General features: G+C 58.9%; 57 protein-coding genes, 1 tRNA gene, 1 pseudogene and 1 riboswitch (2 of these 60 cut by a window edge). Of the genes and pseudogenes, 27 read left to right on the forward strand and 32 right to left on the reverse strand.

The annotated features are described in order from the left end of the window. Positions 1 to 409, reverse strand: the 5' portion of a protein-coding gene (locus ACIQV9_RS05170; RefSeq protein WP_403098869.1) for a DMT family transporter. Its footprint begins 80 nt before the window's first position; 409 of the gene's 489 nt are visible here — the first part of the coding sequence; it begins with the start codon at positions 407 to 409; its stop codon lies off the left edge, out of view. 77 nt (positions 410 to 486) lie between these two features. Between ACIQV9_RS05170 and ACIQV9_RS05175 the strand changes: the two genes are divergently transcribed. The 8 genes from ACIQV9_RS05175 to ACIQV9_RS05210 all read left to right on the forward strand — a co-directional run bounded on the left by ACIQV9_RS05175 (position 487) and on the right by ACIQV9_RS05210 (position 6340). Further along, the gene (locus tag ACIQV9_RS05175; RefSeq protein WP_403098871.1) at positions 487 to 1398 is read left to right on the forward strand and encodes a LysR substrate-binding domain-containing protein; all 912 of its coding nucleotides are present in this window, start codon (positions 487 to 489) and stop codon (positions 1396 to 1398) included. 37 nt (positions 1399 to 1435) lie between these two features. Beyond that, entirely contained in the window at positions 1436 to 2170 is a 735-nt protein-coding gene (locus ACIQV9_RS05180) for a hypothetical protein (protein ID WP_403098873.1), read from the forward strand. A gap of 26 nt (positions 2171 to 2196) precedes the next feature. Further along, positions 2197 to 2925, forward strand: a complete 729-nt coding sequence (locus ACIQV9_RS05185) for a hypothetical protein (protein ID WP_403098875.1) — start codon at positions 2197 to 2199, stop codon at positions 2923 to 2925. Between the two features lie 6 nt (positions 2926 to 2931). Then, positions 2932 to 3369, forward strand: coding sequence for a fosfomycin resistance glutathione transferase (gene fos, locus ACIQV9_RS05190; RefSeq protein ID WP_403098878.1), 438 nt, complete (start codon positions 2932 to 2934; stop codon positions 3367 to 3369). 43 nt (positions 3370 to 3412) lie between these two features. Then, a complete protein-coding gene (locus ACIQV9_RS05195; protein ID WP_403098880.1) occupies positions 3413 to 4051 on the forward strand; it encodes a LysE family translocator in 639 nt (212 codons plus the stop codon). Between the two features lie 84 nt (positions 4052 to 4135). Continuing rightward, on the forward strand, positions 4136 to 5485 hold the full coding sequence (locus ACIQV9_RS05200; RefSeq protein WP_403098882.1) for a diguanylate cyclase domain-containing protein: 1350 nt from the start codon (positions 4136 to 4138) through the stop codon (positions 5483 to 5485). 117 nt (positions 5486 to 5602) lie between these two features. Continuing rightward, positions 5603 to 5761: a KGG domain-containing protein gene (locus tag ACIQV9_RS05205; RefSeq protein WP_403098884.1), complete on the forward strand. Its 159-nt coding sequence runs from the start codon at positions 5603 to 5605 to the stop codon at positions 5759 to 5761. A 75-nt stretch (positions 5762 to 5836) separates the two neighbouring features. Continuing rightward, positions 5837 to 6340, forward strand: coding sequence for a DUF4142 domain-containing protein (locus tag ACIQV9_RS05210; protein WP_403098887.1), 504 nt, complete (start codon positions 5837 to 5839; stop codon positions 6338 to 6340). 64 nt (positions 6341 to 6404) lie between these two features. On the opposite strand, the gene ACIQV9_RS05215 is transcribed toward ACIQV9_RS05210, so the two are convergent. Then, a complete protein-coding gene (locus tag ACIQV9_RS05215) occupies positions 6405 to 6815 on the reverse strand; it encodes a low affinity iron permease family protein (RefSeq protein WP_403098890.1) in 411 nt (136 codons plus the stop codon). Positions 6816 to 7161: 346 nt separating this feature from the next. Here ACIQV9_RS05215 and ACIQV9_RS05220 point away from each other — a divergent pair, with 346 nt between their 5' ends. Beyond that, positions 7162 to 8247: a type I restriction endonuclease gene (locus ACIQV9_RS05220; RefSeq protein WP_403098892.1), complete on the forward strand. Its 1086-nt coding sequence runs from the start codon at positions 7162 to 7164 to the stop codon at positions 8245 to 8247. Positions 8248 to 8305: 58 nt separating this feature from the next. On the opposite strand, the gene ACIQV9_RS05225 is transcribed toward ACIQV9_RS05220, so the two are convergent. Both ACIQV9_RS05225 and ACIQV9_RS05230 read right to left on the reverse strand, forming a co-directional pair. After that, the gene (locus ACIQV9_RS05225) at positions 8306 to 8845 is read right to left on the reverse strand and encodes an AidA/PixA family protein (protein ID WP_403098894.1); all 540 of its coding nucleotides are present in this window, start codon (positions 8843 to 8845) and stop codon (positions 8306 to 8308) included. A 124-nt stretch (positions 8846 to 8969) separates the two neighbouring features. Continuing rightward, complete coding sequence (locus ACIQV9_RS05230; protein WP_403098897.1) at positions 8970 to 9473, reverse strand: inclusion body family protein; 504 nt, start codon at positions 9471 to 9473, stop codon at positions 8970 to 8972. A 394-nt stretch (positions 9474 to 9867) separates the two neighbouring features. Between ACIQV9_RS05230 and tam the strand changes: the two genes are divergently transcribed. After that, complete coding sequence (gene tam, locus ACIQV9_RS05235; protein ID WP_403098899.1) at positions 9868 to 10638, forward strand: trans-aconitate 2-methyltransferase; 771 nt, start codon at positions 9868 to 9870, stop codon at positions 10636 to 10638. A gap of 261 nt (positions 10639 to 10899) precedes the next feature. Here tam and ACIQV9_RS05240 read toward each other — a convergent pair whose 3' ends face one another. Further along, a complete protein-coding gene (locus ACIQV9_RS05240) occupies positions 10900 to 11628 on the reverse strand; it encodes a class I SAM-dependent methyltransferase (protein ID WP_403098902.1) in 729 nt (242 codons plus the stop codon). Positions 11629 to 11937: 309 nt separating this feature from the next. Then, positions 11938 to 12207 carry a short-chain dehydrogenase gene (locus ACIQV9_RS05245; protein WP_403098904.1) on the reverse strand — a complete coding sequence of 90 codons (270 nt, stop codon included), beginning with the start codon at positions 12205 to 12207 and terminating at the stop codon, positions 11938 to 11940. A gap of 407 nt (positions 12208 to 12614) precedes the next feature. On the opposite strand from ACIQV9_RS05245, the gene ACIQV9_RS05250 reads away from it, so the two are divergent. Further along, complete coding sequence (locus ACIQV9_RS05250; RefSeq protein WP_403098906.1) at positions 12615 to 12836, forward strand: DUF6500 family protein; 222 nt, start codon at positions 12615 to 12617, stop codon at positions 12834 to 12836. A gap of 143 nt (positions 12837 to 12979) precedes the next feature. Here the strand turns inward: ACIQV9_RS05250 and ACIQV9_RS05255 are convergent, their stop codons facing one another. The 15 genes and pseudogenes from ACIQV9_RS05255 to ACIQV9_RS05325 all read right to left on the reverse strand — a co-directional run bounded on the left by ACIQV9_RS05255 (position 12980) and on the right by ACIQV9_RS05325 (position 28283). Continuing rightward, a complete protein-coding gene (locus ACIQV9_RS05255; protein ID WP_403098909.1) occupies positions 12980 to 13339 on the reverse strand; it encodes a type II toxin-antitoxin system HigA family antitoxin in 360 nt (119 codons plus the stop codon). Next, positions 13339 to 13551 (reverse strand): annotated as a pseudogene (locus tag ACIQV9_RS05260) (type II toxin-antitoxin system HigB family toxin); the annotation flags it as partial. The pseudogene ACIQV9_RS05260 and the gene ACIQV9_RS05255, both read right to left, overlap by 1 nt. Before the next feature lie 264 nt (positions 13552 to 13815). After that, a complete protein-coding gene (locus tag ACIQV9_RS05265) occupies positions 13816 to 15345 on the reverse strand; it encodes a Fic family protein (protein WP_403098912.1) in 1530 nt (509 codons plus the stop codon). 280 nt (positions 15346 to 15625) lie between these two features. Then, positions 15626 to 15699, reverse strand: a tRNA-Gly gene (locus ACIQV9_RS05270). 181 nt (positions 15700 to 15880) lie between these two features. Next, positions 15881 to 16765, reverse strand: a complete 885-nt coding sequence (locus ACIQV9_RS05275; RefSeq protein ID WP_403098914.1) for an alpha/beta fold hydrolase — start codon at positions 16763 to 16765, stop codon at positions 15881 to 15883. Between the two features lie 313 nt (positions 16766 to 17078). After that, on the reverse strand, positions 17079 to 17771 hold the full coding sequence (locus tag ACIQV9_RS05280) for a pseudouridine synthase (protein ID WP_403098916.1): 693 nt from the start codon (positions 17769 to 17771) through the stop codon (positions 17079 to 17081). A 56-nt stretch (positions 17772 to 17827) separates the two neighbouring features. Beyond that, positions 17828 to 18022 (reverse strand): cysteine-rich CWC family protein, encoded by a 195-nt coding sequence (locus tag ACIQV9_RS05285; RefSeq protein ID WP_403098918.1) that lies wholly within the window; start codon positions 18020 to 18022, stop codon positions 17828 to 17830. Positions 18023 to 18134: 112 nt separating this feature from the next. Further along, positions 18135 to 18269: a hypothetical protein gene (locus tag ACIQV9_RS05290; protein WP_403099588.1), complete on the reverse strand. Its 135-nt coding sequence runs from the start codon at positions 18267 to 18269 to the stop codon at positions 18135 to 18137. Between the two features lie 195 nt (positions 18270 to 18464). Then, positions 18465 to 20237 carry an allophanate hydrolase gene (gene atzF, locus ACIQV9_RS05295; RefSeq protein WP_403098920.1) on the reverse strand — a complete coding sequence of 591 codons (1773 nt, stop codon included), beginning with the start codon at positions 20235 to 20237 and terminating at the stop codon, positions 18465 to 18467. Positions 20238 to 20262: 25 nt separating this feature from the next. Next, complete coding sequence (gene uca, locus ACIQV9_RS05300; RefSeq protein ID WP_403098922.1) at positions 20263 to 23904, reverse strand: urea carboxylase; 3642 nt, start codon at positions 23902 to 23904, stop codon at positions 20263 to 20265. Between the two features lie 305 nt (positions 23905 to 24209). Continuing rightward, on the reverse strand, positions 24210 to 24851 hold the full coding sequence (locus ACIQV9_RS05305; RefSeq protein ID WP_403098924.1) for an urea amidolyase associated protein UAAP2: 642 nt from the start codon (positions 24849 to 24851) through the stop codon (positions 24210 to 24212). 11 nt (positions 24852 to 24862) lie between these two features. Beyond that, the gene (locus ACIQV9_RS05310; protein WP_403098926.1) at positions 24863 to 25588 is read right to left on the reverse strand and encodes an urea amidolyase associated protein UAAP1; all 726 of its coding nucleotides are present in this window, start codon (positions 25586 to 25588) and stop codon (positions 24863 to 24865) included. 11 nt (positions 25589 to 25599) lie between these two features. Beyond that, the gene (locus ACIQV9_RS05315) at positions 25600 to 26388 is read right to left on the reverse strand and encodes an ABC transporter ATP-binding protein (RefSeq protein ID WP_403098928.1); all 789 of its coding nucleotides are present in this window, start codon (positions 26386 to 26388) and stop codon (positions 25600 to 25602) included. Further along, positions 26385 to 27200 (reverse strand): ABC transporter permease, encoded by an 816-nt coding sequence (locus ACIQV9_RS05320; RefSeq protein WP_403098931.1) that lies wholly within the window; start codon positions 27198 to 27200, stop codon positions 26385 to 26387. The genes ACIQV9_RS05315 and ACIQV9_RS05320 overlap by 4 nt, the downstream gene beginning before the upstream one ends. 15 nt (positions 27201 to 27215) lie before the next feature. Further along, entirely contained in the window at positions 27216 to 28283 is a 1068-nt protein-coding gene (locus ACIQV9_RS05325; RefSeq protein WP_403098933.1) for a putative urea ABC transporter substrate-binding protein, read from the reverse strand. Positions 28284 to 28345: 62 nt separating this feature from the next. Then, positions 28346 to 28446: riboswitch (guanidine-I (ykkC/yxkD leader) on the reverse strand. A gap of 277 nt (positions 28447 to 28723) precedes the next feature. Between ACIQV9_RS05325 and ACIQV9_RS05330 the strand changes: the two genes are divergently transcribed. Further along, a complete protein-coding gene (locus ACIQV9_RS05330; protein ID WP_403098935.1) occupies positions 28724 to 28966 on the forward strand; it encodes a hypothetical protein in 243 nt (80 codons plus the stop codon). Between the two features lie 167 nt (positions 28967 to 29133). Continuing rightward, on the forward strand, positions 29134 to 29577 hold the full coding sequence (locus ACIQV9_RS05335) for a hypothetical protein (RefSeq protein WP_403098937.1): 444 nt from the start codon (positions 29134 to 29136) through the stop codon (positions 29575 to 29577). Positions 29578 to 29636: 59 nt separating this feature from the next. On the opposite strand, the gene ACIQV9_RS05340 is transcribed toward ACIQV9_RS05335, so the two are convergent. Continuing rightward, the gene (locus ACIQV9_RS05340) at positions 29637 to 30740 is read right to left on the reverse strand and encodes an enoyl-CoA hydratase/isomerase family protein (RefSeq protein WP_403098940.1); all 1104 of its coding nucleotides are present in this window, start codon (positions 30738 to 30740) and stop codon (positions 29637 to 29639) included. A gap of 132 nt (positions 30741 to 30872) precedes the next feature. On the opposite strand from ACIQV9_RS05340, the gene ung reads away from it, so the two are divergent. Next, on the forward strand, positions 30873 to 31565 hold the full coding sequence (gene ung / locus ACIQV9_RS05345; protein ID WP_128608595.1) for a uracil-DNA glycosylase: 693 nt from the start codon (positions 30873 to 30875) through the stop codon (positions 31563 to 31565). A 147-nt stretch (positions 31566 to 31712) separates the two neighbouring features. On the opposite strand, the gene ACIQV9_RS05350 is transcribed toward ung, so the two are convergent. Genes ACIQV9_RS05350 through ACIQV9_RS05365 form a run of 4 tightly spaced genes read right to left on the reverse strand, consistent with a single transcriptional unit; the run spans position 31713 to position 35757 of the window. Further along, positions 31713 to 32753 (reverse strand): AbrB family transcriptional regulator, encoded by a 1041-nt coding sequence (locus ACIQV9_RS05350; protein ID WP_403098943.1) that lies wholly within the window; start codon positions 32751 to 32753, stop codon positions 31713 to 31715. Further along, complete coding sequence (locus ACIQV9_RS05355; RefSeq protein WP_403098946.1) at positions 32746 to 34260, reverse strand: tripartite tricarboxylate transporter permease; 1515 nt, start codon at positions 34258 to 34260, stop codon at positions 32746 to 32748. The genes ACIQV9_RS05350 and ACIQV9_RS05355 overlap by 8 nt, the downstream gene beginning before the upstream one ends. Position 34261: 1 nt before the next feature. Further along, the gene (locus tag ACIQV9_RS05360) at positions 34262 to 34720 is read right to left on the reverse strand and encodes a tripartite tricarboxylate transporter TctB family protein (protein ID WP_403098948.1); all 459 of its coding nucleotides are present in this window, start codon (positions 34718 to 34720) and stop codon (positions 34262 to 34264) included. Positions 34721 to 34779: 59 nt separating this feature from the next. Further along, the gene (locus ACIQV9_RS05365) at positions 34780 to 35757 is read right to left on the reverse strand and encodes a Bug family tripartite tricarboxylate transporter substrate binding protein (protein ID WP_403098951.1); all 978 of its coding nucleotides are present in this window, start codon (positions 35755 to 35757) and stop codon (positions 34780 to 34782) included. A gap of 391 nt (positions 35758 to 36148) precedes the next feature. On the opposite strand from ACIQV9_RS05365, the gene ACIQV9_RS05370 reads away from it, so the two are divergent. Then, positions 36149 to 36820: a response regulator gene (locus tag ACIQV9_RS05370; RefSeq protein WP_038358340.1), complete on the forward strand. Its 672-nt coding sequence runs from the start codon at positions 36149 to 36151 to the stop codon at positions 36818 to 36820. Beyond that, on the forward strand, positions 36813 to 38201 hold the full coding sequence (locus ACIQV9_RS05375) for a sensor histidine kinase (RefSeq protein WP_403098955.1): 1389 nt from the start codon (positions 36813 to 36815) through the stop codon (positions 38199 to 38201). Before ACIQV9_RS05370 ends, ACIQV9_RS05375 begins: the two co-directional genes overlap by 8 nt. A 163-nt stretch (positions 38202 to 38364) precedes the next feature. Here ACIQV9_RS05375 and ACIQV9_RS05380 read toward each other — a convergent pair whose 3' ends face one another. Both ACIQV9_RS05380 and ACIQV9_RS05385 read right to left on the reverse strand, forming a co-directional pair. Further along, positions 38365 to 39186 (reverse strand): HDOD domain-containing protein, encoded by an 822-nt coding sequence (locus ACIQV9_RS05380; RefSeq protein WP_403098958.1) that lies wholly within the window; start codon positions 39184 to 39186, stop codon positions 38365 to 38367. A 35-nt stretch (positions 39187 to 39221) separates the two neighbouring features. Next, positions 39222 to 40163 carry a YgfZ/GcvT domain-containing protein gene (locus tag ACIQV9_RS05385; RefSeq protein WP_403098961.1) on the reverse strand — a complete coding sequence of 314 codons (942 nt, stop codon included), beginning with the start codon at positions 40161 to 40163 and terminating at the stop codon, positions 39222 to 39224. 149 nt (positions 40164 to 40312) lie between these two features. Here ACIQV9_RS05385 and ACIQV9_RS05390 point away from each other — a divergent pair, with 149 nt between their 5' ends. Beyond that, the gene (locus tag ACIQV9_RS05390) at positions 40313 to 40567 is read left to right on the forward strand and encodes a succinate dehydrogenase assembly factor 2 (RefSeq protein WP_007944081.1); all 255 of its coding nucleotides are present in this window, start codon (positions 40313 to 40315) and stop codon (positions 40565 to 40567) included. Continuing rightward, positions 40551 to 41003, forward strand: a complete 453-nt coding sequence (locus tag ACIQV9_RS05395) for a protein YgfX (protein WP_403098964.1) — start codon at positions 40551 to 40553, stop codon at positions 41001 to 41003. Before ACIQV9_RS05390 ends, ACIQV9_RS05395 begins: the two co-directional genes overlap by 17 nt. Here the strand turns inward: ACIQV9_RS05395 and nadB are convergent. Next, positions 40972 to 42588: an L-aspartate oxidase gene (gene nadB, locus ACIQV9_RS05400; protein ID WP_403098967.1), complete on the reverse strand. Its 1617-nt coding sequence runs from the start codon at positions 42586 to 42588 to the stop codon at positions 40972 to 40974. The genes ACIQV9_RS05395 and nadB overlap by 32 nt on opposite strands. A gap of 558 nt (positions 42589 to 43146) precedes the next feature. Between nadB and rpoE the strand changes: the two genes are divergently transcribed. The 4 genes from rpoE (at position 43147) to ACIQV9_RS05420 (ending at position 46922) form a co-directional block, all read left to right on the forward strand. Next, positions 43147 to 43728 (forward strand): RNA polymerase sigma factor RpoE, encoded by a 582-nt coding sequence (gene rpoE / locus ACIQV9_RS05405; protein WP_007944079.1) that lies wholly within the window; start codon positions 43147 to 43149, stop codon positions 43726 to 43728. Positions 43729 to 43758: 30 nt separating this feature from the next. Then, complete coding sequence (locus ACIQV9_RS05410; protein ID WP_403098970.1) at positions 43759 to 44346, forward strand: sigma-E factor negative regulatory protein; 588 nt, start codon at positions 43759 to 43761, stop codon at positions 44344 to 44346. A gap of 8 nt (positions 44347 to 44354) precedes the next feature. Continuing rightward, a complete protein-coding gene (locus ACIQV9_RS05415; protein WP_403098973.1) occupies positions 44355 to 45311 on the forward strand; it encodes a MucB/RseB C-terminal domain-containing protein in 957 nt (318 codons plus the stop codon). Between the two features lie 183 nt (positions 45312 to 45494). Further along, positions 45495 to 46922, forward strand: a complete 1428-nt coding sequence (locus ACIQV9_RS05420; RefSeq protein ID WP_403098976.1) for a DegQ family serine endoprotease — start codon at positions 45495 to 45497, stop codon at positions 46920 to 46922. 79 nt (positions 46923 to 47001) lie between these two features. Here ACIQV9_RS05420 and ACIQV9_RS05425 read toward each other — a convergent pair whose 3' ends face one another. After that, positions 47002 to 48435 carry a M48 family metalloprotease gene (locus ACIQV9_RS05425; RefSeq protein WP_403098978.1) on the reverse strand — a complete coding sequence of 478 codons (1434 nt, stop codon included), beginning with the start codon at positions 48433 to 48435 and terminating at the stop codon, positions 47002 to 47004. Between the two features lie 98 nt (positions 48436 to 48533). On the opposite strand from ACIQV9_RS05425, the gene ACIQV9_RS05430 reads away from it, so the two are divergent. Next, on the forward strand, positions 48534 to 48773 hold the full coding sequence (locus ACIQV9_RS05430; protein WP_020300476.1) for a sulfurtransferase TusA family protein: 240 nt from the start codon (positions 48534 to 48536) through the stop codon (positions 48771 to 48773). Between the two features lie 31 nt (positions 48774 to 48804). Next, positions 48805 to 49875 carry an AI-2E family transporter gene (locus ACIQV9_RS05435; RefSeq protein WP_403098981.1) on the forward strand — a complete coding sequence of 357 codons (1071 nt, stop codon included), beginning with the start codon at positions 48805 to 48807 and terminating at the stop codon, positions 49873 to 49875. 132 nt (positions 49876 to 50007) lie between these two features. Here the strand turns inward: ACIQV9_RS05435 and ACIQV9_RS05440 are convergent, their stop codons facing one another. Next, on the reverse strand, positions 50008 to 50481 hold the full coding sequence (locus ACIQV9_RS05440; protein ID WP_010462257.1) for a peroxiredoxin: 474 nt from the start codon (positions 50479 to 50481) through the stop codon (positions 50008 to 50010). Between the two features lie 10 nt (positions 50482 to 50491). Continuing rightward, positions 50492 to 51052 (reverse strand): glycine cleavage system protein R, encoded by a 561-nt coding sequence (locus ACIQV9_RS05445; RefSeq protein WP_109628402.1) that lies wholly within the window; start codon positions 51050 to 51052, stop codon positions 50492 to 50494. Between the two features lie 328 nt (positions 51053 to 51380). Here ACIQV9_RS05445 and dapA point away from each other — a divergent pair, with 328 nt between their 5' ends. The 3 genes in view from dapA to ACIQV9_RS05460 are tightly spaced (at most 17 nt apart) and all read left to right on the forward strand, a layout consistent with a single transcriptional unit that may run on beyond the window. Beyond that, on the forward strand, positions 51381 to 52259 hold the full coding sequence (dapA, locus tag ACIQV9_RS05450) for a 4-hydroxy-tetrahydrodipicolinate synthase (protein ID WP_403098986.1): 879 nt from the start codon (positions 51381 to 51383) through the stop codon (positions 52257 to 52259). Positions 52260 to 52276: 17 nt separating this feature from the next. Next, positions 52277 to 53392 carry an outer membrane protein assembly factor BamC gene (bamC, locus tag ACIQV9_RS05455; protein WP_403098988.1) on the forward strand — a complete coding sequence of 372 codons (1116 nt, stop codon included), beginning with the start codon at positions 52277 to 52279 and terminating at the stop codon, positions 53390 to 53392. 4 nt (positions 53393 to 53396) lie between these two features. Continuing rightward, a protein-coding gene (locus ACIQV9_RS05460; RefSeq protein ID WP_008153089.1) for an MBL fold metallo-hydrolase crosses the window boundary here: on the forward strand, positions 53397 to 53974 show its 5' portion. 181 nt of this gene lie beyond the right edge of the window; 578 of the gene's 759 nt are visible here — the first part of the coding sequence; the start codon lies at positions 53397 to 53399; its stop codon lies beyond the right edge, outside the window.

The raw sequence follows: 53974 nt of genomic DNA on the forward strand, positions 1-53974 counted from the left end.
CAACCACCCGCGGCAACGTCATCTGCCGTTCCACCAACCCAAACAACCCGAAGTGATCCAGTACCAGCGAAGCCACCACCTGTCCCGCCAGCGCCAAAGCAATAAACCCCGACGCCCCAAGCTTGGGCAGCAGCATCAGCGCCAACGAAATAAAACACACCCCGAATGCACCGCCGGCCCACATCCACAGCGGCGCCCTCGTGATGAACGCCAGTGACGGCAGCGGCAAGCGCATCGCCAACATAATCGGCACCAACACCACGATACTCACCAATAACGACGCGAGCGTCGCCCACAACGGATGACCCAACCCACGCGTGAGGTTGGCGTTGATTGCACTCTGAAACGGCACCACCGCCCCGGCAATCATGGCCAGCAGCAACAGCCCGGCCCAATGCAACGTACTCATGATCATTCTCCAACAGGTTTTGCTGGACTCTAGAGTATTCGTCGCGCAGATTTAAATTCCAAATTTCTATTCAGAACATGCACCAGATGAATGATCTTCGGCGTATCGACCTCAACTTGCTGGTGATCCTCGACGCGTTGCTCAGCGAGCAGCACGTCACGCGGGCGGCGCAGCGTCTGCACCTGAGTCAGCCCGCGGTCAGTCACGCCCTGGGGCGATTGCGCGATCTGCTTGGCGATCCGCTGCTGGTACGCGCCGGCGCCACGCTCGTGCCCACCCCGCGAGCCCTGGAGTTGATCGCACCCTTGGCCGAAGCACTTGCGCAAGTGCAATCGCTGCTGGCGCCGAACGCCTTCGACCCAGCCACGGCCAAGCGCACGTTTCGTCTGGCGATGTCCGACTACGGCGCCGCCATCGTCCTGCCAGAGCTGGTTCGGACGTTGCGCCGGGAAGCGCCGGGCATCGACCTGCAAATCAGCCATGCCAGCCGCGAAGGCATGCTCGACGCAGTACTCAACGGCGACATCGACGTTGCGGCCGGGGTCTTTCCGGAGCTGCCCAACGAACTGCGCAGCACCCCGCTGTTCGAAGAACACTACGCCTGCCTCGTGGACCGCAACAGCTTGCCTGCCAATGGCGTACTCGACCTGCCGACCTACCTCGCGCGGCCACACGTTCTGCTGGAAATGCGCGGCAGCGGCACCCCGGAAATCGAACGAGCCCTGACTGCACTGCGTGAACGCCGTCGCGTCGCGATCAGCCTGCCGCACTGGAGCGTTGCCCCGGAGTTCATCAGCGGCACGGATTTGATTCTTACCGTTGCTTCACGTGGGTTGCGTGAGATTGATGAGCGCTCGTTGATTGTGGTTGCGCCGCCGTTTCATATTCCGTCATTTACGTTTGTGTTGGTCTGGCACAAGCGGCGGGGCGGGGATCAGGCGTTGAACTGGTTGAATGGGCGGATTGGGGAGGGGATAGTGCGCGCCTGAAATCATCTATTTTTTTGAAACGCGCAAGGAACAAGGAATGACATTGAAGTCTGGGTGGATGAGTTGTGCGGCGCTGTGCGGATTGGTGATGACGACGCAGGCGTTCGCTGAATGTGAATCACCGTTTCTGGCAGGCGATTTCGGCTATTCGGTTTGCAAAGACTGGCCGGCCTATCCGGGGCTGACGATTACAGCGTTGTCGCAGTTCGAATCGGGGTATTCGGCAAGTGATTATGGCCCTCAGGGTAAATATGATCTCGATCTTGCTGTTGTGTCGGCTGGCGATTCGAAGCCGCTGGCGACATATCACAAGGCATCGGCTTTTGAGTCGGATGCCATAGCCTTTGAAAATCTGCAGATCGATACCGCACGTTACAAGCTCACGCCTGACATAAGAGCGTTTGGCGTGCGCGTCACGTTCAACGGCTCGTCTCGGCTCAATCCTGTGAGCGAAAAGTTGCTCTCGCTCTACGTAAGGGAGGGCAACAAGTTGCGCCCCGTCCTGGATAAGCTCATCACCTATGAGTATGGCGGTGAATGGGATGGCAATTGCGCCGGTGAGATTTATCAAACCACCCGTACGCTAGAAATCGGCAAAACCAGTTCACATGGATACGCCGACTTGATCGTCAAGACAGTGTCCACCAGCGAAGTCGGGAAAGGCGAAGGGGAGGCATGTGAATCCAAATCCATTACAGCCAAACCGGTGCTGACAACACTTCGATATGACGGTAAAAACTACGTCCTGCCGCAAGGGTTCAAGGGCTTGTAACTACTGCGAACCGATCAGGGAAGAACATGCTAACCGTAAAGAAACTACTGAATCCACTCGCGTTACTCGGCCTGATTACGGCTGTCAGCCAGGTACAAGCGGGCTGCGAAGAAGCGCCCTTCGGCGAGCGAACGTTCACCATTTGCAAAGTCTGGCCGGCGTATGACGACCAGACCATTGTGGCCTCATCGACATTCAAGCCGGATTCCGCCGACGCCAACAACGATGGCGGAAACGTCGATCTGGAACTGTCGCTCATTCACTCGTCCAGCTCGAAACGCCTGGCCACTTACCATAAAAAAGACGCCTATTATTCGGACGCCGTGGCGTATGCAGGGTTGTCCATTGATACGGCACGCTACAAGTTGACGCCGGACAGTCGCGCTTTTGGTATTCGTTCGAGTTTTGAACACAGCTCAAGCGTCAATCCTTACCACAAGACGGAGCTGGCCTTGTATCTCAAGGAGGGCGATACATTGCGTCCGGTATTGGAAGGGCTGGTCATTTCTACGAGCAGGGGCGAGTGGGACGGCAACTGCGCAGGAGAGGGCGAACGAACACAAAGAACCGTCGATATGGGCAAAACAACTCATAACGGATTTGCAGATCTTGTTGTCAGTTCCACCGTGACGGTGACCACAAACTTCCTGGTAGGCGAAGAGTGCAAAGATACGTCCAGCAAGTTGAAAACAACCCGAGTTACCCTGAACTACGACGGTAAACAGTACGTCGTGCCAGAAGCACTCAAAGGCTAATCGCCCATGCTCACCGGCCTCAACCACCTGACCCTCGCCGTCTCCGACCTGAACCGCAGCGTGGCGTTCTATCAAGATCTGCTGCAACTTCGCGTCGATGCCACTTGGGACACCGGCGCTTACCTCTCGCTGCCCGGTCTGTGGCTGTGCCTTTCCCTCGATCCACTGCGCAAGTCTGACCCCGCCGCCGATTACACCCATTACGCCTTCACCATAAGCGCAACCAATTTCCCCGTGTTCGTCGATCACCTGCGATCCGCCAACGTGCAGGAATGGCGCGATAACCGCAGCGAAGGCGCGTCGTTCTATTTTCTCGACCCGGACGGCCACAAGCTTGAAGCCCACGTCGGGGACCTGGCGTCCCGACTGGCAGCCTGCCGTGAACGCCCGTATGCGGGAATGAAGTTCTTCGACGATCAGTCAGTCGATATTCTCGAGACCTGATATAGACTTGCGCCCATTCACCAAATAGTTAAACGGACTTTCAATGACCCCATCGCTGCTAATGGCCGTTCTCGCCTCGGGTTTTATCTACGGCATCACGCCGGGGCCGGGCGTATTGGCGGTGTTTAGCATCGGTGCCGCGCGTGGACGGCGGGCTGGGGCGGGGTTTCTCTGTGGGCATTTGTTGGGGGACGTGGTCTGGTGCAGCACGGCGCTGATCGCCATTGTTGGCGCCCGTGAAATCGGCAGCACGGCGTTCGATGTGTTGGGCGTGCTCAGCGGTCTGTACCTGTTTTGGCTCGGCTTGCGCGCCATACGGGCGAAGCGCAGCAGCGCCGATGCTCCTCAAGGCCCGGCTCGCCAGCCCTTTTGGCACGGCATTCTGTTTGGCCTGACCAATCCAAAGGCCTACCCCGTGGCGGTGGCGACGTTCACGGCGCTGCTGTCGAGTCGCGCGGAGTTGCTGCACTGGTCAATGTTGCCGTGGTTGATTGTCCTGAGCTTCGTCGGTGGCCTGATGGCCTACGCTATCCTCATTGGCATTGTCGGTGCGCGGCAGGTTCGCACCTTGTATCAACGCCATGAACTGGCGATCACCCGGTTATGCGGGGTGATGTTTATCGGTTTCGCCATCAACGCCCTCGCTCATGCGCTACCGGGGCTGGTGACGAACAAGGCTTGAGGTTGAGCGCACGGATGCGTCAGCTGTACTGATCGGTCAGGGAGGGTTCTTATTGCTGCACTGTCCGGAAACGCTCATCGCACCATGGCAACCAGAAATTCCGCACCGTTGGCGAGCTACATCGATCTCTTGCTGGACGCCGTCTGTGCGGTGGATAAACAAGGTCGCTTCGTGTTTGTCAGCGCGGCCTGCGAACGCATTTTCGGCTATACCCCTGACGAACTGATCGGCCAGCCGATGATCGACATGGTGCATCCCGCGGATCGTCAACGCACCCTCGACGCCGCACGCGAGATCATGGGCGGCGAGCCCAAACTCAACTTCGAAAACCGCTACCTGCGCAAGGACGGCGGGGTGGTGCATATCCTGTGGTCGGCGCGCTGGTCTGAAGTCGATCAGTTGCGCATTGCCGTGGCCCGGGACATCACCGAGCGCAAGCAGGCCGAGTCCCGGCAAGCGGCGTTGTACGCAATCTCCGAAGCAGCCCACGCGGCGGAAGATTTGCTGGCGTTGTTCAAGCGCGTCCATTTGATCATCGGCGAATGGCTGCCGGCGCTGAATTTCTCCGTGGCGCTGTATGACGAGCACTGCGCGCAGCTGAACTTCCCCTATCACGTCAACGACCATGAACTGCAACCCGAGCAGCCCGGCACCATGACCGGACGCCTCTGCGCCGAAGTGATCCGCAGCGGCCTGCCGATTTTGCTGACCCCGGACCAGGACAACCCGCCAGAAGGGTTTGAGGTGCTGGTCGCCGGGCCGGATGCACCTTGCTGGCTGGGTGTGCCGTTGAATTCGCAAAACGGCACCATCGGCGCGCTGATCGTCAAAAGCGTACCGGGTGGCGAGCGCTACACCGAGCAAGACAAGGAATTGCTGCAATACGTCTGCGCCCAAGTCGCGACCGCGATCGAGCGCAAGCAATTGCATGCCCGCCTGCAACGCATGGCCCAATACGACCAACTGACTCAACTGCCCAACCGAGCGTTGCTGCGCGACCGGCTCAAAGACTCACTGGCGATGGCTCGCACGAATTCCGGACGGATGGCATTGCTGTACGTCGACCTCGACCGCTTCAAGGAAGTCAACGACACCCACGGCCATGCGGTCGGCGACATGCTGTTGCAAGCGGTCGCCAATCGGCTCAAGGGCTGCGTGCGCGAAACCGACACGGTGGCGCGCATCGGCGGGGATGAATTCGTGGTGTTGTTGCACAGCATTCACGCCTCGGAAGACGCTGATAACGTCGCGGGAAAAATCCGTCAGGTGCTGGCGCAACCCCTGCGCCTGGACGGGCACAGCGTGAACATTCAGCCGAGTATCGGCGTCGCGCATTACCCCGAGCATGGCATCGAAGAAAAGCAGCTTTTCCGGCATGCCGATGAGGCCATGTACACGGCCAAGCGTCGAAATCACCAGCACCTCGGCGTCTGAAAAACCGGCCACCGTTCGTCGCAGCGATTTCATTTTTTCTAAACCTTTGTGGCGATCGAAATTCAGATTCTATGCGGGCTCCTGCTCGCCGCGATCATCACCAAGAGGTAGAGAATCATGCCTAATTCAAGAAACTCGAACTCGGGAAACCTCGCCAACGATCGAACGAAGGCGTCTGAAGCCGGTCGCAAAGGTGGGAAAACTACCACCACGACTGTCGACAAAGACCCTGCGAAACCCGATATGGGCCGTAAAGGCGGTCAGAAATCGAAGTAGTCGGTGAAGGTAGTTTTGATTGAGAGGCGGGGGCGAAAGCTCCCGCTTGAATTTTTTCAGAAGGAGGGCGCGACCATGAGCCGGATGGCCACCCGATTACGCACTGCCAGTTTTGCCACGTTGCTGGGCCTGTTTGCCAACAGTGCCTTCGCCCAGTCGCCCGCCGAATTCATCAACGATGCGTCGGCCAAAGGCATGGCCGACATCGAAGCCAGTCGCTTGGCGCACCAGAAAACCGAATCCAAAGAGGTCAAGGACTACACCATCGTGGTCATCAACGACCGTACGACCGCCAACCAGCATCTGGCGAAAATCGCCAAGCAACTGGATTTGCCGGTGGCCCCACGGGAAGAAGTGGTCGACAAGGCCAAAGCGTTGATGCCGGAAGTGGAAGACGGCACATCCTTTGATCAGGCTTACACCGCCAGTCAGGTGAAGACGACCCAGGAAGCCATCGAGCAGCTTCAACAAGTCGCTCAGACAACCGAAGTGCCGGAAATCAAAGCCTTCGCTGAGGAAACGCTGCCAAAATTGCAAAACCATCTGCAAATGGCCAGGGCGCTTCAAGCCGGTCGATAACCGCGTTTGACGACGGATAAGGCAAACGGCGCGTGATTCACATCACGCGTCGTTTTGTTTGTGCTCAGCACTCATTCAAATCCTGTTTGCGCATGCTCGAAGCCGCCAGCCCCGCTAGGCCATGCACTTCTTTTTCGCCCATGGCGCGATAGTGTTTACGCAGCGCCTCCAGTTGCTTGAGGTCCAGTGCCTCAAGCCCCAGCATCGCGTTCTGCGCTTCCTTGTTTACCCGCAGCAACTCATCGATTTTCAGGTGCAGGATGTCGGTGTCGCGGTTCTGCGTATTCTGGATCAGGAACACCATCAGGAACGTGATGATGGTAGTTGAGGTGTTGATGATCAGTTGCCAAGTATCGTTGTAATCGAAAATCGGCCCGGTCAAACCCCACAGCGCAATCAGGATCAAAGCCCCCATGAACGTCTTGGGACTGCCGGCCCACAGGGCGAGTTTCTGCGAGATTTTTGCGAATTTCATTGCCGTGTTCCTTATAGGGATGCGCCTGGTTTTCAGACAGCGACGGCGGGTTGAAAATTCTACTTAAAAACCCCAATTCTGCGACGCCACGACCTCTGTAGGAGCTGTCGAGTGAAACGAGGCTGCGATCTTTTGATTTTGCTTTCAGGAACAAGATCAAAAGATCGCAGCCTCGATTCACTCGACAGCTCCTACCAATCGCAATGCATGGCACTTGATGGAATAAATCCCTCCTTCCCCATTTCTTCACCTGATTCTTTCTTTGTGCCGGTTTGTGACTAGTATCAAAGGCAATCAATTTGCCAGCATGCAAAAACACGGATCGAAATCAGCTAAGAGGTCACTCATGGAATTCTTCGAAAAGCTAACAAGCCTAGCCGCCAAAGTTCGTTTGCAAAGCGCTGCAATCAAAACGGAGGAAGCCACCAAGAACGCATTTGTCATGCCTTTTATCAGCACCGTGCTGGGCTACGATGTCTTCGATCCGACTGAAGTGACGCCTGAATTCGTTTGCGATATCGGAACGAAAAAGGGAGAAAAAATTGATTACGCAATCATGAAGGGCGGAGAAGTTCAGATCCTCATCGAATGCAAAAAAATTGGTGAGCCGTTGCACATCAATCACGCCTCCCAATTGTTTCGTTACTTCCATGTCACCAGTGCCCGTATCTCCATCCTTACCAACGGTCAGGTCTACAAGTTTTTCACTGACCTGGACGCACCCAACAAGATGGATGAGAAACCATTTCTTGAGCTCGATCTTCTGGATATCGACGAATACTCTGTCCCGGAATTGGTCAAGCTCACCAAGTCAGCCTTCGATGTGGATTCGATCATCAGCGCCGCGGGTGAGTTGAAATACGTCAGCCAAATCAAGAAGGTCATCGCATCGCAGGTCAGCAAGCCTGATGACGACTTTGTGAAAGTGTTCGCTTCGCGTGTGTACGACGGGGTGATTACACAGAAAGTCCGTGAGCAATTTCATGAGCTAACGAGAAAGGCTGTGGTGCAGTTTCTCAACGACCAGATCAATGACAGGCTCAAATCAGCCATGAGCGGTGCGATTCAACCGGCCTTGGCCTCTTTGCCGGTTTCTTCCGGTAGTGCTGAACAGCCGGATGTACGAGACGAGTTAGAAGACAAGGTCCTGACGACGCTGGAAGAACTGGAGGGTTACCACATCGTCCGAGCCGTTGTTCGGTCAGTTGTAGATGCCAAACGCATTGTCCAGCGTGACACGCAGAGTTACTTCGGCATTCTGCTCGACGATAACAACCGCAAACCGATCTGCCGTCTGCACTTCAATCGCCCACAAAAATACATCGGTATTTTTGACGAGGAGAAGAATGAAACCCGGCACGCCATAAACTCGATAGACGATATCTACGAATACTCGGATCATTTGAAGAAGACTGTTGGGTACTACGACTAACCATTTACTTGCAGTCAAAAAAACCGGCCTTTGAGGCCGGTTTTTTGTGGAGAACCATTCAGTTCGTCAGCTTCACATCAACCGCCCAACGGAAGTACCCCAACGCCTCGCAGCTTTTATCGATCAGCATGAAGCTCAGTTCACACGCCTCGACCCCCGTGGCCAATTGCGTGCACTGCCAATAATGATCATCGGCCGAATGGCTGCCCGGTACGGTCGGGTTTTCAGGGTCGGGTGCAGGTACGGTCAGGTCTTCTTTGACCACCAATTCAGGCGTCGAAAGTACGCCTGCATCGCCTGCTGACATCCCGTAAAACACCACGCTGTGCTCCGCGAGCAAGCTGACGGTTCTGCTGCGGATATGGAAAGTCGATCCGGTGCCGAGGGTTAGCGTAATAGAGCTGTCATTTATAGTACTTTGTGGTGTCAGAGATCCATTGATGGCGAAGATGAAACCATCGGCAATAGACGTCGGGTTTTCGGGTTCAAGGCTGGGATCTGGATAGCGTAAAAGCAGCGATTCAGCATCAACAACCAGCAACACATTGTGGGCCGTCGCAACGCTGGATGAAGGGGGTTTGATCGGTTCGGAAGTCATCATGGATTCCTTTCATGATGTTGACGCACAACGGCAGCCGCTTCGGTTCATGCAAGACATCCCGTTCCTGTCGAGGCGGCAACGAACTTGGCAGGCCCCTCGTCGCCAAGGGGCCAGACCATCTTCAGTTACGGATGGTAATGAACGGATCCCACGAGCAGCAACCAACGATCTTGCAGTCGCGATCCACGATCAGGAAGTTGAAGTGGTAGGTCACGCTGCCGCACGACAGGGTTTCCGAAGACCAGTAATGGTTATCGACTTTCTGGCAGCTCGGCACCGACGGATTGCTGGTGTTGGGAACGGCGACGCAGGCGGTAGCCTTGCGTGGCGTAGGGGTGGAGATCAATTCATTGCCGGCATTGCCGATGAACTTGTAGAAAATCACTGCCGTCTCGAAGCTCTGCGACAGGCTGGTTTCACGCCAGCGAATCAGGTCGCCCACCTGGGCTTTCAAGTTGAGCTCGCCACCGGCCTGGCCGTTTATCACGTTGTCGTGGTTGGTCACCATGTAAACATGATTGACGTCGATCATCGTCGGCGAAGCGGGATTTTTGCTGATGTTCGGGTAGTTTTTCAGAATGGTTTCAGTATCGATTGAAACCAGTACATCCGTGACTCGAGACATAGTAAAGCTCCTTGTTCATAGTGAATGCCTGGCATCTTTCCAGGCACAACAACGCTTGCTTGCCTTGCGGCTGCTGCGAAAACACTACGGGCGGAACCCACCGATCACGGGAGATAAATTGGCCTTGCTCCTGCGTACAAACTGATAAGTCGGGTTCCTTCCGACAGGCCGCGATTAGGACTATAGATGCGAAACATAGGCTGTCAAAATTGATGGACCTATCGCTCGACGAACGGTCGATTTGGTTATGACTTCCGATGATTTGGCGATAAAAAACCGTTCACTCAAAACCTCTTGCGCCATAGGTCGGATAGGGCAGGGCGCGCCGGTCGAGGTATCGTAGCGAACCGGTTGTGCGCCGCTGGCCACAACAACGCACCGACAGGAGAACGCAATGAGTTGGTCCGCCAAACAATACGTCGCTTTTGAAGATGAACGCACACGCCCGGCCCGTGACTTGCTCGCGGCGATTCCGCCCGTGGACGCGCGCTCGGCCATCGACATCGGTTGCGGCCCCGGCAATTCGACCGAGTTGCTGGTGCAGCGCTTCGTCAATGCCACGGTGCGCGGCCTGGACAGTTCGAGCGATATGATTGCGGCCGCCCGCAAGCGCTTGCCTCAGCTGCAATTCGACACGGCTGACATCGACACCTGGAACGAACCGGGGCCCTTCGATGTGATTTTCGCCAACGCGGTGTTGCAGTGGGTGCCCGACCACGCGACGTTACTGCCTTCGCTGGCTGCCCGACTGACTCAGGGCGGCAGCCTGGCCATTCAGATGCCCGATAACCTCAACGAGCCGTCCCATCGCCTGATGCGCGAAGTCGCTGCCGATGGACCGTGGGCCGCCAAGCTGGCGAACGCCGCCGGGCAACGCACGGACATGGCGAGCGCCAGCGATTACTACTCGATGCTGCGACCGCACTGTGCGCGAGTCGACGTGTGGCGCACCACCTACCATCACCCGCTCGCGGGCGGTGCGTCGGGCGTGGTTGAGTGGTTCAAGGGCAGCGGCTTGCGGCCGTTCCTCGAACCGCTGAATGACGCGGAGAAGGCGCAATACCTCAAGCAGTACCAAGCCGCGATCGAGCAGGCGTATCCGGCGCTGAGCGATGGTTCGGTGCTGTTGCCGTTTCCGCGGTTGTTTATCGTCGCGACACGCTAGGGCAAAAAGGGACGGATAACGCCGAACGTTATCTGTCCCTTTGTCTGGCACTCAAGTATTCAAAAATAAACGAAGCAAAGCCGAACAACCCAATCATCGAAATGATCATGATCCCCAACTCTGAATTGTCCATGTTGATCTCTAGGTGGTAGGTGAGCCTGGAGCATAAAGTATCTGCGGACAGGCCCGTCGCAGCGCTACGGCTTCTTTACCGGCTTGCAGGCATCTATACGCAAACTATACGAGTACCCGGCACGACACTCAGCGCTGGGCACTGACCAGCAGCATCATCGGTCGCTCCCGCTCTTCGGCCAGGGCCGGTTGCGCCGCCACCTCTGCATCGGTCGGACCCCATTCGTTGACATGCCGGATGCTGAAACCTGCGCCAATCAGCATATTCAGCAACGTGCCGATGGTGCGGTGCTGCTTGATCACGCCTTCGGCCAGCCAGTTCGTCACCCGCTCACCTTCTAGTTGATAATTGTCCACTGGCCAACGCTTGTTCCCTTCGCTATCAATCAGCCAGCCAGGATTGCGCGGGGCCATGAAGATTGGGTGTTCGATGGAAAATACGAAGCGTGAACCGGGTTTCAGGGTCTCATGGATTTTGGCGAACAGACCTGGGAGATCCTTGATGTAGTGCAGCGCCAAAGAGCTGTATGCCAGATCAAAACTGGCGGCGGGCAGATCGAGTTGTTCCAGATCGGCGCGGGCGTACTGGATATTGATTTGCGACGTCGTCCTGCGCGCCTGCTCCAGCATTTTTTCCGAAACGTCCAGACCGAGCACGCTATCGGCGCCGTGTTCACTGGCCCAGCGACAGAACCAGCCGTAACCGCAGCCGAGGTCGACCACCTTCAGGCCTTTCATGGGGGGCAGCATTGCTTTGAGCGCAGGCCATTCAGGAGCTGCGTCGAGGCCGCCGATGGAGCGAGCCATCTGGCTGTAGCCCTGGAAAAACTCTGGGTCGTCGTAGATGTTTTGAGTCATGTTCGGATGCTCTGTTGAGATCGTTCATATGCGGCACTTGATGTGCGGCCGATTGGTTTCCCTCGAAGAGTGATGGCGCGTATTCGTTGATGGCCGCGCAGGGGAGAGGGCGATTGCAGATAGCGGAAATGCTAGCGGGTTGAGCGGGGAGGGGAAACGGGTTAAGCGTTGGGGTTTGTAAGCGGAGCTCATATCAAAGAACACCGACCATTCAGGGGATTGCCGATCAGTAAGGAAATGGCAGGGGTAACACATACTTCGCCAGCTGCTACAAAATGAGGACACCCCGAAAGACGCCCCCAAATCACGTCAGGACGGTTCCGCATCCATACGTCGAGCAATGACATCCAGCACATCGCAACCGTCGCGCAGGGGCACGCAGCAGAGCAATGCAAAGTCGCTGAGGATTACCGCATCGGTGGTAATGTCGCCTCGCATTGCGAGATTTTCGAGGATCTGCGTCACGGCCCTGATTCTGTAACTGGCGGTGCTGAGCAGTGAATGCAGCGGTTGGGTGGTGTTGACGTAGAGCGAGGGAAGATCGTCGGCGTTGCTGGTTAAAGCCATGTATTCGTTCATGAGTAGAGCTCCATTGGGTTAAGAGGTCTACCACTCAATCGTCGCCAAACGAAAAGGGTGGCAGCTGTACGCAGGTTGGCGAACCGGACAATGGACAACCCGGCAGACCCGAAGGTCTCCCGCGCACAGCCACCAAAAAGCAGGCAGCTAAGTGCTTTAAAGCGATCCGAAAACTGCTCGGAAGCTTTTGTTCATTGGATCGAGTCGCCAAACCCGAAGCGCCATTTTGGCGCCGGCTCGACTATAGGCCTCGATGCAAATGGACAGCAATGCGCAAGTCTACGGACAATTCCCACCGTCGTGTAGGACCTTGCCTTTCTGAAAGTCGGCTTCGCTCGAAGCCCCAAAAGATGAGCAATCGGTACCGAATTTGGCCGCGACCGAGACCATTAATGGATTGAGAGAAAATGATGCGAGAAAGTTTGAGGAAAAAGATGATCGAGGTCTGCAACAAGAAAATGGAGCAGAAGGGGCCGACTGTCGGGCTCTCGTTCTATGCTTTCTTTGCAAACAAAAATGATGATCCAGTGCTTTTAATGGAAGCCGCCCAATGGTGGATCGCTGAGCACAAGCTCGACCATTTTGAAAAGGCAGTAAAAATAAAGCAGATGGTAGAGCGGAAAGATTAGGAGCGCTGGCGCAGTCTGTCCCGTCCTGGCAATGATTTACGCCTGTACGCAGATTTCTGCCACATCCTCAGCAGGAAAAATCACCTGAATCCCACCCAGAAAAAACCGGCCATCAAGGACCGGTTTTTCGTCAGGGCTGCACGTCAGGCAACACCCGCAAGCAAACTTTCGTAAGGTATCCGCAACCCGTCGTGTAGACGTTTGATCATCGACAAGCTCAGTTTGCGCTTGCGGTTCAGCACTTCGGATACGCGCCCGCTCGTCCCAATGAAGGGTTCCAGGTCGCGAGGGGTCAGGCCTTGCTGGTCCATACGAAATTTAATGGCCTCAATCGGATCGGAGGGCGGCATTGGGTAATGCTCGTCTTCATACTTTTCGATGAGCAGCGCCAGAATTTCCAGCTCATCACCTTCAGGCGAACCAATGTCTGCCCCCCACAGTTGCTCTATACGAGCAAATGCAGCGGTCAGATCTTCCTGGCTGCGAATCGGTTTAATGTCCATTACACGGTCTCCGCGTTGATCTGATCATATTGGGCGTGGGTGCCGACGAATCGTATGAAACCAAGCTGTCGCAGATAGTCGATTGCCAGAATCACTCGATATTTGTTGCCGCCTATGTTGAATACAACCCTGCCGCCCTTGAGGATGCTCGCCGTTCTCAGCTCCGCCTTGACCTCTTGTGGCGTGCGATAAATGGCTTTTTCCATATGATGAAATCTGTTAAGGAGGCAAGAAAAACGCTAACAAAACATCACTTTTGCGCGAAATCGCTAATTCCGCCTTGAAACACAAAACCCCAGACACAAAAAAACCGGCCATCAGAGAAAAAGGTGACGGATTTATTTATCAACGGGTTCGGCTTATCGACCTGTACGTCGCCAAGCTCGATCTGGTGCAACCTGGCTTTGTCGAGGCGCTGCCATAAGGTGTCGGTCGCCCGTCATATGATTCTGCTGGGCTCCACCAAAAATCACACCTCACCAGCCCCCATCCTCAAACGCAGAACGCACCGCCTCCACGACACGTTCAGCCATGCCCTCATCTTCAAGCTGCGGATAACCTTTCTTCAATTTGCCGGACACTACCCAGCCATTCTCCTTGATGGAGCGGATGATGCGGTTCGCATCCTGGTTCGGCATCTCGAGTACCTCCTTTAGCTGCTCTTGAGCTCGCTGAAAGTTCATCAGTACTCTGGCTTCATCCGCCATTTCCTTTCGAATCGTGTGCTCGACCACGCGTGCGGTGTACAGGACGTGCTCGGTCAGATCGGGATACCGCCAGGCAAAACACGCGTCCTCGTATTCATCGAAAATGAAGTTGCTGGGAGTGCCATCCTCGTAGGTCACGAGTTCGCCGAACCGATAGGCCGTCGCGTAACGTCGCATGAACGGTCGCGAGAACACTTCGAGCGTTCGATCGTAGCCGGCTCGGAAGTCGATCGAACTTGTGATGGTGGCTGACACTGGCAGGATCACGCCGTCGGGCACTGCTTTATCCCGAATCAGGGTGTCGTTGATCAGGAATCGATGAATCCGGCCGTTGCCATCGCGCATGGGATGGATATACACGAAGCCAAATGCCAACACAGCGGCACGTGCCAGTGACTCCGCGCCACGCGTTGCGACCTCAAACTCGTTGAGTCCTGCCAATAGCTGCGCAAGATCTGCGGAGTGGGGGGCAATGTAATGCACGATGTCCTCGCGCATTGTGGCCTGACCCACAAACACAGGAGAGCGACGCAAGCCCAGTCCGATGGCATCACGCCCCAGAATGTCGGCTTGCAGAGAGTGCAGGCTGGCGTTACTCAACGGGTTTTCGATATGACCGCAGTGTTGGGCAATAACATGAGCAAACCGCTGGATGCGATCGGTCTGATCGGCTTCCTTTTCGATGAGAAAACTTGCGCGCGATTCCTTGAATGTCAGCCAACTGGCCGTACGCATCAGGATGTCGGCACCAAAGACCTGATCCAACTCATCCAAAGCCGCGCGTAAATCGAACTGCAAAGCTTCCTGCACTGGCGCCGTACGACGAACCAAAGGGCAGAACTCAGCCGTCCCCGGCAGGTTGTTATTGATTCGCCAGCGTCGCGTTCGCAGTGACTCGCAACGAGTCAGGTATTTTTCGGGCGAAAGTGCATCGACATAGGGGCCATTGGTCACGTCAGGCACATCCAGACGTTCCCCTGTCAGCCATTCGTAAAGGAACCCGGTGCGCCGTGCGTACTGGCCGAAAGGCTCTCGTCGACTCCAGTCTTCAATAGGCTGCGGGCCTATCGCCGCAAACAGGCGAGCGAAGAACTCAAGATGAATCTCTTCGTACTTGAGGCCGAACTCGAAATGGCCTGCGAAATCGTCTGCGGGCCGGTAGCTTGCCGGATACCGGTTCTCCACATTCCCGTCACTCTCGCGGCTGAGACGTGCAGTGCCGATCTCAGACTCTACACGCAGAGGCTGTGCAAGTGCGATGTCGTAGCGATCGGCGAGGGCCTTGAAACCGACTGGCATTGACGAATTCCTTAACAGGGCAATGAAAACGCTAACAAATCACCAATATGGCTTGAAAACGTTAATTTCCTACGATGCGAAAATACTAATCCTGTTTGAATTTTGATACTAAAACTATCATTCCCCAAAAAAACGTTAACGAATCTCAGCTTAGTCGTAACTGCCCTAAGGGCAAAAGGCAATTCCACCAAACCCCAGACACAAAAAAACCGGCCATCAAGGCCGGTTTTGTCATTACCTGCATCCCCCGTCAAAAAACAACGTGAGACAAAAATTCGATTGGAGCGGGTGAAGGGAATCGAACCCTCGTTATCAGCTTGGGAAGCTGGAGTAATGCCATTATACGACACCCGCTCAGAGCGGCTGACTTTGTACCAGATGTGCGCGTGGAAATGAAGTTTTTCTTTGCGCCGGATAGCTTTGGCGCAGGTGACACAAGACATCAGACCGCGTGACGGTCGTTCGCGGGCAAGCCTCGCGCCTACAGGAATGCATTCAACACTGTAGGGCGAAGCGTGCTCGCGATGACGCTGTTTCAGATGGCCAATGCATGTTGGTCCTGGACGTAGTGGTAACGCGGTCGGCTGGCGTGTTGCGCCGGTTTCAGGAAGCCCAGCAGTGCGTTGCGGCTGTCTCGGCAGGCAGCTTTGTGCTCCATGTCGAGAAAGTGGCCGGTGGCCTGAAGGGTGCTGAACGTGGCGTTTTGCACATGGTTGGCGAACAACCGGGCGCCATCGGCGGCGGTGTATTCGTCCCATTCGCCGTTCATGAATAGCACCGGCACGTTGATTTTTTCTGCGGCTTTGAGGAAGCACTGGCGATCACTGTGCAGCAGGTCGCTGATGTGGAAGTGCATCTGCCCGTATTCATGCTCGGCCAAGGAGCTGACATGCCGATAGTTGAAGCGTTTGAACAGCGTCGGCAGGTGTTTGCCGATGGTGCTGTTCACCAGGTTGCCCACCCGATCCCCATCCCGACTGCCGAGGTAATCGATGCCGCGCTCGAGGTAGTCGAGCATGTGCGCGTTGATCTCCGGGGAGAACGAGCTGATCACGGCTTTTTCGATGCGCCGTGGCTGTTGGGCCAGGGCGACCAGGGTTGCGGCGCCACCCCAGGAAAACGACAGCACGTGTTCGGCGGCGAAGTGGTCGATCAGTTCCAGGAGGATCTGCCCTTCGACTTCCTTGGTCAGCAATTTCTCATGCAGGTTGTGGGCTTTTGACTTGCCCGCGTAGGGCTGGTCGTAGCAGACCACATTGAACTGCGGATGAAGATTTTTCACGGTTTGTGCAAACGACGCAGTCGTGGCCATCGAGCCGTTGACCAGAATAATGGTCTTCTCTGCGGCGTCTGCGCGATAGAACTCCGTGTAAACCCGATACTGACCCTGTATATCCAGCACAGCGATTTCTGGCCTCATGTCATCAGACTCCAAGCAAGCGGGTATGCGCGCAAATGAGATTGCACGAACTTTGTGACAGGTAGGCATACGCCTGAAATTTGGAGGCCCATGTCGATCCAGTGCAGTCCGGTCGACGGGTATTGTTATTGGCGGGCAGTCTGCCGGTCTGAGGCGGAACCTGAGGGTTCTCTAACCGGCAAAAAGTTTCTTAGAAGTATGTTGTGACTCGTCGGTCACATTTCGGCCGACGTCCTGATTCAAGCAGGGGTCACGTCTTCGCGCAAGTGTCATTCGTAAATTGTTCGACAACTTCTGCTGAGCGGTAGGCTGCTTAGATCAAATGGATCTCTTCGGTGCGCAATGCGCGGTACTCGCCCGGTTTTAGCGCGTTATCGAGCACCAGCGGGCCCATGCTTTCGCGGTGCAGGCGCAACACTTTGTTGTCGAAGTGGCCAAACATCCGCTTCACCTGGTGATACCGGCCCTCGACGATGCTTAGACGCGCTGCTTTCGGCCCGAGCACGATCAGCTCGGCCGGTTGCGTGGTGAGGTCTTCGAACGCGAAGTACAGGCCTTCGGCAAATTTCAATGCGTATTGCGGGCCAATCTCCTGCTCGGTCTCGACGTAATAGACCTTGGGCAGTTTGGTCTGCGGCTGGGTCAGGCGCCGCGACCAGCTGCCGTCGTTGGTGATCAGCATCAAGCCGGTGGTGTTGAAATCCAGGCGGCCGGCGATGTGCAGGTCATCGCGGTCCGGCTCATGGATCAGGTCGAGCACGGTCGGGTGCTGCGGGTCGCGGGTGGCGCTGACGCAGCCGGGCGGTTTGTGCAGCATGAAGTAGCGTGCAGGTTTGCCGACCTGCAGGACTTCGTCATCGACCTCGACGCGGCTGAATTCGAGTACCTCGGCATGCGGGTCGCTGACGATATTTCCGTCGATCCGAACGCGCTTTTCCACCAGCAACAGGCGTACCTGCTTACGGTTGAAGCGCGGCAGGTTGCTGAGGAAACGGTCAACACGCATGGCAGGGGATCAGTTGGAAAAGGCCGCGTATCTTACGTGATCGGCCGGGCGGCTGCTTACAACTGCGCCTCGACCTCGGCGCAACGCGGGCACAGGCAGGATTTGTTGCGCAGTTCGGCCGGCAGCGCTTCGAGCACCGCCGGGTCGATACTGACGCCAAAGCACCAGCACGCCTGATCGACGGTGCGCGGGTCGGCCAGGGTGCAGGCGTTGGAGGCGCCGCAGGCGGGGCATTGGTCAGGCTTGTTCATGCTGGATTATTCATAACGGGAGTGAGGCATTTCCACGCAGGTTCGATTACGGCCGGCCTGTTTGGCCCGGTACATCGCATGATCGGCCCGGGAGAGCAGGGTGTGCAAGGTTTCATCGACCTGCAACGTGGTGAGGCCGCGAGGCGTAGTAACTCAGGAACGAGGTCGCCAGAAAGCCTGCGCCCAGCAACACGATAAGCGTGAGGACCAACGAACGTTGCGAATACAGCGGCGAGTGAAGCGGCATGGCGATTCCGTTGGCAGTGACCCGATGACAGGCATTCTAATGGCACTGCCGGGAAATGACTCCTGCATTTGCAGGGTGAATCGGCACAGATCAGGGGCTGTGGCGTCTGGGCCGACGCCTTCGCGGGCAAGCCTCGCTCCTACAGGTATTGCGTTCCCGCGCTGTAGGAGCGAGGCTTGCCCGCGAATCGAGAGATCACTGCAGATCTGTCAGATACGCACGCCATCCCCCGAAACGACTGATATCCACCGCCCTTTCCAACCCATACCCCTCACAAATAAACCCACTCTCCCAATGCCCGTCCGCCAGTTGCACCTTGCCCAACCCCAGCGGCGCCGGAATCCCGGTCAGAAAAGAACCCAACTCACTGCTTGGCAACTCCCACACCTCCACGGCAATCGCCACGCCGCCGTCCTTCACTCGAACCATCCCCGGACGAAACGGCGGCCCGCCGGCCAAGGCATACAGCTGATAGTCAGGCGAGCTGTAAGTCGTTTCGACCAGCCGAGCCCCGCGCTTTTTCAGTTGCCAGTTCAACGCCAGCCCATCCAGATGCGCGCCGCACACCACCAGACGTGCGCGATCATGGCGAGCGAAAGTCGTCGGTGCAGGCTCAGCCGAATGGCGCTGCAGAGCATCCGCCACCCCCAACAAATACTGATCGGTAAACGCCCGGCCAAACACGGTCACACCCCACGGCAAACCATTGGCCATGAACCCGCTGGGCACGGCGACGGCCGCGTAATCGAGCAGGTTCATGAAGTTGGTGTAGTACCCCAATTCCGAATTGCGCAGGACCGGTTCGGCGTCCAGTTCCGCCAGCGTGACGGGGCGACCGAGGGTGGGCGTGACGACGCAATCGAGGCCTTCCAGCGCCTTGTCGCACAGCGCCTTCAAGGCTTGCAGCCGATACTGGGCACGGAAGGTCTGCACGCCGCTCACCGCCGGCGCCTTGGCCAGCACCGCGCGAATCACCGGCAACACCGCTTCGGGATTCTGCTCCATCAACTCGCCGGCCACGCTGTAGCGCTCGGCCACCCACGGGCCTTCATAGAGCAAACGCGCCGCTTCGAGGAACGGCGACAGATCCAGTTCCACAGCTGTACCTCCCAACGCCTGGAGTCGATCGATGGCATCACCGAACAACAACGGCCCTTCAGGGCAGCCGAAGAATTCCAGGTCCTGCGCACGCGGTACGCCGAAACGGAAAGGACGCGGCGTGCCAAACGCCGAGCCGTCATTCCACAGCGGGTTGCTGCGGCTGTATTCATCTCGCGGATCGAGGTGCGCGGTGAGCGCCAGCAACTGACTGGCCTCCCGGGCCGTCGCGGTGAACGTCGTCACGCAATCGAGCGTGCGACAGGCCGGCACCACACCGGCCGTGGAGATCAGCCCTTTGGTCGCTTTCAACCCGACCAGATTGTTCAGCGCCGCCGGCACACGTCCCGACCCCGCCGTGTCCGTACCCAACGAAAAACTCGCTACGCCCAGCGCCACCGCCAGCGAAGATCCGGCGCTGGAACCGCCCGACGGATACTCCGGCAACACGCTGTTCGGGCACGCGCCATACGGCGAGCGACTACCGTTCAACCCGGTCGCGAACTGATCGAGATTGGTCTTGCCCAGCGGAATCGCGCCCAGCGCCAGCAACTGCTCGACGATGGTCGCCGAACGCTGCGGCACATAGGCAAACGCCGGGCACGCCGCCGTGGTGGGAATGCCCGCCAGGTCGATGTTGTCCTTGATCGCAAACGGCACGCCATACAACGGCAGGCTGTCGAGGTCGCGACCGTCGAGCGCGGCGAGGTACGGTTCCAGTTCCTCGACACTGAGCAAGTGGATGAACAGGTGATAGTCCGGGTTCAGCGCCGCGGCTTTTTCGCGCAGGCCCAGCAGCAATTGACGGGGCGTGATGTTGCCGACGCGATAAGCGCTGCGCAGGGCGTCGAGTTGCAGATTGATGTTCATGGCGTCATTCCTTTTTCAAATGGGTTCAGTCGAGTTCCAGCACCACGACGCGCTGTCCGGCGCGCACCGCCGAACCCGGTTGCACGCGGATCTCGCGTACCACACCGGCCATGGGCGCGAGCAGCGGAATTTCCATCTTCATCGACTCCAGAATCACCAGCACATCACCGGCGGCGACCCGGCTCCCGGTCTCCACCTGAACCTGCCAAAGGTTGCCGGCGATGTGGCTGTCGACGCTCATTTCATTGCTGGCGAGCGGTGCGTCTTCGGTGGCTTCGGGGGCCGGTTCCTCGCTGTCGAAATGCGCCTGGCCGCTGGCGATCCAGCGCTCGCGCTCGGCGTTGAATGCGCCTTTTTGTTGCTCGCGAAACGCGGCGATGGTCTCGGCTTCTTTTGTCAGAAACCCCTGGTAATCCGTGAGGTTCAGCTGGCTGTGTTCGATGTTCAATTCGAAGCGCCCGAGCGGGAAGTCCCGGCGGATGCGCAGCAGCTCCTCGGCGCTCACCGGGTAGAAACGGATCTGGTCGAAAAAGCGTAGCAACCACGGTTTGCCATCGAACGCGGCGACTTCGCGGTAGCGGTTCCACATCTGCAACGTGCGACCGACAAACTGATAACCGCCTGGGCCTTCCATGCCGTACACGCACATGTAGGCGCCACCGATGCCCACCGAGTTTTCCGCAGTCCAGGTGCGGGCCGGGTTGTACTTGGTGGTGACCAGACGATGGCGCGGATCGAGCGGGGTGGCGACGGGGGCGCCGAGGTAAACATCGCCAAGGCCCATCACCAGGTAACTGGCGTCGAACACCGTGCGCTGCACTTCGTCGAGGTTCGGCAGGTCGTTGATGCGGCGGATGAACTCCAGATTGCTCGGGCACCACGGTGCGTCCTTGCGCACGGTGGTCATGTATTTCTCGATCGCCAACTGACAGGCCGGGTCGTCCCAGGACAGCGGCAAATGCACGATGCGCGACGGCACTTGCAAGTCTTTGGCGGCGCACACCGCGTCCCATTCTCCGGCGACAATGCCGAGCAGGTCGGCCAGCGGCAGTTGCTCGGGCTGGTAGTGCACTTGCAGCGAGCGGATGCCTGGTGTCAGGTCGATGACACCGTGCAGGGTTTTGCTTTCCAGGGCTTGCATGAGGGCGTGGGCGCGGAAGCGCAGGACGAGGTCAAGTTCCGGTGCGCCGATTTCCAGCAGCAGGTGAGTATCCCCCGACAACCTCGCCACCAGTCGCGTATCCCCCTGACCCAAATCCAGCACCACAGGCGACACAATCCCTTGTAGGAGTGAGCCTGCTCGCGATAGCGGTGTCTCAGTCACATCAATGTTGGCTGTGCTGCCGCCATCGCGAGCAGGCTCACTCCTACAGGGGGTATTCCATTTCAGGGCGAGAGTGCGTGCGGTCTTTAGATTGACTGGGACGAACTGCACTTTGTCCCCGGCCTTGAGTTGCCCAAGCTGCCAAAGATCCGCTTCAATCACCGTCACCGGGCAGACAAACCCGCCGAGGCTCGGACCATCAGGCCCCAGAATCACCGGCATGTCCCCGGTGAAATCCACCGCGCCGATGGCATACGGATTGTCATGGATGTTCGACGGATGCAGCCCGGCTTCACCCCCGTCGGCCCGTACCCATTCCGGCTTCGGTCCGATCAATCGCACACCGGTTCGACTGGAATTGAAATGGACTTCCCACTGGGTCGCGAAGAAGGTGCCGATGTAGTTTTCGGTGAAGTATTCCGGTGCGCCGTGAGGGCCGTAGATCACCCGGATCTGCCGCACAGCAGGCAACTCGCTGACGTGGTCCAGTTGTTGACCGACGCTGCGGTCGATCAAAGAAGACACATGCAACACATCACCCGCCCGCAACGCACGACCGCCATGCCCACCGAACTGGCCGAGGGTAAAGGTGCTTTTGCTGCCCAGATAATCCGGCACCTCCAGGCCGCCGCGCAGGCACAGGTAGCTGCGAGCGCCGGCACCGGCAATCGTGCCGAGGCTTAAGGTGGCGCCGGCCGGAATCAGCAGCGCTGTGTTCATCGCTACGGTTTCACCGTTCAACGTCAGTGGCATGAAGGCGCCGGTGACCGCCACCACCGCCTCGCAATTGAAGCGCAGCAACGGCCCGCTCATGGTGATTTCCAGTGCTGCGGCGCCTTCGTCATTACCCAGCAGAAGATTACCCAGGCGCAACGCGAGACTGTCCATCGGCCCCGACGGCGGCACGCCCACGGCCCAGTAACCGAGACGGCCGGGATAGTCCTGAACGCTGGTCTGAGTCCCGGCGCTGAGCACTTCAAAGGTGTTGGCCTGATACACCAGACCTTCCAGGCAGCGGGTCCACGGCTGGCCGCTGGCGAACGGCGCATCGAGCAGAATTTGCCGCAGGTAATTGCGGTTGGTTTCCACGCCGTACAACAGACTCTCGCCCAGCGCCTGATGCAGATCGGCAGCGGCCTCTTCACGGGTCGGCGCCCAGCTGATGACCTTGGCGATCATCGGGTCGAAGTACGGAGGGATCTCGCAACCGGCCTCGACCCAGGTGTCGATGCGCAGGTGTTCGCCGTCGGCAACAGGGAAGTTCACCGCGGTCAGCAAGCCTGGGCTCGGTTGAAAATCTCGGCCCGGATCTTCGGCATAGAGCCGCGCCTGAATCGCATGGCCGTCGGCTTTCAAGCCCTTGCTCAACTCACCCAAGGGCGGCAAGTCACCGGCCGCCAGTTCCACCATCCAGTGCACGAGGTCCACGCCCCACACTTGCTCGGTGACGCCGTGCTCCACCTGCAAACGGGTGTTCACTTCCAAGAAATAGAAGCGCTGAGCCTCGCTGTCGAAGACGAATTCCACGGTGCCGGCGCTGCGGTAATTCACCGTTTTCGCCAGTTTGATTGCCGCCGCACACAACTCCTCAGCCATGCCCTCGGGCAGGTTCGGCGCCGGGGTTTCTTCAAGGACTTTCTGGTTGCGCCGTTGCACCGAGCAGTCACGCACCCCGAGGGCAATCACGTCGCCGCGACCGTCGCCGAACATCTGAACTTCCAGGTGCCGCGCGCGCTGGATGTATTTCTCGATGAACACGCCGGCGTCGCTGAAATTGTTCTGGCCGAGGCGTTTGACCGCTTCAAAGGATTCGCTCAACTCGGCCGAACTGCGACACACGCGCATGCCGATGCCACCACCGCCCGCCGTGCTTTTGAGCATCACCGGGTAGCCGACCTGTTCGCCGGCAATCAGCGCCGCGTCGAGGCTGTCGAGCAACTCGGTGCCTTCGAGCATCGGTACGCCGTGTTGCTTGGCCAGGGCGCGCGCAGTGTGTTTGAGACCGAACACGCGCAGCTGCTCCGGCGTCGGGCCGATGAAGGCGATGTCGGCGGCTTCGCAGGCTTCGGCGAACGCGGCGTTTTCCGAGAGAAAACCGTAGCCGGGGTGGATCGCCGTGGCGCCGGTGGCTTTGGCGATGGCGAGGATTTTGTCGACCGCCAGATAGGTGCCGGCGGCTGCGCCTTCACCTAGGCTGTGGGCTTCATCGGCTTGCAGGATGTGTAGACTCGCGGCATCGGCTTCGGAGTAAACGGCAACGCCCTTGACCTGCATTTCACGCAGGGTGCGCAGGATGCGGCAGGCAATGGCGCCACGGTTGGCAATCAGGACTTTTTCGAACATGGCATAACCCCCGGAGGCGATAGCGCATCAGCCTCGACCTGGGATGCGGGCCGTCCCGCAGTTTTTCGTTAGGCGCCGGGGTCGTCCCCGACGGCAGAATCACTTCACTCCAAAACACCACAAAACCCTTGTAGGAGTGAGCCTGCTCGCGATAGCGGTGAGTCAGTCGACATCTATTTTGAATGTGCTGACGCCATCGCGAGCAGGCTCGCTCCCACAGGTTCAGTGGTGTTTAGGAGGTTTGAGGCACTGGCCTGAACGCGCCTGGCACAAGGCGAACAACCATTTACGCAACCGCGCTAATTTCAGTTCCATACCAAAAGCTCCGCAGGGGTCGGGTTGTAGGCGTTGCACGGATTGTTCAGTTGCGGGCAATTGGAGATCAGCACGATCACGTCCATCTCGGCCCGCAGGTCGACGTATTTGCCCGGCGCCGAGATGCCGTCTTCAAACGTCAGCCCGCCATCCGCCGTGACCGGCACGTTCATGAAGAAGTTGATGTTCGGCCCGATGTCGCCCTTGCCCAATCGCCCGTCGTGGACGCAGGCTCGCAGGTAGTTGTCGCGGCAGCTGTGCATGTAGCGTTTCTCCAACGCATAACGCACGGTGTTGCTCTCTTGCGCGCACGCACCGCCGAGGGTGTCGTGGCGGCCGCAGGTGTCGGCAACGATGGTCAGCATCGGTTTGCCGAGGTTGGAATAGAGCACGCTGCCGGTGCTCAGGTAGACGCTGTTCTGCCGGCGCAACGTGCGCTGCACGTCGTAGCGTTCTTTCGGGTTGGCGACGCTGTAGAACAAGGTATCGACGGCCTGATTGCCTTCCAGATCGAGGATGCGCAAGGTCTGGCCGGCCTTGACCTCCATCAGCCACGGTTCACCGGCGGGGATGGTGGCGCGGTAGACCGCGGCTTCTGGTTGCTTGTGTGCGGTAGCGATTGCGAGTGACATGGCAGCGATCCTCAGGCGAACAGACGGTCGGTGTTGATGAAGCCGCGCTCGTTTTCCGGGCGCGAGGTGCGGCAGTGCTCGGCGACGCTGGCGTCGGCGTTCATCCAGCTGAGCTTCAGCGGTTTCGGTGCGTAATCCGGCGACGGGTCCATCGGATGTTGCAGCGCGGTGAGCACCACCAGGGTGTCCATCGGCGCGTAAAACTCGATGTAGTCGCCGGCCTCGGAATTGCCTTCGACGAAGTGAAAACGTCCGGCCTCATCGACGTTTACGCGACTGAACAGGTTGAGGGTCATCAGCAAATCCGACAGGCCCAAACCCCACTTGCCCAGTTCCACCAACAGGTTGTCGGTGCCGTTGCGGAAGAAGCCGTTGCGCAGTTCCTGATAACGGCCGGTGCCGTATTTTTCCGCGACCTCTTCAGCGCACAGCACGCCACCGAGGCTATCGCTCCAGCCGCAGGTGTCGGCGGTAATGGCAGCGAGCACGCGGCCCATGTCCGAGTACAGGCAATGGCCAGTGGTGAGCTTGGCGGTGTGTTGGCATTTGAGGCTGTCGGGCAGGTTCAGGCGTTCGGTTTTTTCATTGGCGTTGAGCAGCGTCAGGCTGACATTGGCGCCGCCGCGCAGGTCGGTCAGGCGCAGCAGTTGGCCGCGTTTCAACACGAAGGAACGATGGCCGCCGCCGGGAAGCATTTCTTCGGCGAAGGGCGGGAACAGTTGAGTCGAATCAGTCATTTCAAATTCCTCTAAGCGATACGAAGCGTGCCCGCCAGCGCAGCCGGCAAGGCATCGACGGCGGCGCGGTTGACGCGGCGGTCGCTGTTCAAAGGGATGTCGTAGGTGATGCGCGCGCCATAGGCGCCGGGGGCGTGCGGGTCGACGCGGACCTTGTCGAACACCAGCAGGCGCGTGCCGAGGCTGAAGCCTTCGGACAAGTCGTGGGTGACCATGAACACCGTCAGTTGCGTCTCGCGCCACAGCTCCAGCAGCAAACCGTGCATGTCTTTGCGGATGCCTGGATCGAGCGCGCCAAACGGTTCGTCGAGAAGCAATACGCGGGGTTTCATGATCAGCGCCTGGGCGATGGCCAGCCGTTGTTGCATGCCGCCGGAGAGCTGCGCCGGGTACTTGTCCAGCGAATGGCCGAGGCCGACTTTGTGCAGCAGCAGCGAGGCGTGTTCGCGGGCGTCTTTTTTGGCACTGCCGAACAGACGCCCGAGCAATGGCGAACGCGGCAGTTCGAGGCCGAGAGCAACATTGTCCAGAACCGTCAGGTGCGGGAACACCGAGTAACGCTGGAACACCACACCACGGCTCGAATCCGGTTCGCCGGCCAGGGCTTGGCCATCCAGCAGAATCTCGCCGCGACTGGCACGTTCCTGACCGAGCAACAGGCGCAGGAAGGTCGACTTGCCGCAACCCGACGCACCGACCAAGGTGCAGAATTCACCCTCGTTGACGTTCAGGTTCAACCCTTCCAGCACCACCTGATCGGCGTATTGCTGCCAGACGTTTTTCACCGTGATGAAGCTCATGCGCGGGCTCCTTCATACCAAGGGAACGCGCGGTGGGTCAGGCGCTTAAGCCCCCAATCCATCAGCCAGGCGAGCAGGGTGATCCACACCACGTACGGCAAAATCACGTCCATCGCCAGGTAACGGCGCACCAGGAAAATCCGGTAGCCGAGGCCGTCGGTAGAGGCGATGGCTTCGGCGGCGATCAGGAACAGCCACGCCGAGCCAAGCATCAGCCGCAGCGAGATCAACAAGCGTGGCAACAATTGCGGCAGCACCACGCGCAGCATCAACGTCCAGGTTGAAGCGCCGAGGGTTTGGGCCTTGATCAGTAACTCGACCGGAATTTCCCGGGCGCGCTGTTCCAGATCACGGGCCAGACACGGGGTGATGCCGATCACGATCAGCATCACTTTCGACAACTCCCCCAGCCCGAAGACGATGAACAGAATCGGCAGGATCGCCAGCGGCGGCACCATCGACAGCACCGTCAGCAACGGCGACAACGGCGCGCCGAACAGCGGCAACGTCCCGGCGGCGATGCCCAGGCACAGCCCGGCCAGCGCGCTGATGCCGAGGCCGATGGCCAGGCGGCGCAGGCTTGATGCTGTGTCTTGCCACAACACGTATTCACCGGTGCGAGAGTCGGCAGTGAAGGCCAGGCGTTTCACCGCGTCGGTCATCTGCACGGCGCTCGGCAACAGCTTGTCGTTGGGGTTGTCCGTCAGCCGCTCAGCCGAGCCCATGAAGTAGGCGAAAAGCACCAGGGCGAACGGCAGGATCACCAACAGCAGGCGACTCGGGCGATCCGGGTGGCGATTGATCAGGCGCATGGCCAGTCCTCCGGTTTACAGCTTGGCGTCAGCGGCCATCTGCACGTAGGTCGGGTCGAAGCGCAGCTTGAGGTTGGTCTTGTCGCCGCTGGTCACGCCATTGGCGAAGGCCATGCCCACCGCGCTGGTATCCTTGGCGCCTTCACCGAGCAAGCCGTGCTGGAACGAGAACTCGGCGACTTTGCGCATGGTTTCCGGCAGCTGCTTGCTGGTGGAGAAGGCCAGGGCTTCTTTGGGTGTGGCGAACAATTTGGTGGTGTCCAGTTGCGACTGGAAACCGGCGAGGTCGGTGCCCGAGGCTTTGGCCATGTGTTCGAGTGCGACCTTGCTGGCGGCGTTTTTCGCGTTCATCAACTCGACCACTTCGAACCACGCACCGGTCAGCGCTTTGCCCAGGGCCGGGTTGTCTTTGAGGGTGGCGCTGTTGACCACCATCATGTCCATGATTTCGCCGGGGATCTGGCTGGAGTTGAAGACTTCGGTCACACCGGGCTTGGCCTTTATGTCCGAAAGCATCGGGTTCCAGGTGGTGACGGCGTTGACCTGATCGGTGTTGAAGGCAGCTGAGATATCGGCGTCGGAGGTGTTGACCACTTTCAGGTCTTTCTCGGTCAGATCGACCGAATCCAGCGCCCGGGCCAGCAGGTAATGGGAGACAGAGAGTTCCACCAGATTGACGTCCATGCCTTTGAGGTCGGTGATTTTCTTGCCGTCGCCCTTGAGCACGATGCCGTCGTTGCCATTGGAGAAGTCGCTGACGATCAGCGCGGTGCTGTCGACGCCACCGGCCGCCGGAATGGTCAGCGCATCCATGTTGGTCATGGTGCAGCCGTCGAACTGGCCGGCGGTGTACTGGTTGATGGATTCGACGTAGTCATTGAGCTGCACCACATCGATCTTGATGCCGTACTTCTTCGCCCATTTGTCGACGATGCCTTGGCTGCCGGCGTATTCCCACGGCATCCAGCCGGCGTAGATGGTCCAGCAGACACTGAAGTGGTCTTTTTGTGCGGCCTGGGACGAGACGCTCACGAAGGCTGCGAATGCAGCGGCGAGCAGGGCGGGTAAACGAAGCTTGAGCATGGGTGGTTCTCCAGTTGATCAAGGGCGGGCAGGAGTCAACGCGGCACCGCGAACGGTGGCTTGTCTCCCGGGCTTTTGTCCCGCCGTGTAACCTCAACTGGAGGTCGCCAACTCTCGGACCAGTCACTCGCCGTAGCGAGCCGGAACCCTAGTCAGCCATTGCAAATTGTGGTGCCGCGAACCTTGTGATGACTCCTGCACGGATTTGCTAAAGCGAGAGCCGTGCCAAGTTGGCTTGAGGGCTCTAGGGTGGGGGATTGGGCGATTAGCGCTTGGGGCAGGCGAGGCGGTGTTGCCTTGTGATGGTGCGCAGGCGCACCGCTATGGGACGTCGTGGCCGCTGATCTGAAGGTCCGCACCCCTCGGCACTCGCCCCGGCATTGCCAGTCAAATGGGTGTCAGCCGGCCTGTTCCGGCTGTGGGTCTTTCAGGAGGCCGCCATGTTTCGTCGACTGTTACTCGGTATGGTTCTCGGTCTGGGGCTGTCCGGCTGCTATTACTACGCCGGTGGTTACGATGTGTATTCCGCGCCTTATTACTACCCCGGCTATTCACCCTATTCCTACTATTACGGCCCGCGTTACTACTACGGCCCGCGCTTCTATGGCGGCTATCGCTACTACTATTGGGGCGGGCACGGGCCGCGTCATTACGGTGGTGGATATCGTGGAGGCCACCATTAATCAGCGGGTGAATAGATGAAAAACCTTTCATCGGCGACTTGTTTCAATCTGTTTCAGGAACGCACCAGATTTCGAAAACGATGTCTGATCTTTCGACAGTCACCGAATAATTGACTGTCGCCTGCCAGCGTCGCTGGTACGGCTCACTCGCGGTCCAGGAGGCCGCCATGCTCTGTCGAAAACAGCTCCACCGAATTCTTCTGATTGCAGTATTGGGATTGTCTCTTGGTGCGTGCGTGCCCTATTCCGATGGAGGAGGCAGCTACTACAGTTCCGAGGTCTATACCTCGCCAGCGCCCGCCTATTATGCCGGTGGCGGACCTTACTATTCAGGTGGCGGCGGTTATTACACGCAGCCACGCCGTTACTACGCGCCACCAGCGCGGTATTACCAGCCAACACCGCGGTATTACCACCAACCGCGGGTTTATCAACCGGCACCGCGTTATTACCAGTCGCAACGGGGCGACTACCGGGCCCATGGTTGGGACGGGCGGAACCGCGGGGGTTGGAGCAATGACAACCGTGGCCATGGCGGACGCCACAATCACGGTGGGCGAGGTGACCATAACGGTCGCGGCGATCACGATGGCCGAGGCGGCCACCGTTAAACACTCATATAAAAGCGGCGCATGAAGCGCCGCTTTTTTATGCCTGAATTTCAGTATTACTACAGATCGGCCAGAGGATGCCGGCCTTCCCAGGCCTTGTGGAAATGCGCTTCTACCACTGCATCCGGCAGATTATTAATGTCCGGCCAGTGCCAATGCGGTTTTTGATCCTTGTCGATCAACCGTGCTCGCACGCCTTCGCTGAACTCCGGATGACGGCAGCAATTGAGGCTTATCGTGTATTCCATCTGAAAGACCTGAGCCAGCGACATGTGCCGGGCGCGGGCGATCTGTTCCCACACCAGATGAGCGGTCAGGGGCGAGCCTTCGGTCATGGTTTTCGCGGCTCGGCTGAGCAGCAGATCCGTACTGTCACGCAGCTGGCTGATGGCCTTCCAGGCGCAGCGCACGTCACTGACATCCAGCAGCTCATCGATCTGCTGGCGTCGCGGAAGCCACTGGGCTTCGGGCATTTGCGCGATAGCTTCCTGCTGCAGTGCTTTGAGCAGACTGTTTAGCTGCATCGGTGTCTGTTCCTGCCAGTTCAACTGCAGCAGGCCTCCCATCAGCTCTTCCTGCTGTTCATCGAGCAGGAAACGGTCGGCCAGGTCCAGATCCATCGCATCGCGACCGTTCATATGAGCACCAGTTAGACCGAGAAACAATCCGAGCTTGCCAGGCAGGCGTGACAGAAACCAACTGGCCCCGACATCCGGGTACAAACCGATACTGATCTCCGGCATCGCCAGGCGGCTGCTCGGAGTGACAATCCGGATGCTTGCACCTTGCAGCAACCCCATGCCACCGCCCAGCACATAACCATGGCCCCAGCAGATCAGCGGTTTGGGGTACGTGTGCAGATTGAAGTCCAGGCGATATTCCGCTGCAAAGAAGTGCGCGGCCAAGGGCGGTACTTCCCCCGGATGAGCACGACAGGCTTCCACCAGGCTGCGCACTTCGCCGCCGGCGCAAAAAGCCTTGGCGCCGTTGCCGCGCAACAGAACGCAGACGATTTGCGGATCCTTCGCCCAGGCGTCCATCTGATCGCGCAGGGCGTTGATCATGGGCAAGGAGAGGGCGTTGAGCGACTTTTCGGCATCCAGGCTGGCAACGCCGATGCGCGCGCCGTCGGTGCCGGTGAGTTCTTCGAAGTGCAGATTCATCGTGACCTCGATCGGGAAATTGAGCGTTCAGTATGATCGCTGTACAGGAAATTGCCGGATCTGCGTCAGATCAATTGACAAGCGTGGTGGGCTTTCCTAGGGTTCGCCCCATTGTTTTTGCCGGATGTAACCATGACTGCTGATGACCGTATCAAACTCGAACCGAGCTGGAAGGAGGCGCTACGTGCCGAATTCGACCAGCCTTACATGGCAGAGTTGCGCAACTTCCTGCAACAGGAGCGCGCGGCGGGTAAGGAAATCTATCCTCCGGGACCCATGATTTTCAACGCACTTAATTCCACGCCGCTGGACAAGGTCAAAGTTGTCATCCTCGGCCAGGATCCGTATCACGGCCCGGGACAGGCCCACGGGCTGTGCTTCTCGGTGCAACCGGGCGTACCGGCGCCGCCGTCGCTGGTGAACATCTATAAAGAGCTGAAACGCGACCTGAACATCGACATTCCCAATCACGGCTACCTGCAGAGCTGGGCCGAGCAGGGCGTGTTGATGCTCAACACCACGATGACGGTTGAGCGGGCCAATGCCAATGCGCACAAAGACAAGGGCTGGCAGTTTTTCACGGATCGGATCATTGAAGTGGTCAGCCAGCAGCAACCGCATCTGGTGTTCATGCTGTGGGGCGCGCATGCCCAGAGCAAACAGAAACTGATCGATGCGACCAAGCACCTGGTGCTGACGTCGGTGCATCCGTCACCGTTGTCCGCCTATCGCGGATTTCTGGGCTGTGGGCATTTCAGTCGGACCAACAAGTTTCTTGAGCAGAATGGCGAAACGCCGATCGAGTGGCGGTTGCCGCCAGTCTAAAAGCTTCGCGGGCTTTTGTGGCGAGGGGGCTTGCCCCCGTTGGGTCGCGAAGCGGCCCTCTGCATTCTCCCAGTAAAACCGAATCTGCAGGATTTACGACGGCTGCGCAGCCGAACGGGGGCAAGCCCCCTCGCCACAGGGATCGGGTCAGGGTTGTTCCGGCTCGCGATTCCAATACCTGAACAACGGCTCCGCCAGAAATAACACAAACAACAGCCGCATTACCTGCATCGCCGTCACCAGCGGCACCGACAATTGCAGGGTCTCCGCCGTCAGGCTCATTTCTGCAATCCCGCCGGGCATCATGCCCAACGTCAGCGAACGCAGATCCAGATGTGTCAGCGCACTCAAGCCCAGGGCCGCCGCCGTAGCGATCAACATGGTCAAAATCGTGCCGATCAAGGTCCGCCCCATAAAAGAGGGCGCACGGCGGAAAAACTGCCGATTGAAATGACAACCCAAGCCGCTGCCGATCAGCCATTGGCCGATCTGGCTGCCACCATTGGGCAAGCCGATGTGCAAATCCCAACCAATGCTCACCGCTGCACTCACCAGCAACGGCCCGAACAGCCACGGATTGGGTTGACGCAGACGTTCCCAGAGCCACGCCGCCAAGGCGCCCACTGGGAAGAGAAGAGCGAGCCACCACCAATTGACGGTGGACGGATGAAAAATCGGTGCGCCGTCACCCAACAAATACTTGAACGCCGCCGGCACACAAAGCACCACCACCAACACCCGCAGACTTTGCCCCGCCGCAACACGACTGAGCACAGCGCCGTTACGCGCGCCGAGGTTGACCATCTCCCCGGAACCGCCGGGCATGCTGGAAAAGAACGCGGTGGCGCGATCCTCCCCGGTGCGTCGCATCAACCAGACCCCGACCACGGCGGACAGGCTGGTGATCAACGCACCGAAGAAGATCAGACCGAAGTGACTCAACACCTGCTCCATCACCACCGGGGTGAAGTGCAGGCCAATGCCGATGCCGACAACCCACTGGCCGCACTTGCGGCCGCCAGGGATTTCCGCCAATTGCCAGGGTGTCAGGCAGCGCACCAGGATGATCGCCAGCAACGAGCCGACCATCCACGGCAGCGGCCAGCCCACCAGACTGGCGAGGTAACCGCCCAGCGCACCGACCAGCGGCGTACCCCACCAGGCTTTGAAGGGTGTTCGATCAGACATCGGCGACAACGCGCCGGGCAACCGAACGTTTGCGCCAGATCCGCAGGATCGGCACCAGCAACATCACCGCGATCAACGCCCAGACACCCATAGTGATCCCGCTCGACCAGAGTATTTCCAGCGAACCGTTGGAGATCGACAAGGCGCGGCGCAGATTCTGTTCCATCAAACCTCCGAGGATGAAGCCCAGCAGAACGGGCGACAGCGGAAAGTCGAGCTTGCGCAGAATGTAGCCGAAGATGCCGATGCCGATCATCAGGAACAGATCGAAGGTGGTGGCATGCACCGCGAAAACGCCGATGGCGGTAATGATCGCTATCATCGGCACCAGCGCCCAGTTCGGCACGGCGAGGATGCGGGTGAAGATGCGGATCATCGGGATGTTGAGGATCACCAGCATGATGTTGGCGATGAACAACGACGCGATCAGGCCCCAGACGATGTCCGGTTGCTGTTGAAACAGCAGTGGGCCCGGCGTGATGTTGTACAGCGACAGCGCGCCGATCATCACCGCTGTGGTGCCCGACCCTGGAACACCCAGTGTCAGCATCGGCACCAACGCACCGCAGGCTTCGGCACCGATGGCGGTTTCCGGGGCGGCGAGACCACGTTTGTCGCCTTGTCCGAATTTTCCGCTTGGGCCAGCGATACGTTTCTCGGTCATGTAGGCCACGGCACTGGCCAGTGTCGCACCGGCACCCGGCAGCACGCCCATGATGAAGCCGAGTACACCGCAACGCATGTTCACCCAGAACACCGAAGCCGCTTCTTTGAAGTTGAACATCATGCGACCGGTGGCTTTGAACGCTTCCTGGCCACGGTGGGTTTTTTCCAGCAGCAAGAGGATTTCGCTGATGGAGAACAGGCCCAGTACCAGCACCACAAACTGAATGCCGTCGGTCAGGTGAATGTTGTCGCCGGTAAAGCGATAGACACCGCTGTTGGCATCGATGCCGACGGTGGACAGGAACAGGCCGATCAACGCGGCAATAAATGTCTTGAGCGGCCGATCGCCGGCCATGCCGCCGAGGCAGACGATTGCGAACACCATCAGTACGAAGTATTCCGCCGGACCGAAGGCAATCGCCCATTTCGCCAGGATCGGCGCGAAGATCACCATCCCGCAGGTGGCGATGAAGGCACCGATGAATGAGCTCCAGGCCGACAGCGACAGCGCCACGCCGGCCATGCCTTGACGGGCCATCGGGTAACCGTCGAGGGTGGTCATCACGGTGGAGGCTTCGCCCGGAATGTTCAGCAGAATCGAACTGATCCGGCCGCCGTACTCACAGCCCAGGTAGACCGCCGCCAGCAGGATCAACGCCGATTCCGGCGGCAGACCGAGGGCGAAGGCAATCGGGATCAACAACGCGACGCCGTTGATCGGGCCCAGCCCCGGCAGCAGACCGACGACGGTACCGATCAGCGTGCCGCACAGTGCTGTCACCAGGTTGTAAGGGGTCAATGCGACGCCGAAGCCGTGACTCAAATAACCAAGCGTATCCATATCAGTTCTCCAGAACGTCGAGCAGGCCCAGAGGCAGTGGCACGTCCATGACTTTGTCGAACAGCAGGTACAGCCCGATACTCATCAGGCTGATAATCACCGCGCTCGGCAACCAGCGTCCGCCGTACAGGCGGGCCATCGGAATACCAATCAGCATGCTGCTGAGGATGAAGCCCAGGGGTTCGAACAGCCCGGCGAAGATCAGGAGCAACACCACGCAAAGGCCGATCTTGGTCAGGGTTTCGCGATCCATCGGCGGATCTTCATCGGAGTGTTTGATCGGCGAGGGGCGATACACCATGTAGACCAGACCCAGGCCCATCAGCCCCAGCATCAACAAAGGGAAGGCGCGTGGTCCGATTGGTTCGTAGGAAAAAGGCGCCTGGTAGGGCCAAGCCATCAGCACCAGGCTGAGACAGGCCAGCAACAGCACCGAAGCAAAAAAGCGTTGTAAGAGCATGGGAAACTCCTGTGCTGCGGTCCTGCGAAAACGGGACCGCAGCCGCTAGATAGAGGCGATCACTGGATCAGGCCGAACTCTTTGGCCAGCACTTTGTAATCCGACACTTGCTTTTTCACGTAGGTGTCCAGCTCCGGGCCGGTCATGGCGAACGGGAAGAGCTCACGCTGATCGCGCAGCTTGGCGAAGTCTTCGGACGCCAGCAGTTTGTCGAAAGCCTCTTTCCACCAGGCGTAGTCTTCGTCGCTGACCTTTGGCCCGAGGTAGAAACCGCGAACCACTGGCCAGACGATGTCGTAGCCTTGCTCTTTGGCGGTTGGGATGTCTTTCATTTCCGGCTCGTCCAGACGCTTCTCGGAGAACACGGCCAGCAGGCGCATGTCACCGCTCTGGATGTGCGGCATGGAGTCGGAGATGTCGGTGCTGCCGACCTGGATGTGGCCGCCGAGCAGGGCGGTGGCGATTTCACCGCCGCCTTCGAGGGCGACGTAACGCAGGTCACGCGGGTTGATACCCGCGGCCTTGGCGATCAACGCGGTCTGCATCCAGTCCTGGCTGCCGACGGTGCCGCCGGAACCGATCACCACTTTGCTCGGGTCTTTCTTCAGCGCCTGGACCAGATCGTCTAGGGACTTGTAGGGCGAATCGCTTTTCACCGCGATGGCGCCATAGCTGGTGCCGACGGCGGCCAGCCAGCGAACGTTGGTTTCATCGAAACGACCGAACTTGCCTTGGGCCAGGTTCAGCAGCGAACCGCTGGACCACGCCACCAGCGTGCCGGCATCGGCCGGACGTTGAGCGACCACCGCGTTGTACGCCACCGCGCCGACACCGCCGGGCATGTAGGTCACGCGCATCGGTTTGGTCAGCAGTTTTTCATTTACCAGCGCGCTTTGCGCCAGTTTGCAGGTCAGGTCGAAACCGCCGCCTGGCGAGGCCGGGGCGATGCATTCAGGGCGTTTTGGCTCGGCCATCAGTTGGCCGGCGAACAGCATGCAGCTGGCGGCGAGGGCGAAACGGCGCAGTGATCGATTCATTGTTGTCTCCACGGGAGTTATTGTTTTTGGGGATGTTTCAGGTGCGGCGGTTTCGCGCCGTGCAGCCGGTATCGGCGCTGACAAGCGTGAACGATGGGGATTGAAAAAACGGGCGGGGCGGGTAAACCTGAAGCTGTCTGGCCAGCATGGTGCAGTACCTCGTTATTGTTCTTATTGGCGAAAACGCATCAAGGCGTTTTTCGGGAGCTACATTTCAAAGCACGATCGGCTGGTCCGCAGTCGAAACCATCCGTGGGCCGACTCTAACGGGCCAACCTTTCACTAACCTTTCAGTTGGCTTTCACAGTTTTCAGGCTTCACAGCGGCGGATGCGGCTGTAAACTCCGCGCCAAAGAATGGCGTCGACCATCCCTGAATGAGGTAAAGATCCATGCGTGTTCTGCTCGTCGAAGACCATCTGCAGCTCGCCGAAAGCGTCGCCCAGGCGCTCAAGAGCACCGGGCTGACCGTGGATGTGCTGCACGACGGCGTGGCGGCCGACCTGGCCTTGAGCAGCGAGGAGTACGCGGTGGCGATCCTCGATGTCGGCCTGCCGCGCATGGATGGATTCGAAGTGCTGGCGCGCCTGAGGGCTCGGGGCAAAAACCTGCCGGTGCTGATGCTGACCGCGCGCAGCGACGTCAAGGACCGGGTGCACGGACTCAACCTCGGCGCCGACGATTACCTGGCCAAACCGTTCGAACTGACCGAACTCGAAGCCCGGGTCAAAGCCTTGTTGCGACGCAGTGTGCTGGGCGGTGAGCGTCAGCAGCGCTGCGGCGTGCTGGCCTATGACCTGGACACTCGGCGCTTCACCCTCGGTGAAGAATTGCTGACCCTGACCTCCCGCGAACAGGCGGTCCTCGAAGCGTTGATCGCCCGGCCGGGTCGGGTGATGAGCAAAGAGCAGCTGGCTTCTCAGGTGTTTGGCCTGGATGAAGAAGCCAGCCCGGATGCCATCGAAATCTACGTCCACCGCCTGCGCAAGAAACTCGACGGCCAACCGGTCGCCATCGTGACCTTCCGCGGTCTCGGCTATTTGCTGGAAAGCCGCGATGCATAAGCCCAGCAGCCTGCGCTGGCGGTTGCTGTGGAACCTCGCGCTGTTGTTGGTGGTGTTAATGCTCGCCAGTGGTTTGAGCGCGTACTGGAATGGTCGCGAAGCCGCTGACACAGCCTATGACCGGACCCTGCTGGCGTCGGCGCGAACCATCGCCGCCGGCGTGTCCCAGCGTGATGGCAGCCTCAGTGCCGACGTACCTTACGTGGCCCTCGATACGTTTGCATACGACAGTGCCGGACGGATTTTTTACCTGGTCAACGACATCAATCAGAAGCTGATTTCCGGTTACGAAAATCTCCCGCCACCGCCCCCGGGAACGCCGCGTACCGACGACTATCCGGCACTGGCACGCTTCTATAACGCCCAATACCGTGGGCAGAACGTACGCGTGGTGAGCCTGCTCAAACCCGTGAGCGAACCGAACATGAACGGCATGGCTGAAATCCGCGTGGCAGAAACCGACGAGGCGCGGGTCGCGATGGCCCGCAGTCTGGCGGCGGACACCTTGCTGCGTCTGGGCATGCTGGCGGTCGGTGCTTTGTTGATGGTCTGGTTTGCGGTCAGCGCGGCGTTGCGTCCGCTGGAGCGCTTGCGCACGGCGGTGGAAGAGCGTCAGTCGGATGATTTGCGGCCATTACCCTTGGTGGAAGTGCAGCATGAATTGTGGCCGCTGGTGCGCGCGCTCAATCACTTTACCGAGCGCCTGCGCGGGCAGTTCGAGCGTCAAGCGCAATTCATCGCCGATGCTGCCCATGAACTGCGCACGCCGTTGGCGGCGCTCAAGGCTCGACTCGAACTGGGCCTGCGTTCAAATGAACCGCAAACCTGGCGCAGCACCCTGGAAACTGCTGCCCAAGGCACGGATCGCCTGACTCACCTGGCCAATCAATTGCTTTCACTGGCGCGGGTAGAGAACGGGGCCCGGGCGATTGCCGAAGGCGGCGCGCAGTTGTTGGACCTGAGTCAGTTGGCGCGCGAGCTGGGCATGGCCATGGCGCCGTTGGCCCATGCCCGCGGCGTCGCCTTGGCGCTGGAAGCGGACGAACCGGTGTGGCTGCGCGGCGAGCCGACGCTGTTGAACGAACTGCTGAGCAACCTGGTGGACAACGCCCTCGCGCACACACCGCCGGGCGGCAATGTGATTCTGCGGGTCACGGCACCGGCGGTGCTGGAGGTCGAGGACGACGGGCCGGGGATTCCCATCGATGAGCGGGATCGGGTGTTCGAGCGCTTTTACCGGCGCAACCAGCAGGTGGCAGGGTCTGGGCTGGGGTTGGCGATTGTCGGCGAGATTTGTCGCGCGCACCTGGCGCAGATCAGCCTGCACGATGGTGAGTCGGCGGGGTTGAAGGTGCGGGTGAGTTTTATTGCGGGGGAGTGAAACACATTACCTGTGGCGAGGTGGCTTGCCCCCGTTGGGCTGCGAAGCGGCCCCCAAATCAGCAAACGCGGTGTATCTGATACACCGCACATCATGGTTTTACGACTGCTGCGCACTCGAACGGGGCGGTGCGGCGATCCGACAAGCCCCCTCGCCACAATGATCAGTAAAACATCGATCGCGATTCTTCCAGATCCCGGCACATCGCCTCGTTCTCCGGATCGATCCCCAATTTCTTGAAGGCCGGCACGCTGAACGCATCGATGCGGGCCAGTGGATGATCGGTGTCCTTGTGGCAATACAGGCTGGCCACCTGAACCAGATCGACATAATCGACCCGCTCCGACTGGCGATTGAAATCCAGATATAACCCCGGCAACTGCACCAGCATTTCCGGAAACTCCCAGACCCTGAGCAGTTTGTCGCCGATCAAGGGGTGAATGCGGTCGATGACATGGTTGAGGCTGACCGGGTCAGACAGCAATTCATAATGATCTTCGGCGTAGGTCAGGATCGGCAGTACGCCAATCTGATGCACCAGTCCGCCAAGGGCTGCCTGATCAGGTTTGAGCTGCGTGTAACTGCGGCACAGCGCATAGCTGACCCCGGCGATCTCCAGGCTTTTACGCCAGACATCGCGCATTTTCTGCTCCACCACTTCAGAGCGGGCGTGGAAAATCTGCTCCATCACCAGGCCGATCGCCAGATTGCTGCTGTAGTTGACGCCCAGCCGCGTGATCGCCGTGTGCAGGTCCGTGACTTCCTGAGTCGCGCGCAACAGCGGGCTATTGACCACTTTTATCAGCCGCGCCGACAACGCCGTATCACGGCCGATCACTTTGCTCAGGGCGCTGACACTGACTTCCGGATCTTCGGCGGCCTTGCGAATCTGCAGGGCCACTTCCGGTAACGTTGGCAGAACCAGGTCATCGTTATCGATGGCCTCAACCAAATCCTGTTGGACCTTATCCGCCAGCTCGCTCATTTCTTTTCTCTAGGGTGTTGCAACAAGTGCTGCGGTTAACGCTGGATTTCGCGATCGCGATCCAGTTGATAAGGCAGGTCGAGCAGGTGCAGGGCCGGCCCTTCGAGGGCGCCCAGATGAATGTCGCCACCTTCTGCTGCTTCGGCTTGCAGCACGGCCAGGAGTTCAATGTTTTGCCCGGCGTTGGCGGCCAGCACCACTTCGCCGATAGAACTGCCATGGGACGGGGAAAACAGTTGTGTGCCGGGCTCGGGTAATTCGCTGGCATCCAGGCTCAGGCGATACAAGCGACGCTTGAGTTTGCCCAGGTACTGCATGCGCGCGACGATTTCCTGGCCGGTGTAGCAACCCTTTTTGAAACTCACGCCACCGACGGCTTGCAGGTTGAGCATCTGCGGGATGAACAACTCGCGGGTGCTCGGCATGACCTGGCCGATCCCTGCGCGGATCTGGCCCAGCAGCCATTGATTCAGGGTGCCCTCGGGCAGCAGGGAGGACAGCTTGCCCTTGGTGACGTCGGTCTGATCGGCAGAGACCCACAGTTCAGCGCGGTCCGACGAGACGCGAATGGCGATCAGACCTTCATGACGCACGACGCTGTCGGTGTCTGCCGGCAGCTCAAGACCCAGGCTGCTCAGTGCGGCATCGCCATGATCGAGGCCGAAGCGGACCCAGGCGGCGCTTTCATCGGTCAGTTTGGATTTGGAGAACACGGCGTACTTTTTCAGGTCCGCCAACTGCGGTTCGAGCAGTTCGGTGGCCATCGCCAACAGAACGCCGTCACCTTCCAGCACGATGCGGAAACTCGATTGCATCCGGCCTTTCTGCGTGCAGCGGGCGCCAAGACTGGCCTGGGTGTCGCTCAGGTAATTGAGGTTGCAGGTCAATTGGCCTTGCAGGAATTTGCTGGCGTCCGCGCCGCGGACTGCAAGAACGCCTTCATGGGACAGGGTGCAGAAAAAAGCAGAATCGGCCATGGGTCATCGCAGGGTAAAGAGTCTGGGGGACATCATAAGGGGGCGCTCTCGAAATGGGTAGTTCACAAAGGATCGATGGCGCCCGACCAAAGCCGAGTGTTCGACCGGGCTTGGGCCTGTATACTTGCCGCCTATTTGAGGAGCGCTCCATGGTCGAAGATGTTGAACTGAATCGCCTCTACTGGCACAGCCGCCGCGGCATGCTCGAGCTTGACGTGTTGCTGGTGCCGTTCGTGAAAGAGGTCTACCCGCACCTCAACGACGTCGACCGCGATTGCTACCGCAAGCTGCTCGAATGCGAAGATCAGGACATGTTCGGCTGGTTCATGGAACGCGCCGAATCGGAAGATCCGGAGCTTCAGCGCATGGTCCGCATGATCCTGGATCGTGTCCAGCCCAAGTAATGCGTTCGAATGCCGCTGGCATGCCTCACGGCAGTTGCTGGCGGCGTATCTTGTGGCCCAGCTGTTCGCGCTGGGTTCTTTGTTTCTTCTTTCCATACCGCTCTGGGCCAGTTTGCTCGGCATGACGCTGTGTGTGGTTCACGGCGTCTGGCTGCTGCCGCGCCAGATTTTGCTGACACATCCACAAGCATTCCGCGGCTTGCGTCGCGATGCCGATGGCTGGCAGTTGTGGAATCAGGCCTCAGGCTGGCAGTCCGTGCAACTGCGACCGGACAGCCTGGCGTTGCCAATGATGGTGGTGCTGCGTTTTCGACTGAGAGACGAACGGCGAGTCAGATCGATCTGCGTTCCCCGGGATTCGCAGGCGACGGATGTGCACCGACGCCTGCGGGTGCGACTCACATTCAGTCGGCGTAGGTGGGCGGCACCAGAATAGTGTCCAGCGCGACCGGCAGCATGTTCGGGTAGTCGAGGGTGTAATGCAGGCCGCGACTTTCCTTGCGCTCCATGGCTGACTGGATCATCAGCTCCGCCACCTGGGCCAGGTTGCGCAGCTCGATCAAATCCCGACTGACCTTATAGTTGCTGTAGAACTCGTCGATTTCGTCCAGCAGCAGCCGCACGCGGTGCTGCGCGCGTTGCAAGCGCTTATTCGTGCGCACGATGCCCACGTAGTCCCACATGAATCGCCGCAGTTCATCCCAGTTGTGCGCAATGATCACGTCTTCGTCGGAATCGGTGACCTGGCTCGCGTCCCAGACGGGCAGGGCGACCGGAATCGAAACCTGCGGCAGCTGTTCCAGAATGTCCGCCGCCGCCGAACGGGCGTAGACGAAACACTCCAGCAGCGAGTTGCTGGCCATGCGGTTGGCGCCGTGCAGACCGGTGAAACTGGTTTCGCCAATGGCATACAGTCCCGGCACGTCGGTGCGACCATTCTGATCGACCATCACGCCGCCACAGGTGTAGTGCGCCGCCGGAACCACGGGAATCGGTTGCTTGGTGATGTCGATGGAAAATTCTAGGCAGCGTTCATACACCGTCGGGAAATGAGTCTTGATGAACGCTTCAGGCTTGTGGCTGATGTCCAGATAGACGCAGTCGACACCCAGGCGCTTCATCTCATGGTCGATGGCTCGGGCGACGATGTCGCGTGGGGCCAGCTCGGCACGCGGGTCGAAGCGCTGCATGAAGCGTTCGCCGTTGGGCAGCTTCAGGTGTGCGCCTTCGCCGCGCAGGGCTTCGGTGATCAGGAAACTCTTGGCTTGCGGGTGGTAAAGGCAGGTCGGGTGGAACTGGTTGAACTCCAGGTTGGCCACCCGGCAGCCGGAACGCCACGCCATGGCGATGCCATCACCGCAGGCGCCGTCGGGGTTGCTGGTATAGAGATAGACCTTTGCTGCGCCACCCGATGCGAGGATCACAAAGCGAGCGCCGTAGGTGTCGACTTCACCGGTCCCGCGATTGAGGACGTAGGCGCCGAGGCAGCGATCGCCTTCCAGACCCAGGCGTTTTTCTGTGATCAGGTCGATCGCGACCCGCTGCTCCAGCAGTTCGATATTCGGTCGTTGCCTGGCCTTGTCGAGCAAGGTTCTGAAAATCGCTGCGCCCGTGGCATCGGCGGCATGGATGATGCGCCGATGACTGTGACCGCCTTCGCGAGTCAGGTGAAATTCGAATCCGCCGTCTTCGGTGCCGGACTGTTCATCGCGGGTAAACGGGACGCCTTGGTCGATCAGCCACTGGATGGCTTCTTTACTGTGCTCAACGGTAAAACGCACGGCGTCTTCGTGGCAGAGGCCGCCGCCGGCATTCAGGGTGTCATCGACGTGGGATTCGACAGTATCGGTGTCGTCCAGAACGGCAGCGACGCCGCCCTGGGCCCAAAAAGTAGAGCCGTTGGCGAGGTCGCCCTTACTCAATACGGCGATGCGCAAATTTTCGGGCAAGGTCAGCGCAAGGCTCAAACCGGCAGCGCCGCTGCCAATGACCAGAACATCGTGTTGAAACTGTTGGCTCATTTCAGGATTCCGCTCAAAGCGACCCGGGTCGGGGTTGGCGCAAGACTCCTGGAACGGCGAGTCAAGGCAGCCACACAGCCCACTAGTATATAGAGGGGGGGAGCGGCACAATACCCGAGCGCATATGGCATTGTGAAACTACCGTGACAGAAAATACCTGACGCTTCGTCGGATGGTTTTTCGGCCGGTTCCGCGACAAGGCGACTGTATCAACGATTTAACAGTCTTTTTCTGTTCCGGGTTGCACAATGTCGCTTTCGCCCGACTATAAATATTTGGAACTTTTGCCAAAGGCCCAAGATCAATAGACGGTGCCTGAAAAGAAGGACAGTGTCGGTTTCAGGACGGGACTTGCGGTTTGGTCCTTGCCAGTGAATCCGATGACAAGATTATTCGCGCAGCCGGGTCATGCCGAGCTGCGCTTTTCGTGCGTGCCAAATCAGAGCCCGCAGGAAACTTGCTTGGAGGGGGAGAACTTTTGCGAAAAGCCCGAGTCTATGTTTGCAAGTCTGGTCGTTTAGTTATGCAAGCCTCCTCCGAGCTTATCGAGGAGTGTTCATGCTAACCCAGGAAGAGGATCAGCAGCTCGTCGAGCGCGTTCAACGCGGCGACAAGCGAGCTTTCGATCTGCTAGTGCTGAAATACCAGCACAAAATTCTCGGGTTGATCGTGCGTTTCGTGCACGACACCCATGAAGCCCAGGATGTGGCACAGGAAGCCTTTATCAAGGCCTACCGCGCACTTGGAAACTTTCGCGGAGACAGCGCGTTTTATACGTGGCTTTACCGCATCGCCATCAACACGGCGAAGAATTATCTGGTTTCACGCGGCCGTCGGCCGCCGGATAGCGATGTCAGTTCCGAAGATGCAGAGTTCTACGATGGCGATCATGGCCTCAAGGATCTCGAGTCGCCAGAGCGTGCATTGCTGCGGGATGAGATCGAAGGCACCGTCCATCGAACCATCCAGCAACTGCCAGAAGATTTGCGTACGGCGTTAACTTTACGTGAATTCGATGGTCTGAGTTACGAGGACATTGCGGCGGTCATGCAATGTCCGGTGGGTACCGTGCGCTCCCGGATTTTCCGCGCTCGGGAGGCCATCGATAAAGCCCTGCAGCCGTTGTTGCAGGAAAACTGAGACAGCGGCGATAGCCAAGAGAGGAACGCCATGAGTCGTGAAGCCCTGCAGGAATCGCTGTCCGCAGTGATGGATAACGAAGCGGACGAACTGGAATTGCGTCGGGTATTGAATGCCTTTGACGATGTTGAAACCCGTGAAACATGGGCTCGTTATCAGATCGCTCGGGCAGTTATGCACAAGGATCTGCTGCTTCCACGTCTGGACATCGCCGCGGCAGTTTCTGCTGCTTTGGCCGACGAAGCCGTACCGGCAAAAGCCTCCCGTGGTCCATGGCGCAGCCTGGGTCGTCTGGCTGTCGCTGCTTCGGTGACCGTTGCCGTGTTGGCAGGTGTACGCCTGTACAACCAGGACGAGATCGCGGGTGTCGAACTTGCTCAGCAATCCACTCAACCGGGTCTGGCCGTTCCTCAGGTCAAGGGTCCAGCTGTATTGGCAGGCTACAATGAGAGTTCGGAAGCCACTGGCCCTATGGCCAACGGCGTATTGCAAGGTCAACCAGGCTGGCACGATCAGCGTCTGCCAGGCTACTTGCGCCAACATGCTCAACAGGCTGCACTGAAAGGTACTGAGAGCGCTCTGCCTTACGCTCGTGCAGCAAGCCTGGAAAACCGTTAAGGAGGATCATGCGCGCCATACCTCTACTTTCGCTTCTGCTCGGTGGCTGGTTCATTGTTCCAGCCCACGCCGATGAAGCCCAGGACTGGTTGACCCGTCTTGGTCAGGCCGAGCAACAGCAAAGCTTTAACGGCACTTTCGTTTACGAGCGTAACGGTAGTTTTTCTACCCATAACATCTGGCACCGTGTCCAGGATGGCAAGGTCCGCGAGCGGTTACTCCAGCTCGACGGTTCAGCACAGGAAGTCGTGCGCATTGATGGACATACTCAATGCGTCAGCGGCACCCTGATAGCAGGGCTCGGAGATTCACCCAACTCTGCTGCTCGTGCACTCGATCCACAAAAACTGAAGAATTGGTATGAGCTTGCCGTCATTGGCAAGTCGCGTGTGGCTGGCCGTGCGGCAGTGATTGTTTCACTGAAGCCACGTGATCAGCATCGCTACGGCTTTGAGCTTCACCTTGACAAGGAAACCGGCTTGCCGCTGAAGTCATTGCTGCTTAATGACAAAGGGCAGTTGCTGGAACGCTTCCAGTTCACCCAGTTGAATACTGCCAGCGTGCCGTCGGACAGCGACTTGCAAGCAGGCGACGATTGCAAGGCTGTTAACCTCGACAGAGACAAGGCTTCCGCCGTCAAGGCTACCCAGGTCTGGCATTCGGACTGGCTTCCACCCGGTTTCGAGTTGACCAGCAGCAGCGCCCGCAAGGATCCGGAGACCAAAACCCAAGTCAATAGTCTGATGTTCGACGATGGTCTGGCGCGTTTCTCGGTATTCCTTGAGCCGTTGAACGGTGCCACCGTCACCGACACCCGCACCCAGTTAGGCCCAACCGTTGCTGTTTCTCGACGCTTGACGACCCCTCAAGGCGAGATGATGGTGACCGTGGTCGGTGAGATTCCGATAGGTACTGCTGAACGGATTGCGCTGTCCATGCGCTCCGATGCCACTGCAACCAAGTAGTGAGCTGATTATCGAAATGTTTGGTGAGCATTTCAATTTGCAAAAAAACCTGAATTTTTCTATAGGTCAGAGCCTCACGGCTCTGGCCTTGTTTTGTTGTTCCCGGAACAAAAATACCGGCGTATCTTTCCCGGTGTTCCTTGCTCCATATCGCTTAACCATGCTCGTCGTAACGGGAGCCGTATGTCGATACCACGTTTGAAGTCTTATCTTTCCATTTTTGCCACCGTGCTGGTGCTCGGTCAGGTGGTCACTGCGCAAGCAGTCGAATTGCCTGACTTCACCCAACTGGTCGAGCAGGCCTCGCCCGCGGTGGTGAACATCAGTACCACGCAAAAGCTGCCGGACCGCAGTGTGTCCAGTCAGATGCCCGACCTTGAAGGCTTGCCGCCAGCGCTGCGCGAGTTCTTCGAGCGGGGCATGCCGCAGCAGCCACGCTCGCCTCGCGGTGATCGCCAGCGTGAAGCGCAATCCCTGGGCTCGGGCTTTATCATCTCGCCAGACGGCTACATCCTGACCAACAACCACGTGATCGCCGATGCCGACGAAATTCTCGTTCGTCTCTCCGATCGCAGTGAATTGAAAGCCAAGCTGGTTGGCACCGATCCACGCTCCGACGTGGCGTTGCTGAAAATCGAAGGCAAGGATCTGCCAGTCCTGAAACTGGGTAAATCCCAGGACCTGAAGGCCGGCCAGTGGGTCGTAGCGATCGGCTCGCCGTTCGGCTTCGATCATACCGTGACCCAAGGCATCGTCAGCGCTGTCGGTCGTAGCCTGCCGAATGAGAACTATGTGCCGTTCATTCAGACCGACGTGCCCATCAATCCGGGTAACTCAGGTGGTCCGCTGTTCAACCTGGCCGGTGAAGTGGTTGGGATCAATTCGCAGATTTACACCCGTTCCGGCGGCTTCATGGGCGTGTCGTTCGCGATCCCTATCGATGTGGCCATGGACGTTTCCAATCAGCTGAAAAGTGGCGGCAAAGTCAGCCGTGGCTGGTTGGGTGTGGTGATCCAGGAAGTGAACAAGGATCTGGCCGAGTCGTTCGGTCTTGAGAAGCCGGCCGGTGCGCTGGTGGCCCAGATCCAGGAAGATGGCCCGGCTGCCAAGGGTGATCTGCAAGTCGGCGACGTGATCCTGAGCATGAACGGTCAGCCGATCGTCATGTCTGCCGATCTTCCGCACCTGGTGGGCGCACTGAAAGAAGGCGAGAAGGCCAAACTTGAAGTGATTCGCGACGGCAAGCGCAAGAATGTCGAGCTGACGGTTGGCGCGATCCCCGACGAAGGTAAAGAGCTGGACTCGAAACTCAAGTCCGGCGTTGAAACCAACAGCAATCGTCTGGGCGTTGCCGTCGTCGATCTGACCGCTGAGCAGAAGAAGACCTACGACCTCAAAGGTGGGGTGGTGATCAAGGAAGTTCAGGACGGACCTGCATCGCTCATCGGCTTGAAGCCAAATGATGTGATCACTCACCTGAACAACCAGGCAATCAACGACAGCAAGGAGTTCGCTGAAATCGCCAAGGCGCTGCCGAAGAATCGTTCGGTGTCCATGCGGGTTCTGCGTCAAGGTCGTGCCAGCTTCATCACCTTCAAACTGGCTGAATAAACCGGTTGTCGGCTGAATGAAAAACCGCCTCGAAAGAGGCGGTTTTTTTGTGTCTGCGTTTTATGTTTCTGGAAGCGGGTCAGCCCATCATGTCCTTGACCATGCGCTCCTGCTCCATCAACTCACGTTGCCGAGCGTCGATGCGCGACGACAGCGGGAAGTTGGTGCCGGCCTTGCGCTTGGCGAAGTCCAGTTGCTGAATGGCTTGGCGATAGTCGCCCACGAGGGCGAAGTACTCCGCGCGAGCCTGATGCAGACCGATGATATTGCCTGACAGGCCGCGCGTCTCGGCCACCTGATACCACACGTCCGGATCGTCCGGGCGCGACTTGAGCAACCCTTCGAGCGCCTTCTCGGCATCTGCCGCGCGGTTTTGTTTGAGCAGCAGATCGACACGCACCTGGTTCAACGGATAGTTGCCAGGGTACTGCGTCAGCATCCGGTCAACCCGTGTTTGAGCATCGGGCAGACGATTATTGGTAATGTCCAGATCGACCTGCGCCAGGTTGTAGATGATTTCGTTCGGTGATTTGGCCAGCAGCAGCTTGAGGTTCTCGCGAGCTTCGTTCAACTGGCCGCCCTTGATCTGGGCGATCGCCAGGCCATAACGAGCGACGTCGTTTTTCGGGTTCTCATCGAGTTGCGCGCGGAAGCGCTTGGCGCCCAGGCCTGGGGTTTCTTCGTAAACCAGCTGAACGCGCGCACGAATCAGCTGATACCGCATGGTGTCTTCGACGCCGCCTGGCTTGGCCTGTTCGGCGCGGTTGCGGGTGTCGGCGATCCGCGATTCGGTCACCGGGTGAGTCAGCAGGAATTCTGGCGGTTTGGCGTCGAAGCGGTATTGGCGCATCAACCGTTCGAACATGGTCGGCATCGAACGCGGGTCGTAACCGGCTTTTTCCAGGTTAAGGATGCCGATGCGATCGGCTTCCTGTTCGTTCTGGCGGGAGAAACGTCGTTGTTCCTGAATAGCCGCCGCCTGAGTGCCCGCAATCGCCGCGATCCCGGCGTCGCCGGCACCGGCGGCCGCAATGACGATACCGGCCAGCAGGGCAGCCATCATCGGCACTTGCATGCGCTGTTGGGCTTCGACACCACGGGCAAAGTGGCGTTGCGACAAGTGAGCCAATTCGTGCGCCAGTACCGAAGCGTACTCGCCCTCGGTCTGCGCATTGAGGAACAGACCGCCGTTGACCCCGACAATCCCGCCCGGCGCCGCAAAGGCGTTGAGCTGCGGGCTGTTGATCAGGATGAACTCCAGGCGCCGGTCATTGACCTGGCTGGTTTCCACCAGGCGGTAGACGCTGGATTCGACGTAATCCTTGAGCTGCGGATCGTTGAGCTGCGAGACCTGACTGCGCAACAGTGCCAGCCACGCACGGCCCAGCTGGTATTCCTGTTGCGGCGAGACAATGGCAGAACTGGCGTCGCCGAGTGACGGCAGGTCGTCGGCGAAGCCCGGTGAGGCGAGCAGGCAAGCGAGCGTCAGCAGGGTAGGGCGCAAAAAAGTCATGCACAAAGCCTTAGTCGACAAAGACCTTACTGTAGCCGGACACTTGGCTTGGGACCAGATATTCTAGGCAACTCCACCACCTGACCCGGAGCGATGTAATGACCGACGCTGTAGCCCATGACGCTGAACTGGACGCCAGTGGCCTGAATTGCCCTTTGCCATTGCTCAAGGCCAAGCTGGAGCTCAATCGACTGGCCAGTGGCGCGGTGCTCAAGGTCATCGCCACCGATGCGGGCTCCCAGCGCGACTTTCGCACCTTTGCCCGCTTGGCCGGTCATACGCTGCTTCGTGAAGAAGATGAGGCGGGTGTTTACCGCTACTGGTTGAAAAAAGCCTGAAACCTGCTGCGTTCATTTCTAAGGATTTTTGATGTTCAAGGTGTTACGCGATTGGATTCAGCGCTACTTCTCCGATGAAGAAGCCGTGGTGCTGGCGGTGCTGCTGTTTCTGGCCTTTACCGCCGTGATCACGTTGGGCGGCATGCTTGCGCCAGTGCTGGCCGGGATGGTGCTGGCGTATCTGATGCAAGGCCTGGTCGTCACCCTCGAACGCCTGCGCATGCCCGGTGGGGTAGCGGTGGGGCTGGTCTTCGCCTTGTTCATGGGCGTTTTGCTGGTGTTCATCATTGTCGTGGTGCCGTTGCTCTGGCATCAGCTGATCACGCTGTTCAATGAACTACCCGGCATGCTCGCCAAGTGGCAATCGCTGCTGTTGCTGCTGCCCGAACGCTATCCGCATCTGGTATCGGACGAGCAGGTGCTGCAGGCCATCGAAGTGGCGCGGGGCGAGATCGGCAAGTTCGGTCAGTGGGCGCTGACGTTCTCGCTGTCGAGCCTGCCGTTGCTGGTGAACATCATGATCTATCTGGTGCTGGTGCCGATCCTGGTGTTCTTCTTCCTCAAGGATCGGGAAATGATTGGCCAGTGGGTGCGCGGCTACCTGCCGCGTGAGCGGGCGCTGATTACCCGGGTTGCCCACGAGATGAACCGGCAGATTGCCAACTACATTCGCGGCAAAGTCATCGAGATTTTCATCTGCGGTGGTGTGACCTACATCGGTTTCGTCGTGCTGGGGCTCAACTACGCGGCGCTGCTGGCACTGTTGGTGGGCGTGTCGGTGGTGGTGCCTTACGTCGGCGCGGTAGTCGTGACGGTGCCGGTACTGCTGATTGCGTTGTTCCAGTGGGGCTGGAGCGATCAGTTCATCTATTTGATGGCGGTTTACGGAATCATCCAGGTGCTGGATGGCAACGTGCTGGTGCCGCTGTTGTTTTCGGAAGCGGTCAACCTGCACCCGGTTGCAATCATCTGCGCGGTGCTGTTGTTTGGCGGGTTGTGGGGCTTTTGGGGAGTGTTCTTTGCGATTCCGCTGGCGACGCTGTTCAAGGCGGTGCTGGATGCCTGGCCGCGCAAGGAACCGGTGGTGGCGCCGTTGCTTTGACTGACAGTCTTGAGGGCCTCTTCGCGGGCGAGCCTCGCTCCTACAGGTTTTGCGTCAATCGCTCGATTTGGCGCGCATAATTTGTAGGAGCGAGGCTTGCCCGCGAAGGCGTCAGAACGGGCGCCAGATAAATCAGGCCTTGTTCAATGCCTGAGCCGCCGCCAAAACAGCATCCACATGCCCCGGCACCTTCACGCCGCGCCATTCCTGACGCAGCACACCGTCCTTATCAATCAGGAACGTGCTGCGATCAACGCCCATGTATTCCTTGCCATACAGCTTCTTCAGCTTGATCACATCAAACAACTGGCACAGCGCTTCTTCCTTGTCGCTGATCAGCTCGAAGGTGAACGCTTGCTTGGCCTTGAAGTTCTCGTGGGATTTCAAGCTGTCACGCGACACGCCGAAAACTTCGGTGTTTGCTGCTTTAAAGGCATCAAGCTGATCGCGAAAGCCCTGGCCCTGAGTGGTGCAGCCTGGCGTACTGTCTTTCGGATAGAAGTAGATCACCACTTGCTTGCCTTTAAGGCCCGCGAGGCTGACGGTCTGTCCATTGGTGGCGGGTGCTTCGAAGTCGGCAACCGGTTGGTCGATGGCAACGGCCATGAAAGCTTCCTTACATTGGGTTTTGTGGGCGCCACGGTTCGATCAGTGCGTCCAGGTTCAGCGCGTCGGCGAAATCCAGGAACTGATCACGCAACCAGCTGATCTGCACGCCGGCCGGCAAAGTCACGGTAAACGTGGCGTTGAGCATGGTGCCGCCGGTTTGCGGCGCCTGATACGTGTCGCAGGTCAGGTTTTCCAGCTCGACGTTGTGGTCCATGAAGAATTGGCACAGCTCGTTGATGATGTCCGAACGATAGGCCGAACTGACATAAGCGACGTAGGGCAAAGCCTGAGGACGATTCTCCAGGGCCGCGCTGCGCACCACGTTAACGGTGAATGCGTGCTTCTTGGCGAGGCCCGACAGGCTGCCTTCAAGGCGCGCCAGGGCGTCCCAGCTGCCGGAGATTTCGAGGATCAACGCGCTGCACTCGCCGTGACGGGTCAGGCGAGACGTGACCACGGCGCAGCGGTTTTCATGGCTGGCGCGGCACAGGACGTTAGTCAGCTCCATGGGGTTGGCGCCGAGGGCACTGATGACAAGGAATTGTTCGCGAACTGTGGGGGTGGACATGCAGCATTCCTAAAGCGATGAGCGGTCGATACTTTTACGGGCTTTTACTACCGGGGGCGAGCCTGCGGATGCGAATTCAGAAAACCCGGGCCGAAGGTTGCAACGTGCTCCATCAAGGCAGGAGCGAGGGGTGGCAACGCTGGATCGGGGCTTGTGATGCCGAAAATGGAGGCTGAAACCCGGCGTACGAGCTTGTCAGTACCGATCAAAGTCTGAAGGGTAGCGAAAAGCAGCGCCAAGGGGAATGGCAGCAGCGCAGTACTTTGCTTGTACAAGCATCTTGGCGCCAGTACCATTACCGCTCTCTTTTTCCGGCAGGAGCGGTTGCATGATTGCGGGCAGTATGGTGGCACTGGTCACACCCATGGATGCACAAGGTCGTCTCGACTGGGACAGCCTGAGCAAACTGGTGGACTTTCACCTGCAGAACGGCACCCACGCGATCGTGGCCGTCGGCACTACAGGTGAATCGGCCACCCTTGACGTGAACGAGCACATCGAAGTGATTCGTTACGTGGTGAAGCAGGTGGCAGGGCGCATTCCGGTGATCGCCGGTACCGGCGCCAACTCGACGCGCGAAGCCATCGAGCTGACCACCAATGCGAAGACCGCCGGCGCCGATGCTTGCCTGTTGGTTACGCCGTACTACAACAAGCCGACCCAGGAAGGCTTGTACCAGCACTTCAAGGCCATCGCCGAAGCCGTCGACATCCCGCAGATCCTGTACAACGTGCCGGGCCGTACCGCCTGCGACATGCTGACCGAAACCGTGATCCGCCTGTCGACCGTGAAAAACATCATCGGCATCAAGGAAGCCACGGGCGACCTGGCTCGGGCCAAAGCCATCATCGACGGCGTCAGCAAAGACTTCGTGGTGCTTTCCGGTGACGACGCCACCGCAGTCGAGCTGATCCTGCTCGGCGGCAAAGGCAACATCTCGGTCACCGCCAACGTCGCCCCGCGCGACATGAGCGACCTGTGCAACGCTGCCCTGAAAGGCGACGCCGTCACGGCCCGCGCGATTCACGAAAAGCTGATGCCGCTCAATAAAACCCTGTTTATCGAATCCAACCCTATCCCCGTGAAATGGGCGCTGCATGAAATGGGCTTGATGCCGGACGGTATCCGTCTGCCGCTCACCTGGCTCAGCGCTGCCTGTCACGAACCGCTGCGGCAGGCCATGCGCCAGTCCGGCGTACTGGTTTAATTGAGGAAGCACTACGCATGAAGCGATTGGCCGGACTTTCCGCACTTGCCTTGATTATCTCCAGCACCAGTGGCTGTGGATGGGTCTGGGGCCCGGAAGGTTATTTCCGTGACCGTGGTAGCGATTACCTGGAAGCGCAACAGACTGCACCCATGCAATTGCCTACGGACGTCAGCACCGCCAAGCGTCTGGATCCGCTGCTGCCGATCCCGCGCAACGTGGCTGATGACACCGCCAAAGGCGAATACATCGTGCCGCGTCCGCAGCCACTGTCGGCCTCGGCTGACGCCAGTGCCTACTCGCTGCAGAAGAGCGGTGATTCGCGTTCGATCCTGGCCCAGAATCCACCCGCCGAAGCCTGGCCAGTGGCGGTACAGTTCTTCCAGGACAACGGTTTCCGTCTGGACGAACAAAAGCCGCAAACCGGCGAATTCACCACCACCTGGCAGCGTTCCGACGAACTGTCGGCCGCGATGGCCAAGCGCCTGAGCGCCGCCGGCGTCAGCACCGACAGCGAAACCCGCGTTCGAGTGCGTATCGAGCCGGGCGTTCAGCGCAACACCAGCGAAATCTACGTGGTCAGCGCCGAGCGTCCTGCCGGCAGCACCGCCGACGTGGCCTTCACCAACCGTTCGGTCAACACTGGCCTGGACGCGGCACTGGTCGACGACATGCTCGCGAGCATGAGCCGCATCTCGGAGAAGGGCGGTTCGGTCTCCATGCTGGCCTCCCGTGATTTCGATACGCCAAATCGCGTCAGCCTGAGCGAAGACGGCAGCGGCAACCCGGTTCTGAACGTCGGTCCTGACCTGGACCGCGCCTGGTCGAGTGTTGGTCGCGCGCTGGAACAGGGCGAATGGCGTGTTGAAGACATCAACCGCAGCCTGGGTCTGTACTACATCAACCTCTCCGAAAAAGCCGAGAAGAAAGACGACAAGCCTGGCTTCTTCAGCGGCCTGTTCGGCAGCGCGCCGAGCAAGGAAGAAGTTGAAGCCCGTGCCGAGCGTTATCAGGTTCGTCTGAGCAAGGTTGGCGAGAACGTCCAGGTCACCGTCGAGAAAAACATCAACACCGTGGCGCCGGCAGAAGTGGCGCGCAAAGTGTTGAGCGTGATTCAGGACAACCTGGGCTGATCACATGCGTTTTGCCGTTCTCGGCAGCGGTAGCCAAGGGAACGGCACGCTGATAGCCAGCGCTGACACGTATGTGCTGGTGGATTGTGGTTTCTCCCTGCGGGAAACCGAAAAACGCCTGCTGCGCCTGGGTGTTAACCCGGCGCAGTTGAGCGCGATACTCGTGACCCACGAACATGCCGACCACGTGCATGGCGTGGGTTTGCTGTCTCGGCGCTACAATCTGCCTGTCTACCTCAGTCGCGGGACCCTGCGCGGGATGCGCAAACCGATTGAACCGGCTGGCCTTCTGGCCGGCGGCGAGCAACTGCAGATCGGCGCACTGAGCATCGGCGTCATTGCCGTGGCCCACGATGCACAGGAACCGACGCAGTACGTCTTCAGCGACGGTGAGCGGCGCTTCGGCCTGCTGACCGACCTGGGTTCGTATTGCAACAAGGTGCTGGACGGCTATCGGGACCTCGATGCGTTGATGATCGAGTCCAACCATTGCCGTGACATGCTGGCTCGCGGTCACTACCCGTACTTCCTGAAGCAGCGGGTGGGCGGTGAACTGGGACATTTGAACAACCACCAGGCGGC

It is taken from the genome of Pseudomonas sp. NPDC099000 (genome assembly GCF_044759925.1).
Taxonomy (GTDB): domain Bacteria; phylum Pseudomonadota; class Gammaproteobacteria; order Pseudomonadales; family Pseudomonadaceae; genus Aquipseudomonas.

What these genes read in the sequence shown, in the direction of transcription:
- ACIQV9_RS05175 (WP_403098871.1), top strand. Translation starts at nt 487, where the DNA reads ATGCACCAGATGAATGATCTTCGGCGTATCGACCTCAACTTGCTGGTG.
- ACIQV9_RS05180 (WP_403098873.1), top strand. Translation starts at nt 1,436, where the DNA reads ATGACATTGAAGTCTGGGTGGATGAGTTGTGCGGCGCTGTGCGGATTG.
- ACIQV9_RS05185 (WP_403098875.1), top strand. Translation starts at nt 2,197, where the DNA reads ATGCTAACCGTAAAGAAACTACTGAATCCACTCGCGTTACTCGGCCTG.
- fos (WP_403098878.1), top strand. Translation starts at nt 2,932, where the DNA reads ATGCTCACCGGCCTCAACCACCTGACCCTCGCCGTCTCCGACCTGAAC.
- ACIQV9_RS05195 (WP_403098880.1), top strand. Translation starts at nt 3,413, where the DNA reads ATGACCCCATCGCTGCTAATGGCCGTTCTCGCCTCGGGTTTTATCTAC.
- ACIQV9_RS05200 (WP_403098882.1), top strand. Translation starts at nt 4,136, where the DNA reads ATGGCAACCAGAAATTCCGCACCGTTGGCGAGCTACATCGATCTCTTG.
- ACIQV9_RS05205 (WP_403098884.1), top strand. Translation starts at nt 5,603, where the DNA reads ATGCCTAATTCAAGAAACTCGAACTCGGGAAACCTCGCCAACGATCGA.
- ACIQV9_RS05210 (WP_403098887.1), top strand. Translation starts at nt 5,837, where the DNA reads ATGAGCCGGATGGCCACCCGATTACGCACTGCCAGTTTTGCCACGTTG.
- ACIQV9_RS05215 (WP_403098890.1), bottom strand. Translation starts at nt 6,815, where the DNA reads ATGAAATTCGCAAAAATCTCGCAGAAACTCGCCCTGTGGGCCGGCAGT.
- ACIQV9_RS05220 (WP_403098892.1), top strand. Translation starts at nt 7,162, where the DNA reads ATGGAATTCTTCGAAAAGCTAACAAGCCTAGCCGCCAAAGTTCGTTTG.
- ACIQV9_RS05225 (WP_403098894.1), bottom strand. Translation starts at nt 8,845, where the DNA reads ATGACTTCCGAACCGATCAAACCCCCTTCATCCAGCGTTGCGACGGCC.
- ACIQV9_RS05230 (WP_403098897.1), bottom strand. Translation starts at nt 9,473, where the DNA reads ATGTCTCGAGTCACGGATGTACTGGTTTCAATCGATACTGAAACCATT.
- tam (WP_403098899.1), top strand. Translation starts at nt 9,868, where the DNA reads ATGAGTTGGTCCGCCAAACAATACGTCGCTTTTGAAGATGAACGCACA.
- ACIQV9_RS05240 (WP_403098902.1), bottom strand. Translation starts at nt 11,628, where the DNA reads ATGACTCAAAACATCTACGACGACCCAGAGTTTTTCCAGGGCTACAGC.
- ACIQV9_RS05245 (WP_403098904.1), bottom strand. Translation starts at nt 12,207, where the DNA reads ATGAACGAATACATGGCTTTAACCAGCAACGCCGACGATCTTCCCTCG.
- ACIQV9_RS05250 (WP_403098906.1), top strand. Translation starts at nt 12,615, where the DNA reads ATGATGCGAGAAAGTTTGAGGAAAAAGATGATCGAGGTCTGCAACAAG.
- ACIQV9_RS05255 (WP_403098909.1), bottom strand. Translation starts at nt 13,339, where the DNA reads ATGGACATTAAACCGATTCGCAGCCAGGAAGATCTGACCGCTGCATTT.
- ACIQV9_RS05265 (WP_403098912.1), bottom strand. Translation starts at nt 15,345, where the DNA reads ATGCCAGTCGGTTTCAAGGCCCTCGCCGATCGCTACGACATCGCACTT.
- ACIQV9_RS05275 (WP_403098914.1), bottom strand. Translation starts at nt 16,765, where the DNA reads ATGAGGCCAGAAATCGCTGTGCTGGATATACAGGGTCAGTATCGGGTT.
- ACIQV9_RS05280 (WP_403098916.1), bottom strand. Translation starts at nt 17,771, where the DNA reads ATGCGTGTTGACCGTTTCCTCAGCAACCTGCCGCGCTTCAACCGTAAG.
- ACIQV9_RS05285 (WP_403098918.1), bottom strand. Translation starts at nt 18,022, where the DNA reads ATGAACAAGCCTGACCAATGCCCCGCCTGCGGCGCCTCCAACGCCTGC.
- ACIQV9_RS05290 (WP_403099588.1), bottom strand. Translation starts at nt 18,269, where the DNA reads ATGCCGCTTCACTCGCCGCTGTATTCGCAACGTTCGTTGGTCCTCACG.
- atzF (WP_403098920.1), bottom strand. Translation starts at nt 20,237, where the DNA reads ATGAACATCAATCTGCAACTCGACGCCCTGCGCAGCGCTTATCGCGTC.
- uca (WP_403098922.1), bottom strand. Translation starts at nt 23,904, where the DNA reads ATGTTCGAAAAAGTCCTGATTGCCAACCGTGGCGCCATTGCCTGCCGC.
- ACIQV9_RS05305 (WP_403098924.1), bottom strand. Translation starts at nt 24,851, where the DNA reads ATGTCACTCGCAATCGCTACCGCACACAAGCAACCAGAAGCCGCGGTC.
- ACIQV9_RS05310 (WP_403098926.1), bottom strand. Translation starts at nt 25,588, where the DNA reads ATGACTGATTCGACTCAACTGTTCCCGCCCTTCGCCGAAGAAATGCTT.
- ACIQV9_RS05315 (WP_403098928.1), bottom strand. Translation starts at nt 26,388, where the DNA reads ATGAGCTTCATCACGGTGAAAAACGTCTGGCAGCAATACGCCGATCAG.
- ACIQV9_RS05320 (WP_403098931.1), bottom strand. Translation starts at nt 27,200, where the DNA reads ATGCGCCTGATCAATCGCCACCCGGATCGCCCGAGTCGCCTGCTGTTG.
- ACIQV9_RS05325 (WP_403098933.1), bottom strand. Translation starts at nt 28,283, where the DNA reads ATGCTCAAGCTTCGTTTACCCGCCCTGCTCGCCGCTGCATTCGCAGCC.
- ACIQV9_RS05330 (WP_403098935.1), top strand. Translation starts at nt 28,724, where the DNA reads ATGTTTCGTCGACTGTTACTCGGTATGGTTCTCGGTCTGGGGCTGTCC.
- ACIQV9_RS05335 (WP_403098937.1), top strand. Translation starts at nt 29,134, where the DNA reads ATGCTCTGTCGAAAACAGCTCCACCGAATTCTTCTGATTGCAGTATTG.
- ACIQV9_RS05340 (WP_403098940.1), bottom strand. Translation starts at nt 30,740, where the DNA reads ATGAATCTGCACTTCGAAGAACTCACCGGCACCGACGGCGCGCGCATC.
- ung (WP_128608595.1), top strand. Translation starts at nt 30,873, where the DNA reads ATGACTGCTGATGACCGTATCAAACTCGAACCGAGCTGGAAGGAGGCG.
- ACIQV9_RS05350 (WP_403098943.1), bottom strand. Translation starts at nt 32,753, where the DNA reads ATGTCTGATCGAACACCCTTCAAAGCCTGGTGGGGTACGCCGCTGGTC.
- ACIQV9_RS05355 (WP_403098946.1), bottom strand. Translation starts at nt 34,260, where the DNA reads ATGGATACGCTTGGTTATTTGAGTCACGGCTTCGGCGTCGCATTGACC.
- ACIQV9_RS05360 (WP_403098948.1), bottom strand. Translation starts at nt 34,720, where the DNA reads ATGCTCTTACAACGCTTTTTTGCTTCGGTGCTGTTGCTGGCCTGTCTC.
- ACIQV9_RS05365 (WP_403098951.1), bottom strand. Translation starts at nt 35,757, where the DNA reads ATGAATCGATCACTGCGCCGTTTCGCCCTCGCCGCCAGCTGCATGCTG.
- ACIQV9_RS05370 (WP_038358340.1), top strand. Translation starts at nt 36,149, where the DNA reads ATGCGTGTTCTGCTCGTCGAAGACCATCTGCAGCTCGCCGAAAGCGTC.
- ACIQV9_RS05375 (WP_403098955.1), top strand. Translation starts at nt 36,813, where the DNA reads ATGCATAAGCCCAGCAGCCTGCGCTGGCGGTTGCTGTGGAACCTCGCG.
- ACIQV9_RS05380 (WP_403098958.1), bottom strand. Translation starts at nt 39,186, where the DNA reads ATGAGCGAGCTGGCGGATAAGGTCCAACAGGATTTGGTTGAGGCCATC.
- ACIQV9_RS05385 (WP_403098961.1), bottom strand. Translation starts at nt 40,163, where the DNA reads ATGGCCGATTCTGCTTTTTTCTGCACCCTGTCCCATGAAGGCGTTCTT.
- ACIQV9_RS05390 (WP_007944081.1), top strand. Translation starts at nt 40,313, where the DNA reads ATGGTCGAAGATGTTGAACTGAATCGCCTCTACTGGCACAGCCGCCGC.
- nadB (WP_403098967.1), bottom strand. Translation starts at nt 42,588, where the DNA reads ATGAGCCAACAGTTTCAACACGATGTTCTGGTCATTGGCAGCGGCGCT.
- rpoE (WP_007944079.1), top strand. Translation starts at nt 43,147, where the DNA reads ATGCTAACCCAGGAAGAGGATCAGCAGCTCGTCGAGCGCGTTCAACGC.
- ACIQV9_RS05410 (WP_403098970.1), top strand. Translation starts at nt 43,759, where the DNA reads ATGAGTCGTGAAGCCCTGCAGGAATCGCTGTCCGCAGTGATGGATAAC.
- ACIQV9_RS05415 (WP_403098973.1), top strand. Translation starts at nt 44,355, where the DNA reads ATGCGCGCCATACCTCTACTTTCGCTTCTGCTCGGTGGCTGGTTCATT.
- ACIQV9_RS05420 (WP_403098976.1), top strand. Translation starts at nt 45,495, where the DNA reads ATGTCGATACCACGTTTGAAGTCTTATCTTTCCATTTTTGCCACCGTG.
- ACIQV9_RS05425 (WP_403098978.1), bottom strand. Translation starts at nt 48,435, where the DNA reads ATGACTTTTTTGCGCCCTACCCTGCTGACGCTCGCTTGCCTGCTCGCC.
- ACIQV9_RS05430 (WP_020300476.1), top strand. Translation starts at nt 48,534, where the DNA reads ATGACCGACGCTGTAGCCCATGACGCTGAACTGGACGCCAGTGGCCTG.
- ACIQV9_RS05435 (WP_403098981.1), top strand. Translation starts at nt 48,805, where the DNA reads ATGTTCAAGGTGTTACGCGATTGGATTCAGCGCTACTTCTCCGATGAA.
- ACIQV9_RS05440 (WP_010462257.1), bottom strand. Translation starts at nt 50,481, where the DNA reads ATGGCCGTTGCCATCGACCAACCGGTTGCCGACTTCGAAGCACCCGCC.
- ACIQV9_RS05445 (WP_109628402.1), bottom strand. Translation starts at nt 51,052, where the DNA reads ATGTCCACCCCCACAGTTCGCGAACAATTCCTTGTCATCAGTGCCCTC.
- dapA (WP_403098986.1), top strand. Translation starts at nt 51,381, where the DNA reads ATGATTGCGGGCAGTATGGTGGCACTGGTCACACCCATGGATGCACAA.
- bamC (WP_403098988.1), top strand. Translation starts at nt 52,277, where the DNA reads ATGAAGCGATTGGCCGGACTTTCCGCACTTGCCTTGATTATCTCCAGC.